The sequence below is a fragment of the Acidobacteriota bacterium genome, assembly GCA_004299485.1.
In the GTDB taxonomy this organism is placed as follows: Bacteria; Acidobacteriota; Terriglobia; order Terriglobales; family SCQP01; genus SCQP01.
The window spans coordinates 110,230-167,489 of the sequence record SCQP01000007.1 but is presented as its reverse complement, the minus strand read 5'-3'; the positions used below and the strand labels follow the sequence as shown (position 1 = coordinate 167,489).

The following is a 57,260-nucleotide window of genomic DNA, read 5'->3' as shown; positions in this document are numbered from 1 at the left end:
CCGCTGCTGCCGCTCGATGCCACGCTGTGCGAGCGCGCCTTCGCCAACCTGGCGCAGAACGCATTGGAGGCGATGGCGGAGGGCACCCTGCGGGTGACTGCGGAGGCGCTGGCCGGCGGCGTGCAGATTGTTTTCCGCGATACCGGCCCGGGCGTGCCGGAGGAGCTGCGCGAGCAGATCTTCAATCCTTTTTTCACCACCAAACCCACCGGCGTCGGCCTGGGGCTGGCGATCGTGGCCAAAATCATGGATCAGCACGGGGGCTGGATCCGCCTGGGCCGCGGCGCGGGCGGCGCGGCGTTTGAGCTATTCCTTCCAGGGGGAGAATACAAGCATGCCGACACTGCTCATCGTGGATGACGAAGCCAAAATGCTGCGGCTGCTGGAGCTGCAGTTGGCCGGGAACGGCCAGCGCGTCATCACGGCACCGACGGCCGAGGAGGGCATGCAGAAGCTGCGCGAGGAGCCGGTCGATCTGGTGATTACCGACTTGCGGCTGCCGGGCATGGACGGCCTCGCCTTTTTGCAGGCGATCAAGCGCGACAACCCGGAGCTGCCCGTGGTGGTGATGACGGCGCACGGCACGGTCGAGACGGCGGTCGAGGCGATGAAGGCGGGCGCGGCCGATTATGTGCTCAAGCCGTTTCCGCTGGAAGAGTTGCGGCTGGTGGTCAACAAAGAGTTGGGGGTTTCGAATCTGCGGCGCGAGAATGCCTCGCTGCGCGCGGCGCTGGGCGAGCGTTACAGCTTCCCCAACATTATTGGCTCGAGCGCGCGCATGCAGGAGGTGCTGGCGCTGGTGGCGCGCGTCGCGCCGGCGCAGTCCACGGTGCTGCTGGGCGGGGAAAGTGGCGTGGGCAAGGACCGCATTGCCCGCGCGCTGCATGAAAACTCGCGCCGCGCCGCGGGACCGTTTATCAAGATCAATTGCGCCGCCATTCCCGAAAATCTGCTGGAGAGCGAGTTGTTCGGCTACGAAAAGGGCGCCTTTACCGGCGCGGCCCGCATGAAGCCGGGTAAATTCGAGCTCGCCGATCACGGCACGCTGTTCCTGGATGAAATCGGCGACGTGCCACTGGCCGTGCAGGCTAAGCTGCTGCGCGTGCTGCAGGAGCGCGCATTCGAGCGCCTGGGCGGCACGCGCACGCTGCAGGTCGATGTGCGCCTGATCGCCGCCACCAACCGCAACCTGCGCGCGGCGCTGGAAGAGGGCAGCTTCCGCGAGGATTTGTACTATCGCCTCAACGTGGTACCCATCGAGATTCCGCCGCTGCGGGAGCACAAGGAAGATATTCCCGAGCTGGCGGCTTTTTTTCTCCGCCGCTTTGCCGAACAATCCGGCAAAGCCATCACCGGTTTCACGCCCGCCGCGGTGGCGAAGTTGATGGCGGCGGATTGGCCGGGCAATATCCGCGAGCTGGAAAACATCGTCGAGCGCGCAGTGGCTTTGAGCGACCGCGCCACGCTTGATGTGGCCGACATCCATCTCGAATTCTCGCCGCCGCTACCGCCTCAGCCCGGCGGCGCGCTGTTGCCGAGCGGCTGGACGCTGGAACGCTGGGAGCAGGAAGTCATCCGCGACGCGCTGCGGCGCGCCAACGGCAATAAGAGCCAGGCGGCGCGGCTGCTCGGGCTTTCGCGCAACGCCCTGCGCTACCGCCTCTCCACCATGGGCGAAGAGGATGACGGCGCGTAGTGGCCTACGCGTCCGGGTGGCCGAAATCCACCACTCTGGTTTTTTCCAGCCACCGAATCGAACCGCATCTTCAGCGCATCTGCTTGAATAAGAAGCCTTTGCGCTTTGGCCCGCCACGTGCCAATAGAAAGGCTGCAGCATTGTGGAGGTGCCTTTATGAAGGCAGCGATTTCGCGTTTCCTGGTACTTGGGCTGGCTGGGTTATTCGCCTGGACGGCTTTGGCGCAGGGACCGGAGCAGGATCAGAACCAACCGCCGGTCTCGAACGACGTGGTGGCGCACCTGAGCGCCATCCGCGGCAACGTTTCCACCCAGCGCGCCGATAGCGGCGATTGGGTCGCGGGCGCGGTCAATACGCCCTTGTTGAGCGGCGATAAGATAGCCGCCGGCGAGGGTTCGCGCGCCGAAGTGCAAATCGACTACGCCAACCTGATCCGGCTGGGCGATAACGCCGACGTGAATCTGGTCAATCTCTCGCGCAAGAATATCCAGGTGCAGGTCGGTTCCGGCCTCGCCGACTACATTGTGCTCAAGGGCGCTGAGGCGACGTCGGAAATCGACACGCCCAACATCGCCATTTACCCGCAGCGGGCGGGTGTCTACCGCATTCTGGTTTCTTCCAACAACCAAACGCAGGTGATCGTGCGCCGTGGCGAAGCGGAGATCAGCACGCCGCAGGGGAGCACCCGGCTGAACGCGGGACAGATGATTACGGTTGAGGGCGTCGATTCGCCGCAGTACCAGATCAGCGATGCTCCTGGACGCGATTCCTGGGATCAGTGGAACGAGAACCGTGACCGCGCCGTAGAAGAAGCGCAAGCCTACAATCACGCCAACCGCTACTACACCGGCTCGCAGGCGCTCGAAGGTTACGGTTACTGGAACGAGGTTCCCGGCTACGGCCAGGTCTGGGTTCCTGACAATCAGAACGGCTGGACGCCCTACAGCGATGGCCGCTGGACGTGGGAGCCCTACTGGGGCTGGACGTGGGTTTCCTATGAGCCCTGGGGCTGGGCGCCGTATCACTATGGCCGCTGGTTCGTCTATGGCGCCAACTGGGTGTGGTGGCCGGGGCCGGTGACGCCGTTCTATCAGCCTATTTGGGCGCCGGCGTACGTCTCCTTCTTCGGCTGGGGCGGCGGCTTTGGCGTGGGCGTGGGCTTTGGCAGCATCGGCTGGCTACCGATCGGGCCGTGCGATCCCTTCCGGCCGTGGTGGGGCGGGTTTAACTCCTTTAACGTCACCTACGTCAATATCACCAACATCAACGTGATTCGCGGCCGGAGCGTGCTGCCTCCGCTCGCGGTCGTGAGCCATGAGCGGGTGGCCTACTCGAATCTGCGCGATCTGCGCACCAACGCCCGCGTGCGCACGGCACTGATCCGGGTGCCGCAAGGGCGCTTTGCGCGCGGCGGTATGGGCGCGCGTTCGCACGTGACGGCGTCGGAAATCCGCGGCAGCCGGGTGCTTGGCGGCACGCTGCCGGTGGTTCCGACGCGGGCCAGCCTCACCAGCAGCCGCTTTGAGCGGCCCGGGCGCGCGCCCGTGCATACCGCTTCTCATTTCTTCGGGCAGCGTGGGACGGTGATGTCGCGGCCCACGTTTACCCAGGAACGCGCCCACGTGCAGACGGCGCTGCGTGGTGCGCCTGCGACCCGCACCGCGCGGCCGGCCGAGCCGGCGCGTGCTCCCGCCGCAACGGGCCGGATGCAGCATTTTGAAAGTTCCGGCTCGCTGCGGCAGGTGCAACCCCATCAGGCGCAGCCGCGCCCCGAGCGCTCCGCGCCCCCGGCACGCTCCGGTTGGCGGAGTTTCGGCAACGGCAATGCCCGTGCCATGCAGCCCGGCCAGCGCAACGCCGCGCCCCGCGAGAATGCTCCGCGCGGCAATGCGTCGCACTTCTTCACGCCGCGCCAGTCTTCACCCGCGCCTCGCGAAGCCGCTCCCCGTCCTTCCGCGTCGCCCCGCAAACCGGGCGGCGGGGGCGGATGGCGGACCTTCCGCCCGCAGCCTCGGGATCAGCAGCCCGAGGCTCGCGGCTTTACGCCGCAGGAGCGTGCTCCGCGCGGCAGCTACCGGCCGCCGCTTGAGGTGGGCCATCCCATCGTCTCGGCTCCGCGTGACCAAGCCCCGGCCTATCATCAGCCCGCTTACCGGGAGCCGGCCTATCGCGCTCCGGCGTACCACGAGCCCACTTACCGTGAACCCGCCTACCGCGCTCCGGCGTACCACGAGCCCACGTATCGTGCTCCGGCGTATCACGCGCCCGCGTACCGCGCCCCGGCTTACCATGCACCTGCGTATCACGCTCCGGCGTATCGCGCCCCCGCCGTCCACTCTGCGCCGCACGTATCGCGCGGCCCCGGTGGTGGCGGCCATCCCCACGCCTAAGCAATCCGTCTCCACCTGGTAAGCGATATTGCACCCTGTCCAACCAGACAGGGTGCAATAATTTTGGGCAGGAGGGGACATGAAAGCCATCGTAGTCAAGGAATTTGGCGGGCCGGAGGTGTTGCGGCTGGCGGAGACGCCGCAGCCGCAGCCGGGCGCGGGGCAGGTGCTGGTGCGGGTCAAGGCCGGCGGGGTGAATCCGTACGACACCTACATCCGCACCGGCACGTACGCTATCAAGCCGGCGCTGCCCTATACGCCCGGAGGCGATGCCGCCGGGATCGTCGAAGCTGTGGGTGCAGGCGTGAACGGCGTGCGTGCGGGCGAACGGGTTTACACCGCGGGCATGGCGGGCGGGGGCTATGGGGAGTTCGCCGTGGCCGAGCAGGCGCAGGTGCATCCGCTGCCGGAAAACGTCAGCTTCGCGCAGGGCGCCGCGGTTGGCGTTCCCTACGGCACGGCGTACCACGCGCTGGTGCAACAGGCGCGCGTGCATGCCGGCGAAACCGTGCTGGTGCATGGCGCCAGCGGCGGCGTCGGCATTGCTGCAGTGCAACTGGCCCGGGCGCTGGGTTTGACGGTGCTGGCCACGGCCGGCAGCCAAGCCGGACGCGAGCTGGTGAAACGCGAAGGCGCCGCGCGGGTGTTCGACCACGCGCAGGCCGGATACCAGCAGCAGATACTCGAAGCCACCGGCGGCCGCGGCGTCGATGTGATCCTGGAGATGCTCGCCAACGTGAACCTGGGCGCGGACCTGAAGTTGCTGGCGCGCGAGGGCCGCGTGGTGGTGATCGGCTCACGCGGCGACGTCACCATTTCGCCGCGCGACCTGATGGGCCGGCGCGGCAAGATTCTCGGCTTCACGCTTTGGGGTGCAACCGACGTCGAGCTGCGCGAAATCCATGCCGGCCTCGTCGCGGGCCTGCGCGACGGCACGCTGCGCCCGGTCGTCGGTCGCGAGCTGCCGCTGGCCGAAGCCGCCGAAGCCCATCGCGCGGTGATGGCGGCGGGCGCGCGCGGCAAAATCGTGCTCGTTCCTTAAGGAATGCACGGCTATTTCGGCACGGTGGCGCTGCCGCGCCTGCTGATCCAGCGCGGTCTCGCCATCCTTTACCTGATCGCCTTCGCGGGGGCACTGCGGCAATTTCCGGCGCTGCTGGGCGAGCGCGGCTTGCTGCCGGCGCCAAAATTCCTGGAAGGCCAAAACTTCTGGGGTAACCCCAGCCTGTTTCATTGGCGCTATTCGGACCGGCTGCTGCGCGCCGTCGCCTGGACGGGCATCCTCCTGGCGGCGCTGGCGCTCGCAGGCATCGCCGAGCGCGGGCCAGTCTGGGTTTCCGTCGTCATCTGGCTCGTGTTGTGGTTTCTCTATCTTTCAATTGTCAACATCGGCCAGAACTTCTACGCCTTCGGCTGGGAGTCGATGCTGCTCGAAGCCGGCTTTTTCGCCGCCTTTCTCGGTCCCGGCTGGATGCGCGCGCCCCTGATCCCGATCCTGATTCTGCGCTGGATGCTGTTCCGCACCGAGCTCGGTGCCGGCCTGATCAAGCTGCGCCACGATCCCTGCTGGCGCGACCTCACCTGCCTGTACTACCATTACGAAACCCAGCCGCTGCCCAACCCCTGCAGCCGCTGGTTTCACCGCTTTCCCCACCGCATGCAGCGCCAGTCGGTGCTGTTCAGCCATTTCGTGCAGATCGTCGTGCCCTTCGGGCTGTTTGCGCCGCAGCCGGTCGCGGCCATCTGCGGCGGCCTGGCGATTTTGCACCAGCTTTTGCTTATCGTCAGCGGCAATTATTCCTGGCTGAACTGGCTGACGGTCATTCTCGGTTTCTCCGCGTTCAGCGACCTGACGCTCGGCTTCGCGGCGCCGGCCTCGTGGCCCGTGCCGCTGGCGTTTTTGGTGGTGCTACTGGTGCTCGCGGCATTTACCATCGCTGCCAGCGTCGGACCGGTGCGGAATTTCTTCTCCGAGCGCCAGGCCATGAATCGCAGTTACAATCCGTTTCACCTGGTCGGCTCCTATGGCGCGTTTGGTTCGATCACGCGCGTACGTTACGAAGTGGTGCTGGAAGCCACGCTTGACGCCGTGCTCAGCAGCACGACGCAATGGAGCGAATACGAATTCCGCGCCAAGCCCGGCGACCCGCATCGCCGCCCGCCGCAGATCGCCCCCTGGCATCTGCGCCTGGACTGGGCAATGTGGTTTCTGCCGTTCTCCGTGCGTCTGGGCCGCGAGGGCCTGCTGATTCCCGGCCACGAAATCTGGTTCCTGCGCTTCGTCGCCAAGCTGCTCGCCGCCGACGCGCCCGCGCTGCGCTTATTGCGGCAGGCGCCCTTCGGCCGGCAGCGCCCCGCCTTCGTCCGCGCGCTCTATTACCGTTATCGCTTCACCACACCGGAAGAAAAGCGCGCCACCGGCGCCTGGTGGGCGCGCGATTTCACCGGCATCTATATGCCGCCCCTCTCGCTCGTGCGGCTTCAACAGCGCGACCTTTGGGATTAGCCATTATCAGGCAGGGCGTGTCCGGCCTGATTGACGCGCACCTCCGTGCGCTTGCCGTCCGGCTGGCGCACCACCGCTTCATAGGCCACGAACTGGCCGTTGTGCGTCACGCGCTCGACATGCAGCACCCGGCCATCATGCCGCAGCGCCGCCTGCGCCGCCGCCGGCAACGACGCCAGGTGAACCGTATCTTCCTGTTCGGTGATCTGCCCCGCCGCGTTCATGGCGATGTCGCGGTGACGACCGTTGACTGTAAGCTCGGCTTCATATTCGCGCTGACCGTTTTCCATATCCGTCGTCAGGCCGCGCAGATGCGCACCCTGGGCCAATTGGGCCTTCACCGTGGCCTGCACCGGCGCTGGCAGACTCGCCATCTTCACCGGCTTGTCCTGCGCCCACAGTGCCACGCCGCACAACAACGCCAAACCCGTAAGCAAAGCTCCTTGCAGTTTTCCGTGCATGAGAATGCACCTCCTGCTCCGAGCTTGCGACGCGCCGCCTGAAGCCAGCCTGAATCCAGCGCACGGCGTGACCGCGCACTACCAGATGTGCGGGCGCTCGTTCGGCGGGCGCCACATGGCGTCGCCGGGTTTCACGTCGAAGGCCTGGTAGAAGGCGGGCACGTCCGACAGGGGACCGTCGACGCGGTACTTCGCGGGCGCATGTACGTCGTCGAGCAATTGCGTGCGCAGGCTCGCTGTCCGCTCCTGCGAAAGCCAGCCCAGCGCGTAACCCAGAAAGAAGCGCTGCACCGGGGTGAAGCCGTCAATCTTGTTACCCGCTTTATATTCCGCGGTTTGCTCGAAGGCGTTCAGGCCGATCAGAATGCCGCCGTAGTCGGCGATGTTTTCGCCGAGCGAGGCCTGGCCGCGGATGTGCAATCCGGGCAGCGGTTCATAGCTGTCGAACTGCTTGACCATCAGCGCCGCCTGCTGCTGGAAGTTTTTGGCGTCCTGCGGGGTCCACCAGTTCTTGAGGTTGCCCTGGGCATCGTAGAGCCGCCCCTGGTCGTCAGAGCCGTGGGTGATCTCATGGCCGATGGTGGAGGCGCCGACGTAGCCGTAGACGACGGCGTCGTCGAGGTCCTGATCGGGCACGCCGGGGATGACGAACATCGCGGCCGGCAGCACGATCTCGTTTTCTGAGGGATTGTAATAGGCGTTATACGTCTGCGGCGTCATGTTCCATTCGCTGTGGTCGACGGGTTTGCCGAATTTCGCCACCATGTCGTGGAAGCGCCAGCGCGCGGCGCTCATCATGTTGCCGGCGTAGGAGGCGCGACTGATTGCGAGCGTCGAGTAATCTTTCCACTTGTCGGGATAGGCGACCTTGGCGTGCACCGCCGCCAGCTTGAGCAGCGCCTGCTTTTTGGTGGCCGGCGACATCCAGGTCAGCGCTGCGATGCGGCGCGCGAAGGCCGCGCGGATGGCCGCCACCAGGTTGGTATACCGCTGCTTTTCGCTGGGCGGGACGTATTGGTGCACGTACTCCCGGCCCAGCACCATGCCCAGCGCCTGGTTCTCCGCGCCCAGCGCCCGCTTCCACAGCGGACGCGGCTGCTGCTGGCCGCGCAGCTCGCGGTTGTAGAAATCGAAATGCGCCTGCTCGAACTTGCCGCCCAGATAGGGCGCGTAGCTGGCCAGCAGATGCAGCTTCAGATAATCGCGCAGCACCGCAACCGGGGTGGTGCGCAGCGCGGTTTGCAGAGCGCGGAAAAATTCCGGCTGGCCGACGATGACGGTTTTCGCCGGCAGCTTCCAGCCGGCCAGCTCCTGGCGCCAGCGGATGCCAGGCGTGTAGCGTGCGGTCAGCGCCGCAGGCGTCATGGGGTGGTAGTTCTTGTAGGGATCCTGCAGTTGCTCGTCAGTGCGCGAGCCCTGCGCCAGCGCCGTCTCCAACTTCATGACGGCGGCAGCGCCCGCGCCCGCCTGTGCTGGGTTGTCGCCCAGCAGTTGCAGCACGGCCGCCAGATGGGCCCCATAGGCGGTGCGCAGCTTGGCGATGCTGGGCACTTTGCTGAAGTAAAAATCGCGATTGGGCAGCCCCAGCCCGCCCTGTTCGAGATGCACCGACTCCAGTGCGCTGTTCTTCTCGTCCTGGGAAACGTTCATGCCGAAAAACGCGCGCACACCGATGGGCCGCAGCGCCGCAGCAACCGCCAGCGCCTGCGGCACGCTCTGGATGCCGTCAATCTGCTTCAGGTAGGGCTCGATGGGCGCAAGGCCCTGCGCATTCGCCTGGGCGGTGTCGATCGCCGTAGCCCAGAAGTCGCCAATCTTCTGCGCGTCGCTGGCCGCGGCGGGATGCGCGACGGCATCGTGTTCGCTGAGGCTGCGCAGCCGTGCCCAGATTTCATCCTGCACTTCGTTGCCGATGCCCCAGGAGGACTCACTCGCCGGAATCGGGTGCGCTTTCAGCCAGCCACCGTTGGCGTAGTCGAAGAAGTCCTGGGCGGGACTCACGGCCATGTCCAAGTCGGCGCGCAGCGGATCGGGCGGTTTGGGCGCGGCGGTCGCGGCCTGATGGCAACCTGCCAGCCCCACTGCGGCGGCGAGCAAAAACGTGCAACTCAGCTTGTGCATGTTTGCACGCTAGCACAACTACACCGCCGTCGAAACGGACGCCGCCGCAACGGCGGGCTTCGCCCACCAGGCGAGCGTATAGAGCACCAGCGTTAGCCAGAGCAGATCGGCGGTGAGCAGATGGGCAATCTGCATCCAGACCGGCGTCAGCAGTAAAATGTCGAGCGCGCCGCAGCCCCATTGCAGCAGCACTGCCGCCGCCAAGCCATAGCCCAGGCGGCGCACCGCTGCGGTGTGCGGCCGCGGCAGGCCGTCGAGCACCAGCCAGAGCAAATACAGTCCGACCAGAACGGCGACCGCGGGATGAATCACCCGCAGCCGTTCGAGCAGCGCCGTCGTGCCGGAGAAATCCGCATGCAGTCCCGCCGCCAGGGATTGGGAAGGGAAGATGGTGTCGGCCAGCGCCGCCATGGCGCCGCAGATCGCGGTCAGCAAAACGCCGATGACGCCAGTCAGCAGTTTGGCGCGCGTCCGCTGGCCCTGCCAGTGCAGTTCCGGCAGCCCCGAGGCCCACGCCGCGGTCATGGCCACGCAGGCCAGCAGACAGAGGGTATTGGCGAGGTGCAGGGAGTCCGCGGTAACGCGCGCCGCCGAGGTGTTCGTGCCGACCCAGCCGAACAGCACCAGCGCCGCGCCGAGCAGCGCCTCGGTCACGATGAACACGCCCGAAGCGATGGCGCCTTGGCGTACGGCGTGCCGGCGCGGAAAGAGCCAGAACGCTCCCACGATCAGCGCCACGATCAGGATCACGTCCACGCCGCTGGAGGCGCGGTGCGCGAACTCGATCAGCATTTTGATTTTGGGATGCGAAGGCAAAAACTGGCCATCGCACAGCGGCCAGTTCGGCCCACAGCCGTTGCCCGCTCCGGCCGCGCGCACGTAGGTGCCCCACAGAATTACCAGCACGTTGTACGCGAGCACAATCCAGGCGAAAACGGCAAAGCGCCGCCGGCCAGTATGCGGCGGAGCGGCTGCGTTTTCAGGCGGGAGTGCGGCGAGCGGCGACAACTCTCTTTTATTATGCCCGCGCCTCGCCGGGGTGAATCACCGCCAGCCCAAAGCGCTTCTCAAAGGCATCGTAGTCGTGATCCCGATGCAACAGGGAATGACCCTCGTGCAGGCAAAAGGCTGCGGTCAGACAGTCGACGATGCTGACCACGGTTATGCCCGCCTGCCGCAAGGTGCGGTACTTGGCGGCGGCGTCGCGCGCCAGTTCCGGGCTGGCGCCGTGCAGGAGGCGAAACAGCGCTAGCCACCCCTCCAGCCGCCGTGCCTGCGCCTCATCACGGCAGCCGCGCAAGGCTTCGCACAGGATGAGATCCGTGATCGCGATCTCTTCTGCTTGCAGGTGGTTCCGCAGCCAATTGGTTTCCGCGTTCGACCGGCCCCGATCCCAATCGACCAACACGGAGGTATCCACCACGACCATCAGGCGCGCGCCGAACGGGCCTTTTCCCGCTCGCGCACATTTTCGATCATGTGGCGCGCACCGAAGCTTTTCAGGAACGCCTCCTGACCTCGCACATGAATCAGCAGTTGCAAAGCCTGCTCGACGGTCGCCCGTTTGGTGCGCATACCGCCGGCACGCATCGCCCGCCGCATCAGGCTGTCGTCGATTTCAATGTTGGTCCGCATGGGGCCACCTCGTGTGTATATTTTAGCAATCTTTGTGTATCGCGGCGCGGGCGAGCGCGAGGGCTTCGGCCTGAACCGCGGCGTCATCGCCGAAACCGGCGAGCCAGTGCATCGCGCGGTCGGCACGGAACCACGTCCATTGCCGCTTGGCGTAGCGGCGCTGCTCCTGTGCCGCTTCCGCCAGCGCGGCCGCAGTATTGGCGCCGCGCAGCACGATGTCGCAGGCCTGCTTATAGCCGTGCGAGGTCCAGATGCGCAGCTCGGCCGGATACTGCGCCAGCAGCCGCCGCGTCTCCTCCTGAATGCCGCCGGCAAACATATGACTGGCGCGACGGTTGATGCGTTCGTATAGCGCCGCGCGCTCCGGCGCCAGGCCGAGACGCAGCGTTTGCAATTCGCGCCAGGGTTGCGGTGGTGCATCGCTCCACACCTCGCCCATGGGCCGTCCCGACAGCAGACGCACCTCCAAGGCCCGAATGGCCTTGCTGGCATCGCGTACCGCAATGCGCTTGCCTGCCTCCGGATCAAGGCGCAGCAATAAGCGGTGTAATTGCTCCGGCGTTCGCCGCCGTAATTTCTGCCGCAGTGCCGCATCGCTGCCGGGCGCCGCAGAAAGTCCCTCCAGCAAGGCCCGCAGATAGAAGCCGGTGCCTCCCACCAGAATCGGCAGGCGCTCGCGTTGGAGGATTGCCTCCACCACGGGCCGCGCCTGGCGTGCGTATTCACCCGCGGTCCATGGCGCCCGTGCGTCCGCAACGCCAATCAAGTGGTGCCGCGCGCGCGCCAAATCTTCTGCGCTGGGCTTGGCCGTGCCCAGATCGAAGTCGCGATAGAGCTGAACAGAGTCGAAGTTGACGATCTCGCACGAGATCTGCGGACTTAGACTTTCGGCCAAGGCCAGCGCCAGCGATGTCTTTCCGCTGGCGGTCGGACCGGCAACAATCAGCGCGATAGGCAGTAAGCCGAGCATCGGATTAGCACTACGAACAATAAGGTATGTACCTTGCGTGTAGCTGTTATACTGCTCAGAAGTTGTAGCCTCACCTCAGGGCAGTTTGCGTGCAGTAGTGAATTTGGCAGTACCCTCATCTTCGCATTTCCGCGTCGTGGACAAGACCGACGCCGATCCGCAATTAGCAGACGCACAGCGCTGCCTGCGCGAACATGCGGCCGAATTGCTGGCCGCATGGCGCCGCCGCTTCCATCCCAGCCCGGGCTTGCACCCGCGCGCTCTGCGCACCCTGGAACAACTCATTTTGCCCCGGCCGGAGGCGACGAGCGGGGGTTGGGAAATCTGGCGCGAGCACGTGCAGTACACGGCGGTGCGTCTGGCCAAGCTCAATGTTCCGCTGGACATGGTGCATGCGGCCTTTGCCGCATTCCGACCGCTGGGGATTGCCTTCCTCGTGCCCAGCCTGGGTGAGCCGGCGGCGACTGCTGCACAGGACCGCTTGCAGCACGAGACGCAGGCGGCTGTGGCCGACGCTTATGTGGCGACCCAAGGCCGCGCGGTCGAAGCGCTGCTGTCGGTGCTCGACGTGGAGCTCAGCGCCGCCAATCTCAATCAGCTTCTTGACCGCCTGCTGCAGCAGGCTGCGCGCTTGTTTCCGTTGCGCTATGGCGAGATTCTGCTGCTCGAGCACCCGAACCGGGGGGCAAGCCCTCCGCGCCTGCAACATGCGGCCACGTTCGGTTTTGCGCCCGAAATGATTCTGGATCACGCCGGCGTGGGCTCGTTCTTCCTGGGGGTGCTGCGCACGGGTGAACCTGGATTCGTGCTGAATGCGGCCGATGACCCGCGGGTAGCGCAACCCTTTTACCGGGAGCTGGACATCAAATCCGTCTGGGCGGTGCCGCTGCGCGATGGCGCGGAAGTGCAGGGGGTGTTGACGGTGGCGTTTGACCGCGTCTACGAATGCCTGCCCAAGGAGAAGGATCTCCTCCTGGCGCTGGCCGAGCGCTCGACGTTAGCGATCGAGCGCACGCGCATGCGCGAACGGCTGCAGCGGGAGCAGGTGCGGGCGACGGCGTTGTCGCGCCGGCTGCTCGAAGCCCACGATGAAGAGCGCCGGCGCATCAGCCGCGACCTGCACGATGAAACCGGGCAGGCGCTGCTGGCCCTGCGGCTCTACCTGGAAATGGCGCTGCACGCCGGTCCCACCCCGACCACCCGCAAATGGCTGGAAAAAGGCGTGGCGCTGGTAGATACCAGCGTGGGCGAACTGCGCCGCATCCTGGCCGAGCTCTCCCCGCTCGTGCTGGATGAGCTCGGCCTCGAGGCCACGCTGCGCCGCGAGCTGCAGCGTCTGCGTGCGCAGCAACACTGGCACACCCGCTTTCAATTTGCCCTGAACGGCCTGCACCTCGACCGCCGTCACGAAATTCTGCTCTATCGCGTGGTGCTCGAGGGGCTGCGCAACGTCGCCCGCCATGCCCAGGCCCGCAACGTGCGCCTGGGCATCACTGCCGCCGGCAACGCCATCACCGTCCAGCTCGCGGACGACGGCATCGGCATGCCTGAAGGCGCGCCGGCCAGCCCGGGCTTCGGCCTGGTGGGCATGCGCGAGCGCATCCGCCTGGCCGGCGGCCGCTTCGAGCTGCACTCGCAGCCCGGCCGCGGGGTCTGCCTGCGGCTGCATATTCCCCTGACGGCCGCCGCCAGCGCGCGCGCCGCCCGTGTGCATTGATCTCCCATGATGAAAATGCGTTTACTCCTCACTGATGACCACACTCTGTTCCGCCAGGGCCTGAAGACGCTGCTCGAAGCCCAGTACGACATGCAGGTGGTGGGCGAAGCCCAGAACGGCAGCGAAGCCATAGCGAAAGCCGCGGAGCTGCGGCCGGATCTGGTGCTGATGGATATCGGCATGCCCGGCTTGCCCAGCTTTGAGGCGGTGCGCCAGATTCGCAAGCGGCGTCCGGAAACCAAGGTCGTTTTTCTGAGCATGTATGACGACGAGGATTATCTGCAGCAGTGTCTGGAAGCCGGCGGTTCCGGCTATCTGCTCAAGGACAGCCCCGCGGAGCACCTGATCGGCGCCTTGCGCGAGGTGCGCCGCGGCGGGAAATATTTGAGCCCGCGCATCGTGGCCAAGATGGTGCCGGACGGCGTCGGGCGTAACCCCGCCGAGGGCTTCAAGCCGCGCCTGGCCACGCTCACCCCGCGCGAGCGCGAAACCGTCAAGCTGCTCGCCGAGGGTCTGTCGGTCAAGGAAATTGCGGTGCACCTGAACCTGAGCACCAAGACGGTGGAAGCGCACAAGTTCAATCTCATGCGCAAGCTCGACATCCACAATAAAGCGCAACTGGTGCGCTGGGCCATTCAGAACAAGGTCATCAATATCGCCTAAAATCGAGAGGTGCAGAAGTTCTGGGACAGCCCGGCGCCGCGGCCGGACATCGTGGCCGAGCCCGCGCAGCTTCCGGCCAGCTACACCGTAGCGCACGGCGCCCGCCATCTCTGCATCGCGCCGGCCAACGCCCTGGCTCCGATGTCGGGCATTACGGATACGGTGTTTCGCAGCTTTATCCGCGACCTCGGTGGCTGCGGCCTGATCATGACCGAGTTCACCTCCGGTGATGGTCTGATCCGGTCGGAAAAAGTCGCCCGCCGCTATCTCAGCTTTGCGGAAAGCGAACGCCCGATTGCCGCCCAGCTTTTTGGCAGCGATCCGGACGTGATGGCCGAAGCCGCGCGCGTGGTCGAGCAGATGGGTTTCGACAGCATCGATCTCAACCTCGGTTGCCCGGCGAAAAAAGTGGTGAAGTGCAATGGGGGCAGCGGACTGCTGCGCGATCTGCCGCTGCTGGGGCGTCTGTTTGCCAGCATCCGTGCGGCGGTCACGCTGCCGTTTACGGTGAAATTCCGCGCCGGCTGGGACACCGATCAGCTTGTGCACGTCGAGCTGGCCCGGCTGGCCGAGGCCAGCGGCGTGAACGGGCTGGCGTTGCATGCCCGCACGCGCGAGCAGGGCTATTCCGGTCAGGCGCAATGGCAATGGATTGCCGAGGTCAAGCAGGCGGTTGCGATTCCGGTGCTGGGCAACGGCGATATCCGCACGCCCGAAGATGCGGCGGCCATGGTCGCCTACACCAGTTGCGACGGCGTCATGATCGGCCGCACCGCCGCCTCCAACCCCTGGATCTTCCGGCAGATGGAGTCCTACCGGCGCACGGGCACCTATCGCCAGCCCACGACCGCCGACCGCGCGGCGCTCATCACCGACTACTTCTCGCGCCTGCTGCGCGAGCCGATGCCCGGCGCTGCCGGCAAGATGAAGCAGTTTGCCGCCTGGTTCACCCACGGTGTCGAAGACGGCTCGACCCTGCGCCGCGCTATCTACGAGGCCCGCTCGGCGGAAGAAATCATGGGTCGCGTCGAGAACTTCTTCTCGGCGGCGCTGGTCTAGAAGCGGATGCGGGCGTCGGGGCGCGGGGCGACGTGGATGGTGTCGATGAAGCGGACCTTGCGCATGGCGTCGGTCATCACCAGCGACTGGGTGCGGATGCCGTCGCCGAAGAAGCGTACGCCCTTGAGCAGGCTGCCGCTGGTGACGCCGCAGGCGGCGAACAGAATGTTCTTGCCCGGCGCCAAGTCTTCGGTGCGGTAGGTGCGTTGCGGGTCTTTGATGCCCATGCGCTCGAGACGTTCGACGATACCGGGTTTGTCGGTGACGAGCCGGGCGACAATCTCGCCGTGCAGGCAGCGCATCGCCGCCGCGGTGAGCACGCCCTCCGGCGCTCCGCCGCTGCCCATGACGGCATGCACACCCGTGCCCAGCACCGCGGTGGCAATGCCAGCCGACAAGTCGCCGTCCTGGATGAGGTGGATGCGGGCGCCGGTAGCGCGAATGTCTTCCATCAGCTTCTGGTGCCGCGTCCGGTCCAGCACCACCACCACCAGATCCTTCGTGTCGCGCTCCAGCCGCCTGGCGATGGCCGCCAGGTTGTCTTTCACCGGCGCATCCAGGTCGACGGCGCCGCGGCAGCTCGGCCCGACGATTATTTTTTCCATGTAGCAATCGGGCGCGTGCAGCAGGCCGCCGTGTTCGCTCGCGGCCAGCACGGTGATCGCGCCGGGCGCTCCGGTGGCGCACAGATTGGTACCCTCCAGCGGATCGACGGCAATATCAATGGCCGGCGCCTCGGCGTCGCCGCCGCCGAGTTGTTCGCCGATGAAGAGCATGGGCGCTTCGTCGCGCTCGCCTTCGCCGATGACGATCCGGCCGCGCATGTGCACGCCATCCAGGTCGCGGCGCATCGACTCCACCGCGACGTGATCGGATAGCTTGGCGTTGCCCTGGCCCATGGTGCGAGCCGAGGCGATGGCCGCCTGTTCGACCACTCCCAGCATTTGTAATGAAAGTTCTTCTTCCAAACTCGGGCGAGCCTCCGGCGCGGTTGCGGGCATAGTGTCTTGTTCCTTGTGCAGCAGCTACTTGAACGCTTCAATACCGGTGATGCTGGCGCCCACGATCAGGGTGTGAATATCATGGGTGCCTTCATAAGTTTTAACCGATTCCAGGTTGGCCATATGGCGGAAGATGGGGTACTCATCGGCAATGCCGTTCGCGCCCAGGATGTCCCGCGCGGTGCGCGCCACCTCCAGCGCCATGGCGGCGTTGTTGCGCTTGAGCATGGAAATATGCGCCGGCGTCGCCAGACCCTTGTCTTTAAGCCGGCCCACGTGCAGCGCCAGCAGTTGGCCATGGGTGATGCCGCTGATCATGCCCACCAGCTTTTCCTGTACGATCTGCCGCGCCGCGATGGGCTCATCGGCAAACTGCTTGCGAAAGCCGGCATACTGCAGCGCGGTGTCGTAGCATTGCATGGCCGCACCCACCGTGCCCCAGCCAATGCCGTAGCGCGCCTGATCGAGGCACTGCAGCGCGCTCTTGAGACCGGCCGTGCCCGGCAGCAAATTGCCGGCGGGAATATGGACGTCTTGCAGGGACAAGCTCGAGGTGACCGAGGCGCGCAGCGAGAACTTGCCGTGAATGTCTTCCGCGCGGAAGCCGGGCCGGCCGGTTTCGACCAGAAAGCCGCGAATCTTTTTGCCTTCTTCTTTGGCCCAGATGACCGCGACATCGGCGATGGATCCCGAAGTGATCCACATTTTCTCGCCGTTGAGAATGTACTCGTTGCCCACCTTGCGCGCCACCGTGCGCATGCCGCCAGGATTGGAACCAAAGTCCGGCTCGGTCAGGCCGAAGCAGCCAATCTTCTCGCCCTTCTGCATCGCCGGCAGCCAAGTGCTTTTTTGCTCGTCGCTGCCAAACTCATGGATCGGCCACATGGCGAGCGAGCTGTGGACGCTGACGAAGCTGCGCAGGCCGCTGTCGCCGCGCTCCAGCTCTTGCATGAGCAGGCCGTACTCGACCTGGCTCATGCCCACCCCGCCGTAGTCGTTCATGGTGGCGCCAAAAAAGCCCATGGCGGCCATTTCGGGAATCAACTCGCGTGGAAACCGGCCTTCGCGGGCGCACTCTTCGATGATGGGGATGATGCGCTCTTCCACCCAGCGGCGGGCGCTGTCGCGCACCAGGCGCTCGTTCTCGCTCAGCGCATCAGCGATACGCAAAAAATCAACATCGCGGAATTTCAGCATGTGGTGCCCAAGGCTTCAACTGTAGCAAACGCTACGGCTCAGCACCACCGCAGCTTGCGCTAGCCTAGTTGCGCCAGCCGCCGGGGGGACGGCGGTCGCGCTGGTTCATGTAGACGTCGAACTTGCGCTGCATTTGGCGGCGGCGCCAGCGGCTGTAGCCTTGCGTCAGGCCGAGGTTGGTGCCGCTCATGCGCAGGTAGAGGAAGGCGAACAGCATGCCGCCGAGATGCGCAAAGTGGGCGATGCCATCGGCGCCGGCGCCGTGCAGCGTAAAGAGGAACTCCAGTACGCCGTAGCCGAGCACCAGCCACTTCGCCTTGATCGCCACCGGCGGCAGCAGCAGGAAGACTTCGCGGTCGGGAAACAGCAGGCCGACGGCGAGCAAAATCCCGAAAACCGAGGCCGAGGCTCCGATCGTGTAGCTTTGGCTGGTGCTGAACCAGGTGTGCCACAGCACATCCACGATGGCGCCACCAATGCCGCTGATGAAATAGAGCTGGTAAAGCTTGCGCGCGCCCAGCTCTTCTTCCACCCACACGCCGAACATCCAGAGCGCGAACATGTTCCAGAACAAGTGCCAGAAGCTGGCGTGCAGGAACAGGTAACTGGCCAGGCGCCAAATTTCTCCGGCCATGACCCAGCCGGGCACGAGCGCAAACCACGTGATGAGATGAACGTTGAGCCAGCCGCTGACGAACTGCAGAATCCAGACCGCGGTGGTGACGATGACCAGGGCCTTCACGGCGCGGGTGAAGCCGGGGACGCTGAAGGAGTAGGAGGGCGGTGGCGTGGAGCGGTACGACATGGCGCAAGCGGTTAACTCTCATCAGTATAGCGGTGCCCTTACAATGAACGCAGATGGCCGATTTCGAGCGATATTCGCGCCAGATCCTGTTTGCTCCGTTGGGCCCGGGCGGCCAGCAGAAACTCGCAGCGGCGCGCGTGGCGATTGTGGGTTGCGGCGCTTTGGGCACGGCGCAAGCCGACTTGCTCGTCCGCGCGGGAGTGGGGGACTTGCTGCTGATCGATCGTGACTATGTCGAGCCCAGCAATCTCCAGCGGCAAACGCTTTTTGACGAGCAGGATGCCGCCGCCGGGCTGCCCAAAGCCGTGGCTGCTAAAGCCCGCCTGGAGCGCATCAACCGCGGCACCCATCTCGAAGCCGCGGTTACCGATCTCGAACCCGGCAACATCGAGCGCCTGCTCGCCGGCCGCGAACTGCTGCTCGATGGCACGGACAATCTCGAAACCCGCTATCTGCTGAACGATTTTTCCCTAGCGCGCGGCATTTCCTGGATCTATGGCGCCGCGGTGGCTGCGCGCGGCATGAGCTTCACCATCGTGCCGGGCGAAACCGCCTGCCTCGAGTGCCTGTTCTCCAGCCAGGAGGGCGACGCGCCGCTCACGGAGACCTGCGACACTGCGGGTGTGCTGGCCTGGACCGTGACCTGGGTGGCGGCGCTACAGGTTTCGGAAGCCGTCAAACTCCTGACCGGCAACCGAGCCGCGCTGCGGCGCACGCTAGCGACGGCTGATCTGTGGACGAACGATTTCCGCCAGCTTGCTGCGCCGGCCCGCGATCCGCAGTGCCGCACCTGCGCCCGCCGCGACTTCGTCCATCTGCGGGGCGAGCGCCACGCCGCGCTCACGCTCTGCGGCCGCAACGCGGTGCAGATTCACGAGCATCAGCATCCGCTGGAGCTGCCACAGTTGGCGGCGCGCCTGCGCCCGCACGGCATGGTGCGCAGCAATGATTTCGCCCTGCGCTTCGTGCCCACCACACCCCCAGGTCTCGAGCTAATGATTTTCCCCGATGGCCGTGCGCTCATCAAAGGCACCACCGAACCCGGCCTCGCCCGCTCCCTCTATGCGCGCTACGTCGGCGCCTAAGGTTTACCAATCGGCCACTTCGACGTCGGTCAGAGAGAAATCGTTCCCCTTGAACAGTAGCGGCTCGTTCAACGTCACCGAGGCTGCATAGGCACAGCAATCGCCCAGGTTCAATCGCGCCCGGTGCCGGCCTTTGCCGTAACGTCGCCAGGCTTCGTGTGCGGCGCGGATTTGGCCCTCATCGGCCGGGAGAATCTGGATCCCCAGTTCGGCGCGCAGGCCTTGGGCTTTGGTCACGCCGCTGGCGCTCTTCCGTGAGTCGACCACCACCAGCGTTTCCAGCCAATTGACCGCCGCCATCAGACGTACCGTCGCCGCCGACACGGCGGTCGTGAACCGGTCCGCCTCCGGTTCGCTCAACACGATCGCGACGAGCGCCGAGGCGTCAATGATCACTTGAACAGCCCGTTTTCGTCGTAGCCGAGGATTTCGTCTTCGCTGCGCGTATCGAGGACGGGCAAGGCGGCAATTTCGCGCTGCAGTTCATGCACCCGGCGCAGAATGCGCTGGCGGTGCTTTTCGTCACGAGCGCGTTCGCTCTCCAGCTTTTCGCGCAGGGCGGTCTTGACGGCCTCGGTCATGGTCTGATGGGTGACCTCGGCCAATTGCTGAGCGAGGGCGCGCACCTCCGCGTCTTTGATGTTGAGGGCGGGCATTTCTTCCTAATTGTAATACTTTCTTCCTAGTGCAGGACCGGGCCCAGCGCCCACCAGAACCCGGCGGCCACGACGGCGGCGGCGGGGATGGTCAGGATCCAGGCCCAGACGATGTTGCGGGCAACGCCCCAGCGCACGGCCGACAAGCGTTCGACCGAGCCGACGCCCACGATGGCGCCCGTGACGGTATGCGTCGTGGAGACCGGAATGCCGAGAGCGGTGCTGCCAAACAGCGCGATCGCGCTGGCGAACTCGGCGCAGGAACCGCCCACGGGCTTGAGCTTGGTGATGCGCGAGCCCATGGTGTGCACAATGCGCCAGCCGCCGGAGGCCGTTCCCAAGCCCATCGCCGTTGCCGCCATCAGGATGACCCACAAGGGCACCTTGAAGGTGGGAATGAAATGCGCCGTCACCAGCGCGGTGGTAACAATGCCCATGGTTTTTTGGGCGTCGTTGGTGCCGTGGGCGAGGCTGAGCAGCGCCGCCGACACCAGTTGCAGCTTGCGGAACAGCCGGTCCACGCGCATCGGGTGTGAGCGCCGGAAGGCCCATGAGGCCAGGATCATGAAAAACCATGCCAAGACCAGCCCCGTCGCGGGGCTGATGACGATGAAGGCCAGCGTCAGGATCCAGCCGCGGGCGATGATCGCGCCCCAACCCGCGGCGGCGATCGCGGCGCCGGCGTAGCCGCCCAACAGGGCATGGGTGCTGCTGGTGGGCAGCGCCAGCCACCAGGTCAGCAGATCCCAGACGATGGCGCCAATAAGGCCGGCCACCACCACGCGCTCGTTCACCAGCGATAACTTCACCATGCCGTGACCGACCATGGCGGCTACGCCCGTGCCCAGAAAAACCGCCGCGATGAAGTTGAAGACGGCCGACCAGGCCACGGCCACGCCGGGCGTGAGCACGCGCGTGGAAACGACGGTGGCGATGGAATTGGCGGCGTCGTGAAAGCCGTTCAGAAAATCAAAGCAGAACGCCGCGATGACAATGATGATAATGACGTGCAGGGTGCTCATGCGGCGGCTCGCACCGCTAGGCGGCCTTGAGCACGATGGTTTCGATCACGTTGGCGACGTCTTCGCATTTATCCGTGGCCAGCTCCAGGACTTCGTAGAGTTCTTTTTGCTTGATCAGCGAGATGGGGTTCGAGGCTTTCTCGAACAGCATGCCGATGCCGGCGCGGGAAATGCGGTCGGCCTCGTCCTCCAGGCGGTTGATCTCGATGCAGTGCTTCAGGATGCCATCGGGCCGCTGCAACAGCGCCAGCGCCGCGGCGATTTCCCGCACCTGGGCGGCGAGCACCTTCCCGAGCTCCTGCGCGCCGGGCGGCAAGACCGCGATCTTGTAAATCACGATGCGCATGGTGGTGGCATCGATCAGGTCGAGGACATCGTCCAGCCGCGAGCTCAGGGTGTGGATGTCTTCGCGATCGAAGGGAGTGATGAAGGTCTGATTGAGTTTGGTGATGATCTGGTGAGTCAGGGTATCGGCCTTGTGTTCGAGGGCCTTGATTTCCCCTGCCCGCAGAGGTGCTTCGGCAATGTCGGCGAGCGCCTTGTTGAGCAAATCCGCGCCCTCGATGAGCATGGCGCCCATCTGCTCGAACATAGTGAAGAACTTTGCTTCCCGCGGCAGGAATCGCATGGTTGACTCAGTATAGCGGGTGAAGTCGCCGGGCCGAAGCGGAGCCGGGGCGTAGGGGTCCCCGGCGCAGCGGTTTTGCGGCCTTGGAGAGCGGGCCGCGTGGCGAAGCCACGCTGGATGCCCGCGATTAGTAAAATGAACCTGTGCAGACCCTGTTGCCTCCTGCCGCGTCGCGCCGGCATCCACGCCTGCGCCAGACGGCGGCCTACCTGGTGGCCACCGAGACCCACACCTACGCCAGCGCGGTGGCGGCGTATGCGCTGCTGTCGTTTTTCCCCTTTATTGTTCTACTGCTCACGCTCACGCGCGATTTCCTGCAGAATGAGCGGCTGTATCACAGCCTGATCGAGCTGCTGCGCGCCTATCTGCCGGTGGCCGAAACGGTGGATTTACCCACGCAGAGCTTCATCATCCGCAACCTGCAGTTGATCGTCGAACACCAGCGCGCGGTGCAGGTGGCTTCGCTGCTCATCCTGCTGGTGACCTGCACCGGGGTGTTCATGCCGCTGGAAGTGGCGCTCAACCGCATCTGGGGCGTGCTGCGCAACCGCAATTACCTGAGTAACTGGGCGGTGTCGATTGTGCTGGCGTTTTCCTGCGGCCTGCTGGGCATGCTTTCGGCCTCGCTGACTTCGCTGACGGAAACCTATTCCGCCCGCCTCTACCGCTTCCTCAGCCACGCCACGCTGCTGCAAAAACACCCGGTTTCGCTGGACGTGTTCTCGATTGCGGCGGTGCGCGTGAGCGCCGTGCCCTTCACCATCGCCATTTTCTTTTTAGTCTACTGGTGGCTGCCCAACCGGCGCGTGCCGGTGCGCCGGGTGCTGCCGGCGGCGATCATCGCGGGACTGCTCTGGGAAGCGTCGAAATACATCTACATCCTGCTGCTGCCGTTGCTCAATTTTCAGGACCTGTACGGCCCCTTCGCCATCTCCGTGACGCTGCTGCTGTGGGCGTATGTCTCGGCGCTGATCCTTTTGTTTTGCGCGGAGGTGGCGGCGCCGCTGCCGGAACGCGGCACGCAGCTCGAAATTTGCTTCGAAGCCACGGCTGCGGGGGCAGAATCTTCCGAGCCACTCCCAGCGGATTCGCTCGCACCCGCGGCCCAGCCGATTCGCCGCTCCTGAAGGGGAGATTAGTGCACTGGCGCGCTATTTGCTTGTGTGCCATTTTCGCCACATTCTGTGGCTTTCGCTCTAAGCTTTTCCCCTTGACGCGGCACAGGATTTTCTCCGATGATGCCCATCAGCTTGTGCGCTACAATCATTCGCCCACAAGATGTATGGTTAATAGGGAGATGTCGAATGTCTGAATCTGTGCCGGAGCCGGTCACCCGTTCTGCTGTAAACACCAAGCTGGAAACGCTCAAAACTCCAATTGTCCGCCGGGGAACAGGCCTCAGCCTGCGCCGGCACTTTACCTCGGCGCAGCAGTCGCCGTACGAGCAGGTGCAGTGGGAAAAGCGTTCGGCGCTGATTCAGAACGAAAAGGGCGAGACCATCTTCGAGCAGAAGGATATCGAGGTGCCGCGCGACTGGTCGCAGACGGCCACCAACATCGTGGCCTCGAAATATCTGCACGGCAAACTGCATGCGCCGGAGCGGGAAAACAGCGTCCGCGCCCTGGTGGCGCGCGTGGCGGAAACCATGCGCGACTGGGGCGTACAAGGCGGCTACTTCCACACGCCTGAAGACGCCGCCATCTTCCACGACGAGCTGGTGCATCTGCTGGTCACGCAGCGAGCGGCCTTCAACTCTCCGGTCTGGTTCAACTGCGGCGTCGATCGCATCGAGCCGGAATCGTCGGCGGCCAATTGGTTCTGGGATGAAAACCAGAGCCGGCCCGAGTTTGGCGTCATCGGGTATCGTAAGCCCCAGTGCTCGGCCTGCTTCATCAACTCCGTCAACGACTCGCTGGACAGCATCCTGACGCTGGCGAAAACGGAAGGCATGCTATTCAAGTGGGGTTCGGGAACCGGCACCAACCTTTCGCCCATCCGCAGCTCGACCGAGCAACTTTCTGGCGGCGGCACGGCCAGCGGTCCGCTCAGCTTCATGCGCGGGTTTGACGCTTTCGCCGGCGTGATCAAGTCCGGCGGCAAGACGCGGCGAGCCGCGAAGATGGTGGTGCTGAACGTCGACCACCCTGACGTCGAAGAGTTCATCTGGTGCAAGGCCAAGGAGGAGCGCAAGGCGTGGACGCTGGTGCAGGCGGGCTACGACGCCGCGCTCGATGGGGAAGCGTATTCCTCGATCTTTTTCCAGAACGCCAACAATAGCGTTCGTGTCACCGATGAATTCATGCGGGCCGCCGAGGCCGACGAGCCTTTCCAGCTCCGCCGCGTTGCCGGCGAGCGCAAGGGCGAGGCCATTAAAACCGTCGATGCCAAAGGTCTGCTGCGGCAAATCGCGGAAGCAGCCTGGCAGTGCGGCGATCCGGGCATGCAGTACGACACCACCACGAATCGCTGGCACACCTCCAAGAACACGGCGCGCATCAACGCCAGCAATCCCTGTTCGGAGTACATGTTCCTGGACGATTCGGCCTGCAACCTGGCCTCGATCAATCTGAACAAGTTCAATGGTCCCGGCGGGTTCGATGTCGCCGGCTATCGCCAGGCGATCGACATCCTGATCACCGCGCAGGAGATCATCGTCGACAACGCCAGCTATCCGACGAAGCGCATCACCCAGAACTCACACGACTACCGGCCTCTCGGCCTGGGCTACGCCAACCTCGGCGCCCTGTTGATGTCGAATGGATTGCCGTACGACAGCGATGCCGGCCGGGACTTCGCCGGCGCTCTCACCGCCATCCTGTGCGGCCAGGCCTATTACCAGTCGGCGCGTATCGCCGAGGCCCTGGCCACGCCCGACCGCAGCGGTGCATTTGCCGGCTTTGCCGCCAACCGCGAGCCGATGCTGGATGTCATCCGCATGCATCGCGCCGCGGTCAACAACCTCAACCCACGCAATGCCCCCGAGCCGGTTCTGGCCGCGGCGCGGCAGTGCTGGGATGAGGCGCTGGAGCAGGGCTCCCGTCACGGTTACCGCAACGCTCAGGTCACCGTGCTGGCGCCTACAGGCACCATCGGTTTCATGATGGATTGCGATACGACCGGCATCGAGCCCGACCTGGCGCTGGTCAAAGAAAAAAAACTGGTGGGTGGCGGCCGGATTAAGATCGTCAACCAGAGCGTGGACAAGGCGCTGCTCCGTCTGGGCTATTCGGCGCAGCAGACGCACGACATGCTGGAGTTCATCGACGCTACCGGCACTGTCGAAGGCGCGCCGCATTTGAAGGCCGAGCATCTGGCGGTGTTTGACTGCTCCTTTAAACCCGCCAACGGCACCCGCAGCATTCACTACTCGGGTCACGTGCGCATGATGGCGGCGGCACAACCGTTCCTGTCGGGCGCCATTTCGAAGACCGTCAATCTGCCGGAAAATGCGAGCGTTGACGACATCGTGCAGGTTTATACCGACGGCTGGAAACTGGGGCTGAAGGCGATTGCCATTTATCGTGACGGCAGCAAGAAAGTTCAACCGCTCTCAGCGGCCGGGAAGAAATCTGAGCCGGGCGCGGCGCTACAGCCGGCGCTGAGTGTGCCGGAAACCGTTCCATCGGCCCACCCCTATCGCCGCCGCTTGCCCGAGGAGCGCCGCTCGCTCACCCATAAGTTCAAGGTCGGTGGCCATGAAGGTTACATCACCGTGGGCATGTATGAGGACGGTCAGCCGGGTGAGATTTTTGTCACCATGGCAAAAGAGGGCTCAACCATCAGCGGTTTGATGGACAGCTTCGCCACCGCGATCTCGCTGGCGTTGCAACACGGCGTGCCGCTCAAGCTGCTGGTCGACAAGTTTTCGCACACCCGCTTTGAACCCAGCGGCTGGTCGGGTAATGAAGAGATCGGCTACGCCAAGAGCATCATGGATTATCTGTTCCGCTGGATGGGGCTGCGTTTTCTCGATCATCAGCCTCCGGCGCCGCGCGGCGTCGAGGACCTGCACGGTGATCGCGGCGAAGCCCAGGAGCGGCTTGAAACCGCCGGCCAGATCCCGCTGATCACGTCGGGAGCCCCGGCGACGTCGATCGATGCGCCGCCCTGTCATAATTGCGGCAGCATCATGGTGCCTAACGGTTCCTGCTACAAGTGCGTGAATTGCGGCGAGACCAGCGGCTGCAGCTAGCGGCTCACGCCGCTCTTAGCCGGGGCTACGCCCCGCGCAAACCTGCCACTGGCAGGTTTGCTCCGTTGGTCGGCTCCCCTTCGTTCTTCGGCGCCAAGGCCGGGAGCGAACGTTACGTTTCAGCTTGGCTTAAGGAAACGCCGCAGACGGCGGGCAAATTCGCCCTAGCTGACGAAACTTCCGGCACCCGGAGCGACCGGTTTCGCGTCCAATCGGGTATGCGGAAAATTGTGTCCGTGTTTCTCCTCGCGACGGTGGCATTGGCCGGTGTGCTCTCGGCGACGCCACCGCCGCTGCCGGTGTTGGGTCAGCCGCTGCCGGCGATTGCCGGGCAGGCGCTGACCGGCCGCCGCCAACTCGAACAAGCGGGCGTGAGCGTGCGTCAATATCAAACTCCGCGCGGCGTGACGCTGCGGGCCTATGCCAGTGCGAACGGGGTGGTCTTCGGCATGGCGTGGCAAGGTCCGGTGCCGCCGGACCTGGAATCGCTGCTGGCCAACAATTATGCCGCCTATCGAAAAGCGGCCAGCGAACAGCGTCATCGCGGCCCGGTAACGATCGCTGCCGGCAATCTGGTGGTCCAATTGAGCGGCCACATGCGAAACCTGCGCGGCCGTGCCTTTTTGACCGATAAGATCCCCGCGCAGCTTTCTGCGGCGGTGGTGCGCTAAATGAAAATATTCACTCGCTACGCCTGGGTCGCGGTTCTGCTTCTTCCTCTGGCCGCCTGCGGCGGCGGCGGCGGCGGCAGTTCGAGCTCCGGCGGCGGTGGCGGCGGAGGGAGCACGCCGCCACCGATCAACCAGGTGGCCATTGTCGCCAACGCCGGCGTCGTCAACGACTACACCAACGGTCTGTTTACCAGCGTGACCGTATGCGTGCCGGGCACAACCAATTGCACCACGGTGGACAATGTGCTGGTGGATTCCGGATCGTATGGCCTGCGTCTGCTCGATTCCGCGCTGGCCAGCCTGCCGCTGAAGTTCAACAATGCGCCAGACGGAAAACCGTTAGGCGAGTGCACGGCCTATGTTGCGACCTACAACTGGGGCCCGGTTGCCAACGCCGACGTCAAGCTGGGCGGAGAAACCGCAGCGAATGTGCCCGTCCAGGTCATGGGAGTATCCGGTTTCCCCGGAGCGCCCAGCGCCTGCACCGCCGGCGGCCTGACGGAAAACGATACGCAGCAGTCGCTCGGCGCCAACGGCATCCTGGGTGTGGGCGTGTTCCGTTACGATTGTGGCGGTGCGTGCAGCTCGGATCAGGGTGGTGATCCCAAGAACATCCCGCCGATCTATTTTTCGTGTCCTTCCACCGGCTGTACAGCGGCGCTGATCCCCTTGGCCGAAGAGGTACAAAACCCGGTCAGCGTATTCCCACAGGACAACAACGGCGAGCTGATTACGCTGCCGGCGGTGCCGGCTTCCGGCGCCATCTCGGCCAAGGGCACCATGACGTTTGGCATTGGCACCCAGTCCGACAACCAGCTCACCGGAGAAGTCGTACTCGGCGCCGACGGCTACGGCAACTTCCAAACCGCCTTTCAGGGCAAGACCTATTACAACTTCAGCCAGGCGATTGGCTCCGTTATCGATTCGGGCTCGAACGCCAACTTCTTCCTGGACGCTACGACCTTGAACATTACGCAGTGCACGGGCGGCAATTCCGGCTTTTACTGCCCCGGCGGCACCAGCCCGATCAGCTACACGGCAACTAACCTGAGCGCGGACGGTACGACGAGCATCACGGCGGCCTGGGACGTCGCTGACGCGCAAACGCTGTTCAATACCGGCAACTGGGCGTTTGACAATCTGGCCGGCCCGAACCCCGGCAGCTTTGACTTCGGGCTGGCGTTCTTTTTTGGTAAAACAGTGGTCATTGGTCTGAACGGTGCTCAGGCGAAGTCGAACGGAACGACGCACGTTGGTCCGTTTTACGGGTACTGATTCGCCGTATACTCACGGCATGACCGGGCGTAAGGCTGGAGTCACGGTAGGTCTGGGTTTAGCGTTGGTGTGTGCGCTGGCGCTCACGCAGGCACCCACGCGTCCTAATCCTTATCCCGGCGGGGATCACCCCGCCGGGCGCGCGGACTGGTTCATGCGCTTCCGGCAGTCACGCGATGCGCTGCTGCCGGCGGTGCATCGCTACCGCGCTTACGAGCACGCGCTGCGGCTGCCGGTCGTGCAGCCGGGCGTGCGCCGGCGCCAATTCGCGGCGGCTGGCGCGGCGACGCTGCCGGTGTTTGGCAGCAATTGGACGGAGCTGGGGCCGCGGCCGGAAAGCGATCCGAATTTCGGCAACGTCGCCGGCCGCCTGACCGCCATCGCGGTGGACACCAGCAAAGACCCGACCGGCAACATGGTGTATCTGGGCGGCGCTGACGGTGGCCTGTGGTATTCGACCAATGCGCTGTCAGCCACCCCGACCTTTACACCCATTGGCGACAATCTGCCCAGCCTCGCCATCGGCAGCATCGCGCTCGATGACTCGACCACCCCCACCACCATTTACGTGGGCACCGGCGAACCCAACCTGAGCCAGGACAGCTACTACGGCGACGGCATCTTCAAATCGACCAACGGCGGCCAAACCTGGACAACGGGCAGCGGCGTTGATTTTTTGGGCAGTGCGGTGTCGCGGTTGCTGGTCGATCCGGCCAATCCTCAGGTTCTGCTGGCCGCCATGACCGAAGGTGGCGTCTATGTGGACGATACGCTGACCCCTTCCGTGCCCGCGATCGGCATCGTCCGTTCTGCCGACGGCGGCACCACATGGACGCAGGAGTCCAGCGGCGCCTCGGGCACCGACATCGTTTACGATCCTGCCGATAAGGCCTTCTATGCGGCCATCCGCGCCAAAGGCTTCTATCGCTCCGTCGATGACGGCGTGACCTGGTCGCTGCTGCCGGCGCCGTTTACCGTGTCGCGGCAAACCTTTTACCGCGCCTCACTGGCCGTGCGCGGTACGACCCTGTTTGCGCTCATCACCGACAGCAAGGGCTTCCCCTCGAGCTCTACCGACTGCAGCGGCTGCGCGGGGCTCATGCAATCGGGCAACGAGGGTCAGAGCTGGATCGCGCTCAATCTGCCCGCCAATCTTTACGGCGGCAACAATCAGGGCACCTACGATCAGTACCTCGCGGCGCCGCCCGATACGTCGCAGTTGATTGTCGCTGGCATCGATACCTGGCTCGGGGCAGCCGGCTCGAACAACGCGCTGACGTGGACGAACCTGACCAACTCCTACACCGGCGGCACAGTGCATCCGGATGAGCATGCGATTGTCTGCCTGTCCGCGACGCAATGGATTACGGCCAACGACGGCGGCGCCTGGAGCACTGCGAACGCCGGCGCGAGCTGGACGAACATGAATGCCACTCTGGGCACGATTCAGTTCTATAGCATCAGCGCCGTGCCGGGCGCGCCCGGCTCGGTACTGGGCGGTTCCCAGGACAATGGCACGGTACTGGTTAGCAGCAGCGCCACGCAGACCTGGGTCAATAAGTTCGGCGGCGATGGCGGCCACACCGCCATCAATCCAGCCAATCCCAGCCAGTTCTTCACCGAGAATTACGGCATCTCGCTGGCGTACTCGCCCAACAGCGGTGTGGGCTGGTTCCCCGTGGTCACTGACAGCACCATCACCGACAAGGGGGAGTTCTACATTCCCTACATACTGGCGCCCTCCGATCCCAGCTCCATCTACCTGCTGACGCAGCGCGTCTGGAAGGGCCCGGCGGCGCCCGCCACGCCCGGCGCCGGCTGGGCGGCGATCAGCCCCAGCCTCATCCATCCGGATGGCAACGTGCTCACCGGCAGCAACGATGATCTGACCGCGCTGGCGGCCGCGCCCCATGCGCCCAACGTGCTCTACGCCGGCGCCTATGATGGCTCGCTCAGCGTCTCTACCGACGCCACCAATACTCTGACGCAGCCCACCTGGGCTGAAATCCAGCAGCCCGCGGTGCCCTTCGCCGGGCCGGTCTCTGCCATCGCCGTCAGCCCCGTGAGTCCGCAGACGGTGTACTGGGGCTTCGGGTTTCTCGGCGCCAACGCCGAGCTGTTCAAGAGCACCGACGGCGGTCAAACTGCGGTCAGCATCGCCGGCGATCTGCCCGGCGTTCCCATCAACGCCATCGTGGTCGATCCGGCGGTGCCCAACAACATCTATGTCGCCACCGACGTGGGCGTTTTTCTGGCGACCGATGGCGGCGCGGCGAACGAGCAATGGTCGCGCCTGGGGAGCAATCTTCCTGCTGCCGCGGTTCTTAGCCTGGCGCTAACGCGCACTAACGATTCCAATCCGGTTCTGATTGCCGGCACGCATGGCCGCGGCGCCTGGAGCATACCCGCCGCCGCGCCCGCCGGCTTCTCCTTCGCCGCCTCGCCCGCGCTGCCGGTGGTTGTGCCCGGCGTCGACAGCACGCAGGTCACGCTGCATCCCACTTTCGCCGATGGCTTTGCCGGCCCTGTCACCTGGGCCTGCTCGAGTACTGCCGGCCTGAAGTGCAGCTTCTCGGCAGCGGCGTCAACTTCCGGCAGCGGTGACGTCACGGTAACCGTCAGCGGTCTCGCCGGTGCCGCTGCCTCAGCGAAGCTGCCGCTCACGGTCACTGCGACCGCTGGCACGGCCACGTTTTCCGAGCAGCTCACCCTCGCCAACGACGGCGATTTCAGCTTGGCGGCCTCGCCCACAACCCTCACAATTTCCAACGGCCAAAAAGGCTCCGTTGGCCTGAACTTCGCCGTCTCCTACGGCCTCAATCTCAATGTGGCTATTTCCTGTAGCGGCTTGCCCGCCGGCTATACGTGCCAAACTGCCTCACCCGTAGCCATCACCAACGGCACGACCGCCACGCTGACGATTGCGCCCGCTGTGGGCGCTTGGGTCGCGGCGCCTACGCCGCAGCGGAGCCCTGGCAGTGCGACGTGGCTTTGGCTGCTCGCTGCGGCTGCTTTGCTCGCCTCAGGTCTCGTAGCACGCCGGCGCAAGCCCCTGCTTGCGGGTCTCGCGCTGCTGCTGCTGGCAAGTGCGGCTTGCGGCGGCAGCAACAATCAAATTCGGTCTGTCCAAACCAATAGCTCGGTCACCATCACCGCAACCGACTCCGCCGCTGGCGCCGGCCATACGCTCTCGCACACCGTGACCCTGTTGCTCACCGTCAATTAGCGAGGATTTTCTCCAGCTTTACCGAGCCCGTGGAGTCGATTTCAGAATCTGAGGTCGCCGCCTGTGGGCTCGGCCCGATGAACTGCAACTGCATGCTGCTGTGCGTCTGACTGCTGGTCGCGAGAAGCACCCCGTCGGCAACGCGATACACCGAGTTCGCGGTGGTTTTGGTGCTGAAGCGGCCGAGCGGCACCAGGCCCTGGCTAGCCAGCTTCTGCGAGTCCGGCAGCGAGCCGGGCGGTAAATTGGCGCTGCCGGTCGAGTCCACGGCGATCGCCGCGGTCCGGTCGCCGTGCTCGCTGCCCAGCGCGGCCAACCGGCAGCGCAGCGTTAGCGGCATCGAAATCGTGGTGGTCGGAATTGCGCGCTCGCGCGTGCGCGTCCATTGCGCGCCCACGGCCACCGGCCGGCGGGGCAGCACATCGTTGCGCGTCAGTTCGCTCAGCATATCCGCCGGCTGATCGTAGTGGTCGCCGGGTTGGCGGAACACGGTGCTGAATACGCCGTTCACCACCCGGAAGAGCGCCGGTTTCATAGCCACGGCCGCTTGATCTGTCGCCGCTGCCTGCTTCTCCAGCCCCGCTTTTTGCGCCGCATTGTCTGCCCTGACGGTGGTGCTGTATTTGTTGAAGCGCGCCGCGATCTCAAAATCGTTCGTAGTTGCGCCCGGCAGCACATGCAACTGTGCTTCCGCCTGCGTCACCAGCGTGGCGTGCAGGGCCGCGCCCGGGCCGGTGCGGGTGGTGATTTTGGTGGTGGCGGAGATCGAGTAAACGAGCCAGGAATTGGGCGTATAGGTCGTAGCCAGACGGACGGTCTGCGGCGCCTGCGCCATGGCGCCCAGTGTGAGCAGGGTTCCGGCGACTATAATGGCCTTGCGCGTAAGCATTAAGGGGATTCTCTCATGCCTGCAGCACGCAACATTCTGATTACAGGCGCCTCCGGAGGACTCGGCGGTGCGGTGGTTGCGGCCTTTACTGCCTCCGGCGACCACATCACCGCAGCTTCTCACCCTGACTTCGACCTCACGCAGCCCGCCGCTGCCGCGCGCGCCGTCGCTGCCGCCGGCTCGCCGCTGCAGGTTCTGGTTCACCTGGTCGGCGGCTTTGCCGGCGGCACCAGCGTAGCCGAAACCGGCGATGAGATTTGGCGCCGTATGATGACTCTCAACCTCGACGCGGCCTTTTATACCGTGCGCGCGGCGGTGCCGGCCATGCTCGTCCGGCCCGGAGGCCGCATTGTGCTCATGGGTTCGCGCAACGCGGTCGCGCCCGCCGCCAAGCTGGCCGCCTACAACGTCGCCAAAGCCGGCGTGGTCGCGCTCGCCCGCACCGTCGCGCTCGAAGTCGCTGCGCGCGGCGCCACCTGCAACGTGATTCTGCCCAGTGTCATCGACACGCCCGGCAATCGCGCCGCCATGCCCAAGGCCGATCCCGGCAAATGGGTGCAGCCGTCGTCGATTGCGGCGCTGATTCACTGGCTCGCCAGCCCCGCTGCCGCCGACATCAATGGCGCCGTCATTCCCATTTATGGCCAGTCCTGAATCGCCCGCCATCCGCAACGTGTCGGACACCGCGCTCTGGGTGGCCATGTATCGTGCGCTCGAGAGCGAGCGGCCGGACGCCCATTTCCGCGACCCCTACGCCCGCGCGCTTGCGGGCGAACGCGGCGCCCGCATCGCCGCTCAGCAAACCGAGGCGACCAAGCATTCCTGGTCGTTTGTCGCCCGCACCGTCCTGGCTGACCGCCTCATAGCCGAGCATCTCGCCGCCGGCGCGGACATGGTGATCAATCTCGCCGCCGGCCTCGACACCCGCCCCTATCGCCTCGATCTGCCGGCAACCCTGCGCTGGATCGAAGTCGATTTGCCACCGCTGCTCGACTACAAAGAATCCATCCTTGGCAATGCCACGCCGCGTTGCCAGCTTCAGCGCGTGCGCTGCGACTTGGCCGACGCTTCCGCGCGCCAGGCTCTCTTCGCCATGCTCAGCCGCGAAGCAAAACGGGTGCTGATCCTGACCGAGGGCCTGCTGATCTATTTCCCGCCGGATGCGGTCGCCTCGCTCGCCCGCGATCTCGCCGCCTGCGCGAGCTTTCACGATTGGGTGATTGATCTCGGCAGTCCCGGCCTGCTGCGCATGATGCAAAAAACGATGCCGGCCGGCGCCGGTGCTGTCTTTCGCTTCGCGCCCGCCGAAGGCCCTGAGTTCTTTCGCCCCGCGGGCTGGCGCGCGGCCAGCGTTCATCCCATCATCCGCGCTGGCCTCCAGCTTCATCGTCTCCCGAACTGGCCCCTGCGCCTCGCCGCTATCATGCCTCAGACCCATCCCGGCAATGGCCGCCGCCCCTGGTCCGCCGTCTGCCACCTGACCCGCTGACCCCTGACCCCTGTACCCTGTTCATATGCAGCTTGCAGCCTCCATTGCGCTGATCGGCGGGTTGGTGTTCCTGGCTCACCTGTTCGCGCACATTTTCAGCCGCACGCGCATCCCCGACGTCCTCTGGCTGCTGCTGATCGGCGTGGCACTCGGGCCAGTGCTGCATTGGATCGGACCGAAATCCTTTGGCGTGGTTGGCCCTGCGTTCGTCTCCATCACGCTGGTGCTGATTCTGTTCGAGAGTGGCCTCTCGCTCCAGTTCAACCGCTTGCGCCGCGCACTGCCCGGCACCTTGGCGCTATCGACACTCAGCTTCGTTGGCGAAGCGGCCATCGTGGCCGCGGCCACGGCTTGGCTGACGCCGCTGGGCATCTGGCTGGGTGCATTGCTCGGCGTGATCATCGCCGGCAACTCGCCGACCGTGATCGTGCCGCTGGCCAAGGGCCTGAAGATGGGCGACCGCGCGCACGACATCCTCTTTTTGGAATCGGCGCTCGGCGACGTGGTCAGCATTGTGCTGGCGCTGGCGCTGCTCAATTTCCACGCCAATGGTTGGGGCCAATGGGTGCTGACGGCAGGCCACTTTGCGCTGGGCTTTGGTGGCGCTATTTTGATCGGCGCCATTGGCGGCTTGGTATGGGCTGTGGCGCTGCGCAAGACGCGCGGTCTGCAAAACCCCATGTTCACCACCCCGGCGTTCGTCTTCCTCATCTATGGCGGCACGGAGCTGGTGCATGCCAACGGAGCGATTGCCGCGCTGGCCTTCGGCATTGTCCTGGGCAACGTGGAGCACACGCCGCTGGTGCGCGAAGCCTTGCCTGCCACCGGCCTCAACCAGGCGGAGATGGGGTTTTTGGGCGAAATCATATTCCTGCTGAAGACGTTTTTCTTTGTCTACATCGGACTTTCGGTCAACTTCTCTGATCTCAACTGGCTGCTGTTCGGCGGCCTGCTCACGCTGCTGCTGCTCATTCCGCGCATCCCCGCGGTGCGCCTCACCCTCCGCCATCGCGTTCCCACGCGCGACGCCTCGATGTCGGCCTGCATGGTCGCCAAAGGCCTCGCCGCCGCCGTCCTCGCCGCTCTGGTGGTTGAGCAATCACTGCCCGGCGCCGATGCCCTGCAGGCCATCATCTACTCGATGATCTTCTTCGGCGTGGTGGTGACGTCGATTCTGGTCTTCCTCGCCAACCAGCCCTTCGGCGCGCGGCTGATGGCCTGGCTGCTCGGGCGGCAGCCGGAAGCGATATCGACGCCTGATCTCAAAGCTCGCGCCGCCGACTAATAGTTTCACGAGTGCAGGAAATTGCGGAACTGCGCCGGAGTGCCGTTGTAGCCAGGGAAGACGCCGGTGAGATCGCGGGCGCCCAAGTGCCGGACCACGGCTTCCCCCAGCACCGCGCGGAAGTCGGTGGTGACGGCCAGGTCGCGGTCCTGGTAGAGCTGGGCGGACGCGAGACCCGGCCAGTCGCCGTAGACTTTGCCGCCGCGCACAGCGCCGCCCAGCACGAACATTACGTTGGCGTGGCCATGGTCGGTGCCGCGATTGCCGTTTTCATGCACAGTGCGCCCAAACTCGGACATGGTGACCAGCACGACGTCCTGCTGGCGCGGGCCGAGATCGGTCCAGAAGGCACGGATGGCGTCGGCGAAGCCGCGCAGATGAAATGCCAGTTGGCCCTCGGCGCCGCCTTCGTTGACGTGGTTGTCCCAGCCGCCCACGTCGGCAAAGGCGACCTGCACGCCCACATCGGCTTTGATCAACTGGGCCAGTTGGCGGAGGCTGTTGCCCAACGGTTGATTGGGGTACTGTGCGGCTGCTGCAGGACGATATTGCCGCGGGTCGAGCTGCTGCACCATGCGCAGCGCCTGGAAAGTATCGCGGCCGGCGGAGGCAAGCAGGGCATCGCCGGCGTGGTCGTACATGGCGGCAAAACCGGCCGCCAGTGGCCCGCCACCGTAGCGGAACTGGTTCAGATTGTGAATCGCCACCGCGGGCACGTGACCCTGCAGGGTAAGCGGCAACTCGGCGCCGATGGCCACCGCGCGCAGCGGCGAGCGATCCATGCGCGGATCCAGACCCAGAGCGCGGTTCAGCCAGCCGCTGTCGGTTGACTTGTTGCCCGGCGTGCCCGACTCCATGTAGTCCTGGGCGTCAAAATGCGAACGCGAAGGATCAGGGGAGCCGGCGGCCTGCACCGCCGCCAACTGGCCCTCCGCCCAGAGCGGCTGGAGTGCCGCCAGCGCCGGGTGCAGCCCGAACAGCGGGCCAAGCTTGATCACTGCGGTCTCGGGCACGGCGATGGTCGGTCGCAAGTCATAGTAAACGCGCTCACCGTGCGGAATCACCACGTTGAGGCCGTCGACCGCGCCGCGCTGGAAGATGGCGACCAGCACTTTATTCCGGCCCGCCAGCTCGCTTGCCCACGCCGAGCGACCCAGCCAGGCGGGAACCATGCCCACGCCCACCATCGCCAAGGCCGAATCCTTCAGGAAAATGCGCCGCGTAAGCTTCATGGCTGTCACCGCTTCTGGAATTCCGGCGAGCCCAGCAGGAGCGCTGCAAGCTGCCGGCGGTTTTTGGCATCCCGCAGTCCGGAGGCGACGGCGGGGTTGGGTGTTTGCTGCAGGATACTCTGCGCGAATTCCGCATCGCTGCCCAGCGTGTTCAAATCTACCTGAACGCCAGGGATCTGGTTCGCGGCCAGGCGCGTGGCGAACTGCATGCGCGCAACCAGGCCGCTGGTGGAAAGCCATTGCGCGCCGTCGTTGCTGTAGCCGGTGGGTGGCTCCTTGGCGTAGAGCGGTTCGCCCATATTGGCGATGGCGCGGCTCAATGCCAGCGGATTGGTGACCTCGGCCCCCAGCGCGCGTACCGACGAGACGACCACCTGCAGCGGCGATTTCATCTTGCCGCGCCCCGCGGCTGCCTGCCAGAACTCTGGCGAGTTAAGCAGGGTCTCCATGACTTTGCGCAGGTCGCCATCGGACTGCAGCCAGGTCGTCGTCATGCGCGCCACCAGCTCCGGGGGCGGATTGTCGGCCACAAAACGCTGTGCCAGCTCGAAGGAGACGTGCCGCGCGGTTGCCGGGCTGCGGGCCAGCATGGCGAGCACTTGCAGGCCATCGGACATGCCGCCGCCGGCAGGTATGGTGACGCCCAGCACCACTTTGGGCGCGTGATCGTGCAGCCGGTCGTTGTAATAGAACTCAGCCAGGCGTCCCGGCTGGCGGATGGTCCAGCCGGTAAAGCAATGCGCCACGGCAATCACGTCCTGCTGTGTGTAGCCGCCATTCACACCCAGCGTTTGCAGTTCCATCAGCTCGCGGCCGTAGTTCTCGTTGATGCCGCGCTTATTGACGCCCGGATCCACCGATTGCCAGTTGTCGAGGTAGAACATCATCGCCGGAGTTTCCGCGGTCGCCACCAGCAGATCGCGGAATTTGCCCAGCACATGCGGCCGGATGGCCGCGCGCAAATAGCTCGCGATCAACTCGCTGTCATTGCCTTTGCGGATGTAGACGTTGAAATGGTTGAACCAGAAGTCGGTGAGCACGTCCTGAAGCTGGCGGTTGGAGTAAACCGCGCGCAGCACCTTGGCGGAGGTCAGGTCGAAAGCGGGCACCTGCTGGGGCCGCTGGTCGTAGATCAACTGGCGCGCTTCGGCAAGGGGCAGCCAGGGCGCCATGCGATTGGCTTCGGCCGGCGCCAGCGCCAGTGCCTGCTGCTGCCGGACGCGGGCAGGCAGTGCCATGAATGCCGCCGCCGCGGTGCGTGGCGCCGTTGCTGCCAGCGCCGGTTTATGCGCAGCCGTAGGATGCTGGAATTGCCCGATTTCACGCTGCACGATTTGGTGCAGCAGAGGATCACGCGGCAGAGGCCGCCGGCCCTGGGCCATTTGCTGCAGCGCCTGGGGCGGCGGATAGGCGGCAATGATCTGCGAGGGTGTCTCCCGCAGCGTCGCCAAGGGCCGCAGGAGGGCCGTGAGCTGTGGGTTTTCGGGAATACTTTGCGGGTGGAGCTGCTGCTCGATCCAACGCTGGAGGCCAATTCTTTCCACTGCCTGCACCTGCCCCGGCTCAATGCCCCAGGTCAACCGGTTCAGCGCCGCGACGATTCTGCCCTGCTGCGCGCTCGCCTGCGGCAGCGCAACCGCCGCCAGCAGCAGCCAAACCATCAGCGATCTGATTAGGTTCATGGCCCTTCCTACTTAGTCTTGAGAGTGCAAACCCACATTCCTGTCGTGAGTCGCTCCCGACGCGCAAAAATGGGTCTAATTCTGGCCGCGGAGAGCTAGCGTCTCGACTCTTGCCGTAATGGGCAGCAAAGCCGGCGAGAGGTTATGATTGCGCTAGGTTAGCGCAATGAAACGAGCCGAACAGGAGCGACGGCGCGAGGCCGCAAGGCGGCTTTACGATATTATCGAGGGCGCTGAAGACGGTCTCACAGACGAGCAACGTGCGGCGCGCTGGGATCGCTTTATGGCTGTGAGCGACGCCGTTGCTGCTCGGTGCGAAAAGCGGTCAAGGCCTCCTCGAACTCGGGCGATCCACGCTGCCGGCCAAAGGCAATAAGCGCTTTTGCAAATTCCTCTTCGGTACCCTCCTGGAATAGCTGTTCAAGCCGCGTGAGGTGGTGCTCCGCAGGGTGCGGCCGCTTGCGGCCGCGGGCCGATTCGGCGCGCCGGACCGCTTTCGATGTCTTTTTCAGAGTCTTTGTCCATCAGTTGGGAATAGTATCCACCGCGGCTGGGTGGTTCTCTGATTCGTGCTGTAAAATTTAGCTAACTTCTGGTAAAATAAGGCTTTATGCCTGACGACGAGAGCCAGCTTCCACTCCCCGGGAATGACGCCGGCGCCGGAGGCCCGACCCAGCCGCCCGGAGCCAAGCCCTACCAGCCCGTCAATATCGAAGACGAGATGCGCCGGTCGTATCTCGACTACGCCATGTCGGTCATCGTGGGCCGGGCTCTGCCCGACGTGCGCGACGGCCTCAAGCCGGTGCATCGGCGCATCCTCTTTGCCATGTACAGCGAAGGGCTGCTGTCGAACAAAAAGTTCTCCAAGTGCGCCGGCGTCGTGGGCGAAGTGCTCAAGAAGTACCATCCCCACGGCGACGCGCCGGTGTATGACGCGCTGGTGCGCATGGCGCAGGACTTCAACCTACGCTACCTGCTCGTCGATGGCCAGGGCAATTTCGGCTCGGTCGATGGTGACCCTCCGGCTGCCTACCGATATACCGAGGCCCGCCTCACCAAGATCGCCGAGGAAATGCTGCGCGACATCGATAAGGACACCGTGGACATGGTGCCCAACTTCGATGAATCGACCGAAGAGCCGCTGGTTCTGCCCACGCGCATTCCCAACCTGCTGATCAACGGCTCCGACGGTATTGCCGTCGGCATGGCGACCAAAATTCCGCCGCACAACCTGACCGAAATTCTCGACGCCGCGCTGGAGCTGCTGAAAAACCCCAAGGCGTCGCTCGCCGACCTGCTGCAGTTTGTCAAAGGCCCGGATTTTCCCACGGGCGGCATTATCTTCGGCAACGGCGGCATCGCACAGGCCTATACCACCGGCCGCGGCTCCTTCATGGTGCGCGCCCGCGCGGCCACGGAGAACATCAACAAAGACCGCAAAGCCATTGTCATCACCGAAATTCCGTATCAAGTGAACAAGGCGCGGCTCATTGAGCGCATCGCCGAGCTGGTGCAGGAGAAACGCATCGAGGGCATCGGCGATATCCGCGATGAGAGTGACCGCGACGGCATGCGCATCGTGCTTGAACTCAAGCGCGGCGAGCAGCCCGAGCTGATTTTGAACCAGCTCTACAAGCACACCGCGCTGCAATCGAGCTTCGGCATGATCCTGCTGGCGGTGGTGAACGGCCAGCCGCGCGAGCTGGGCCTGACGCAGGCCCTCCAGCTCTTCCTCGACCACCGCGTCGATGTGGTACGCCGCCGTACGATTTTCGACCTGCGCAAGGCGCGCGAGCGCGAGCACGTGTTGGAGGGGTACAAAATCGCCCTCGACCACCTCGATGCCGTCATCAAGCTCATCCGCGCCTCCAGCAGCCCGAAGGAAGCCCGCGAAGGCCTGGTCACCAAGTTCGCGCTCAGCGAGCGGCAGGCGCAGGCGATTCTCGATCTGCAACTGCACCGCCTCACCGGCCTCGAGCGGCAGAAGATTCTCGATGAGTTGAACGAAATCCGGAAACTCATCGCCGAGCTGGAATCCATCCTGGCCAGCGACAAGAAGCTGCGCGGCGTCATTGGCGACGAGCTGAAGGAAATCCGCAAGAACTACGGCGGCGACAAAGACCCGCGGCGCACCGAAATCCAGGAAGCGGTTGCCGAAATCGCGCTCGAAGACCTCATCAAGGAAGAAACCGTCGCCATCACGGTGACGCATTCCGGCTATCTCAAGCGCACGCCCATCTCCACCTATCGCCAGCAGCGCCGGGGTGGCAGCGGCCGCCGCGGCGCGGGCACGCGTGAGGAGGATTTCGTCGAACATCTGTTCGTTTCCTCGACGCACAGCTACATCCTGGTGTTCACCAATACGGGCCGTGTCTACTGGCTCAAGGTATACGAAATTCCCGACGCCGGCGCCGCGAGCAAGGGTAAGGCGGTACAAAGCCTGGTGGCGCTGCAAACCGGCGAAGAAGTGCGCGCCATGCTGCCTATAAAAGATCTGGAGAGTAAATCCGAGTACATCGTCATGGTCACGCGCCAGGGGACAATCAAGAAGTCGCGTGTGCAGGATTTCTCCAACCCCCGCTCGGGCGGCATCATCGCCATGGGTGTGGACAAGAACGACGAACTGGTCAAAGCCCGGCTCAGCGACGGCAAGAGCGCCGTCTTCCTTGCCACCCACGAAGGCAAAGGCATCCGCTTCCCTGAATCCGGCGTGCGTCCGATGGGCCGCGTGGCGGCGGGGGTGCGCGGCATGCGGCTCGAGGAGGGCGACTGGATCGTGGGCATGGAAATCGCGCGCAATCCCAGCCAGCTCATCCTCAGCGTTACCGAAGCCGGCTATGGCAAGCGCACGCCGCTGTCCGAATACCGCCTGCAGTCGCGTGGCGGCTCGGGCGTCATCAACGTGAAGACCACTGCCCGCAACGGCAAGGTCGTCGCCGTGATGGCCGTGAGCGAAGAACCGGAAGTGATGATCATTTCCCAGCAGGGCAAGATCATCCGCTGCGACAGCGGCACCATCCGCGAAGTCGGCCGCGCCAGCCAGGGCGTCCGCCTGCTGCGCCTGGAGGAAGGCGATCAGGTCGCCGCCGCCAGCGTGCTGCCGCCGGAGGATGCCGGGGAGAACGGGAACGGCGAGCAGCCGCCACTGGTGCAATAGCGGCCAAAAGGACAAAGGCGGTGGCTGGCGGTGTGCTACTGGGTACTGTACGCTACAGTACTGAATTTCACTCTGTTATACTGTGGAGTACTAATATTCACGAAGAAAAAGCGAATAGAGAGGTGGGCGATGACGTATGATTCGAGAGCGGTTGCAAACCGTTTTCTGAAGCTTGCACATGACCACACCGTGGGTATTTCGCCGATGAAGCTTCTGAAGCTGGTCTATTTTGCTCACGGATGGAATCTTGCCCTTACGGGAGAGCCGCTGATTAGCGAGCTGGTCGAGGCTTGGGAATATGGACCTGTCGTGCGGACTCTCTATTTTGAGTTCCGCAGATTTGGAGACAAGCCAATCGGACAGCCGGCATCGATCCTGAGCGCTTTCGAAATTCCTGAGTGCGATGCAGAGCACGACTACACGAGGAGGTTGCTCAATAGGATCTGGGATGCCTACGGCCGTTTCACCGCTATTCAGTTGTCGACAATGTCGCACGACCCTGGCGGGCCCTGGTCAATGGCGCGGCAGCACAATCCAGGCGTGAAGAGCCCGGTCATCCCGAATGAGCAAATCCGGGATTATTTTGCCAAACAGCTCACGGCGTGACGCCAGGCAATGGGCTCCTCGGAACCAGCGCTGGGCATCGCGGAAAAGGATCCAAGTGCGATCCCGACGCCACCAGTCCCGCCGCCCCCTTCCGAACTCGACCGGAAAGATGAGGAATGGTGGCGCCAACAGCGGCACATAGAACAGGACTGGTTGCACAGGGCGAGGAAGAAGTTTGCGCCAGCAATCTTTTGCGTGCTTTGCGGATGGCTACTGGCCGTGCTCGCCATTCTCTTTCTCGACGGCTTCGGAGTGAGGGCAAATTGGCTTGGTGGAACCCGCGCTTTCCAACTTCCGGATGGCGTTCTGTACGCACTTTTGGCTGCTACGACCGCGGGCGTCGTTGGGTTGTTTGCGGTCGTAGCAAAGTACCTCTTTCCAGTGCTCGATCGGCGCAAATAGGTTTCAGCGCGACCTGTGAGGCTCACGAATAGTGCAGCCATCGCAGGCCCCGTCCGTCTCAAACTGCAGGGTCGCGTGGTGAATGTGGTAGCGTTCATCGAGGAGCGCGCACAGCCGCAGGCGGATCACGTCGCTGGCGGAGACCTGGACGTCGGCGATGCGCACATGGGCGCTGAGGGCGTGGGACTGCGAGCCCAGGCTCCAGATGTGCAGGTCGTGCACAGCTTCGACGCCGGCAACGGCGGCCAGGTCCGCCTGCACTTGCGCCGACTTGACGCCGCGGGGGGCGCCTTCCAGCAGAATGTTGAGCGTCTCGCGGAAAATGCCCCAGCCGCTGGCCAGAATCAGCGCGGCGATCACCAGCGACAGAATCGGGTCCACAACCATCCAGCCGGTGTTGGCGATCACAATCGCGCCCACGATCACCAGCGCCGTGGCCGCGGCGTCGCCCACCATGTGCAGGAAGGCCGCGCGTAAATTGACGTCGTGGTGGCCGCTTTCCAGAAACCAGGCGATGGTGGCGTTCATTACCAGCCCGATCACCGCAACCCACAGCATCGGTCCGGTTGCGACCGTGCCAGGTGCATGGAATCGAGCGACGGCCTCCACCACAATCAGCACGGTGATCACGAACAGCGTGACCACGTTCACCAGCGCCGTAAGCACGCCCGCGCGCTGGAAGCCGAAGGTCTTGTTGGCGGTCGGGGGACGGGTCTCAAAGTACACGCCCACCCAGGTCAACGCCAAGGCGAGAAAATCGGTCAGGTTGTGGCCGGCTTCGGAGACCAGCGCCAGCGAGTGGGCCTGCATTCCCACCACAAACGCCAGTACGACGTAGCCGAGCGTGGCAAAGGCGCCCAGCGTCAAGAAAGTGCGTGTGCGGTGGTGGGTGTGAGCATGCATAGGACGGGTGGATCTAGCTTCAGTTTACGCTTTGCTAAAATTGAAGTCCGCTGCTGATGACGTTGCCGTTTTTGCGTGAATTGCTGGAGGAGCTAGCGCGGCAAGGCCCGCTGGCGCGGGTGACATCTGCCTGGAAGGCGGGCCATCAGGTCCAGCTTCGCGGCCTGACGGCTCCGGCGCAGCTTTTGGCGGCGGCGCAGCTGCAGCGCCTGACCCAGCGGCCGGTTCTTTTCCTGGTGCCCGACAACCGCACCGCGGAGGAGTGGCGCGATATCCTCGGCACGTTTGCCGAGCTTACCGGTGCGGCCGGCGGCGAAGAAGACCGCCCTCTGGTGCTGCCTACCTTCGCCGTGGATCCTTACGAAGGCCTTTCGCCGCACCCGGAGATCCTCGAGCAACGCGCCCTGGCGTTGTGGCGCTGGGTGGAGGGTCTGCCCTTTCTGATCGCGCCGGCGGTTGCGGCCGCGACCCGCCTCCCGGAGCCGGATTATTACCGCCGTCTGGTTCGGCGCCTGCGTGCCGGCGACGTGGTCGATCTTGCTGGTCTCACCGATCAACTCCAGTGGATGGGTTACCAGCGCCAGGACCCGGTGGAAATGCCGGGCCAGTTCTCGATTCGCGGCGGCCTGGTCGACGTCTACAGTCCGGAAGCTGCTCGCCCGGTCCGGATCGAGCTGTTCGGCGATGAGATCGAATCCCTGCGCGAATTCGACCCCGCGACCCAACGCTCGGTGGCGCCGCTGGAACAGGCACTGCTGCTGCCGCTCACCTCGCTGCCGTTGGCGCCACATTTGCGCGAGCGCCTGGGCACGGCACCTGCGCCCGGCTGGGAGTTTCGCGTCGCCGGCCTCGAGGGCTTTTCCCGCAGCTTGCTGGAGGTGAGCGAGCGCCCGCCGCTGGTGATTGTCAGCGAGCCGGAACATGTGACTGCCGAGCTCGAGCGCTGGTGGCGCCGGTTGCGCGAGCGTTATGCGCCCGAGCGTGGTCCGGAGCCGGAGTCGATCTTCTTCACGCCGGAGCAGATGCGCGAGCGGCTGGCGCGCGAGCCCGTAGTGGAAATGCGCGAGCTGCGCATCGAGCACGTCGATCTGGACGCGGAAGCCCTGGAGCTGGGCGCCGTTCCGGTCGCGCCTGCCGATGTGATCGATATGCCGACGCGTCCGGCGCCGCGCTACCAGGGCGTCGTTGCCCGCATGGTCGAAGACTCCCGCCAGGCGCTGACCGCCGGCGAGCGGCTCATCTTTCTGGGCACCAATGCCGGCGAGGTGGAGCGCCTCGGCGATCTGTTCACCGAGTACAAGCTGCCCTTTCAGTTCGGCTCGCGCCCCCGGCGCTCGGGCATTGACTACCTTTCGGAAAAAGCCTATTTCAGCGCTGCCGGCGCGGCGGCGATTGTGGCCCAGGGCAAGCTCCCGCATGGTTTCTCGCTGCCCGAACAACTCATTACTTTTCTCGGGTCCAGTGACCTGTTCCACGAAGAAACCGCCGCTGCCTACGTCCCGCCCGCCCGCCGCACCAGCATCTCCACCTTCCTTAGCGACTTCCGCGATCTGACGCCCGGTGATTTCGTTGTTCACGTCGAGCACGGCATCGGCCGTTACGCCGGTTTGAAGGAGTTCGAAGCGGAGGATGGCGCCTCGGGAGCGCGCAGCGGGGAGTTCATGATCCTGGAGTACGCGGACGCGGCCAAGCTCTATGTGCCGCTCACGCGCATGGATCTCATCCAGAAATACCGCGGCGCGGAGGGCACCGCGCCGGTGCTCGACCGCCTCGGCGGCACACAGTGGGCGCAGCGCAAGGGCCGGGTCAAGCGCGCCATGCGCGACATGGCGGACGAGTTGCTCAAGCTCTACGCCGCGCGCCACGCCGTGCGCCTGCCGCCCTGTGCGCCTGATGACAACGTGCAGCGCGAGTTCCAGGACGCGTTTCCCTACGCCGAGACCGAGGATCAGGAGAAAGCCATCGAAGACGTCCGCCACGATCTGGAAAGCAACCGCCCCATGGACCGGCTGGTTGTCGGCGATGTCGGCTACGGCAAAACCGAAGTCGCCATGCGTGCCGCCTTCAAGATCGTGGGCGAAGGCCGCCAGGTGGCCGTGCTGGCACCCACCACCGTACTGGCCTTCCAGCACGAGCAGACCTTCCGTCAGCGCTTCCGCGCCTTTCCCGTCACCATCGAGCTGCTCAGCCGCTTTCGCACCCGGCCGCAGCAAAAGGAAACGCTGGAGCGCCTCGCTACGGGCAAATGCGACATCGTCATCGGCACGCACCGCCTGCTGTCGAAGGACGTCAAGTTCCAGAATCTCGGTCTGCTGGTAGTGGATGAAGAGCAGCGCTTCGGCGTGCGCCACAAGGAACGCCTCAAGCAGCTCAAAAAAGAAGTGCATGTGCTCTCGCTTTCGGCCACACCGATTCCGCGCACCCTCAACATGTCGCTCGCCGGCCTGCGCGACCTGTCCGTGATTGAGACGCCGCCGCGCGATCGCCTCGCCATTCAGACGGTAGTCGCCGGCTGGAACGAAACCCTGATCGGCGACGCGATGCAACAGGAACTCGCGCGCGGCGGCCAGGTCTACTTCGTCCACAATCGCGTGGATAGCATCTGGGAAGTCGCAGCGCTGCTGCAGCGGCTCGCGCCCGGAGCGCGCATCGCGGTGGGCCACGGCCAAATGGCCGAGGATGAGCTCGAAAAAGTCATGCTCCGCTTCGTGCGCCACGAGGCCGACGTTCTGCTGTCCACCACCATCATTGAAAACGGTCTCGACATTCCGCTCGCCAACACTATCATCATCAACCGCGCCGACCGCCTCGGCCTCAGCGAGCTTTACCAGTTGCGTGGCCGGGTCGGCCGCTCCAACCGCCGCGCCTATGCGTTTTTGCTGGTGCCCGCGGAGGTCGAGCTGCCGCCGCTGGCGCGCAAGCGCCTGGCCGCCATGCGCGAGTTCAGCGATCTCGGCGCCGGCTTCAAGATTGCCGCTCTCGATCTCGAGCTAAGGGGCGCCGGCAATCTGCTCGGCGGCGAGCAGAGCGGGAGCCTGGACGCCGTCGGCTTCGATCTGTACGTGCGCATGCTGGAGCAGACTGTGCGCGAACTCAAAGGCGAAGCCGTCGAGCCGGAAACGGAAGTCCAGCTTCATCTCGGTCTCGACATCCGCATTCCCGCCGACTACGTGCCCGAAGAGAATCAGCGCCTGCGGATGTACAAGCGCCTGGCCGAGGCGGAAACCGAAGCCGCCCGCGCCGACGTGCTGCGCGAGCTCGAAGACCGCTACGGTCCCCCGCCCGCACCGGTGCAGAATCTGCTCGCCTATGCGACGCTCAAGCCCCGCTGCCGCCAGCTTGGCCTCACCGGCCTCGAGCGCCGCGGCAGCGGCGGCAATGCCCAGCTCTGGCTGCGCTTTATGCCGCAGACGCGCGTCGAGCCGCAGCGCATTGCGGCGTTGGTGGAGGGCGCCCCCGGCGCGCAGTTCACCCCCGACGGCACGCTCAAGCTGCCCTTCACCGTCAACGGCGCTGCTGCCGTTCTCGCGGAAACGACGAGGTTGCTGGACTCGCTCGCACCGCCTATTCCTGTGGAGGCGTAGTCAGCGCCGCCGCGGACTGAATCCCTGCGGTCATCTCGGGAATGATCCCCAGCCGCTGATACACCGGCCGGATGGCGTTGCGCACCGTCCGCAGTTGTGAGGCAAACCAGAGCGCCCCGGCAATGCAGACGGCGCCATTGATCACCAGCGTATGCGGCGCGCCCAGTTTCTCCGCCATCCAACCCGACAGCAAGCTGCCCCAGGGCGCCATGCCCACAAATGCCATGGTGTAAAACGCCATCACGCGGCCGCGCTTTTCGTCGTCCACCACGGTTTGCAGAATGGTATTGGTCGAGGCCATCTGCTGCATCATGCCCAAGCCAGCGACGAAAATCAGCGGCAGCGACAACCACAGCCAATGCGAGAGCCCGAAGGTCAGCAACCCGACGCCAAACAAGCCGGCCGAGAACGGCACCAGCCGCGTCAGTCCGCGCACCGAGGGCCGCGCCGCCAGCCGCACCGCGCCGGTGAGCGCGCCCGCACCGGCCGCGCCCAGCAGGTAGCCCAGCGTATGCGCGCCGCCGCGCAGCACGTTGCCGGCAAACAGCGGCATTAGCACGGTGTAGGGCAGGCCGACCAGGCTGACGAGCGCCATCAGCAGCAATAGATTGCGCGCCGGCGCGAATCCGGTGATGTACGACCAACCCTCGCGCAGCGCCATGACCATCGAGCGCCGCACCTGCTGCACCTGCAGTGGCAGGTCGCTCATGGCGATCAGCGACGCCAGCACCGCAATGTAGCTGATGCCGTCAATCAGAAAGCAATAGCCTTCGCCCCAGAGCGCAATGATGAAACCCGCGACCGCCGGCCCGATCAGCCGCGCCAGGTTCACCATGCTGGAGTTGAGCGCGATTGCATTGCCCAGGGCCTCGTGCCCTTCCACCATGTCCACCAGGAACGCCTGGCGGCCAGGCATGTCGAAGGCGTTGACCAGACCCTGCAACGCCATCAGCGCGATGATTTCGGCGATGGTGATATGCGTAAACGCCAGCACTGCCAGCGCCAGCGATTGCGCCATGGCCAGGCCTTGCGTCCACAGCAGCAGCGGCCGGCGCGGCAGCCGGTCGACCCAGACACCCGCGAACGGCGCCAGCAGAAAGGTGGGAAGCTGCCCGGCAAAGGCGACGACACCCAGCAGAATGGCCGAGCCGGTCATTTTGTAGACCAGCCACGCCACTGCCGTCCGCGTCATCCAGGTGCCGATGACTGACAGCCCCTGCCCGCCAAAATAGAGCCGGAAATTGCGGTGTTCCAGCGCCCGGATGGAGCGCCGCCAGGACTCCGGCCGCCCGCTGCCGTGCGTGGGGAACATCGTCTCATGATCATAGTCGTTCCCGCTGCTACTTTGACCTACATTTTTGACCATGTTAAGGTACGAGCATGGAGACCATCGCCGTTTCCGAATTCAAGGCCACCTGCGCTGCGGTCGTCGAAAAGGTCCGCAAGACCAAACAGCCGGTGACCATTACGCGTTTTGGGCAGCCCGTCGCCCAGCTCGTGCCGCCAACGGATCCCGCGCCACGCCGCAACTGGTTGGGCTGCATGGCAGGAACGGCGACGATACTGGATGACCTTATCGAGCCGGTGGGTAGCGAGGAAGATTGGGAAGCCACGCGCATCCCACCATTCCCCGCTCATCGTCCTGCCCCAACCGCTCGCAGCGCCAAGCCCCGCGCAAAGGGTTCGCGGCGCCCAGCAGCGGCAAAATCATGAGATTGCTGCTCGACACCCATATATGGATCTGGAGTGTCCTTGAACCGCAGCGCCTCAGCCCAAGCCTAAGTCATATTCTGGGCTTCCACGATCATGAGAAGTGGTTGTCGCCGGTGAGCGCCTGGGAGCTTGGATTGCTGATCGAAAAGGGCCGTTTCCGGAGCCCGTGGTCGGCCGCAGCCTGGATCGAAAAGGCCCGCCAACAGGTCGGATGGCGAGAAGCGCCCTTCACCAGCGATGTCGCCCTCCAGGCGATCGCTACCCCGCTGTCCTGGCGCGATCCTGCTGACCGTCTCCTCGTGGCAACTGCGCGCTGGTACGGCCTGACGCTAGTAACCGCCGACCACAAGATTTTGGCTGCTAACATCTGCGCGCTGCTGCCGAATCGCTAACCCTCGCCGTAGGGGTCGGGGTTGGGGATTTCTTCGCTGCTTCCGATGCCGCCCGCCGTGATGGGTGCAGTTTCTTCCGGCTCTTCGACGTCCTCGCCCGGCGCCAGGAAGCGGTTTTGCTGGAGATCCTGCTGCCGCGTGTAGAGATCGAAGTAGCGCCCGTGCGCGGCCAGCAGCTCGGCGTGCGTGCCGCGCTCGACGATGCGCCCCTCCTCGACCACCAGAATCTGATCGGCGGCGCGAATGGTCGATAGCCGGTGCGCAATTACGAAGGTCGTCCGCCCGCGCAGCAGCCAGGCGAGGCCCTCCTGGATGAGCGCTTCGGATTCTGAATCCAGGCTGCTGGTGGCTTCATCCAGAATCAGAATGCGTGGATCCGCCAGCACAGCGCGCGCAATCGACAGCCGCTGCCGCTGGCCGCCTGACAACTTCACGCCGCGCTCGCCCACCACGGTGTCGTAGCCCTGGGGAAAGTTCTCGGCAAAGGCATCCACGCGCGCGATATGGCAGGCGCGCAGAAAGGCCCCCTCACTCGCCTGCGGCCGCGAGAACATCACGTTCTCGCGGATGGTGCCGTCGAACAGGAACGACTCCTGCAAGACCACGCCCAGTTGTTCGCGATAAGCGCCCAGCGGAATGGTCGTCAGGTCGCGTCCATCCACCCGCACCACACCTTCGGTCGGATGGTAAAAGGCCGCCAGCAACCCGATGATGGTCGATTTGCCCGCGCCCGACGGTCCCACCAGCGCCGTCATTGTGCCTGGCGCGGCGGCGAAGCTGACCGCGTGCAGGACTTCCGGTCCGGGTTGGCCCTGCTCGCTGTAGGCGAACGATACGTTGTCAAATTCAATGGCGCCGCGCACCTCCGTCAGCGCCGCGTGTGGCTGGCCGCTCTCATCCTCCGGCTTCATCTCCAGCAGCTCATGGGTGCGCTCCAGACCCGCCATGGCTTCGGACAACTGTGTTCCAATGCCCACAATCTGCATCACTGGCGCTACCAGCATCGCCAGATAGAGGTTGAACGCCACCAGATCGCCCAGCGTGATCGAGCCGCTGAGCACGCGCTCGACGCCCATGTACCACATCGCCGCGCCCACTACGCCCACCAACACTTTGCCCGACAGATCCATCGCCGACACGGCGTTCAGTGTCTGAAAGACATTTTGCAGCAGCCCGTCGAGACCCTTGCGGAACACTTCCGCCTCGCGCGCTTCGGCATGATAGCCCTTGACCACCCGCACGCCCGCAATCGATTCGGTCAGCCGCCCGGTCACCGCAGCGTTGATTTTGCGCCGTTCGCGGAAGATCGGACGGATGCCGGCGAAGGAATGCTTGATGCTGAGGGTGAAGAGCGCAATCAGGATCGCCGCCACCACCGTCATCGCCACGCTGATGCGCAGCAGCAGCGCCAGCGCAATTGCGGCGGTGATGATGCTGCCGGCAAACTGGACCAGGCCGGTGCCCAGCAGATTGCGCACGCCCTCGACGTCGCTCATTACGCGCGACACCAGTGAGCCGGTGTTGTTGTGATCGTAAAAGCTCACCGGCAGCCGCGAAAGATGCGCCTGGACTTCACGCCGCAACTCGTTGATCAGGCGCTGCGCTTCTTTCGACAGCACCTGCACCAGGGCGTAGCTGGTGATGCCTTGCAGCGCCGTCGCGGCCAGCACGATGACGATGATGGGCAGCAGCCAGTCGATCTTCTTCTGCCCGATGACCTGGTCGATGAGATATTTGCTGGAGGTGGGCAGCACCAAGCCGCACACCCGGTTGACAACCATGAGCGCAAAGCCGGCCACGAGCAGCGGCCAGCGCGGCCGTAGCAGCGCCGCCGCATGCGGCCACACCTCGCGCCAACTCTTATTCAGCTTGCCGGTGGCGCCATGCGCGCCCCCCATCCCCCAGCCGGCCCCCATCATGCCCATGGCTTCAGTTTAGCCGGGCCACTCATTGGCGTGCGGCTGGCCTAAGCCATCGGTTTGGGGTGCAGGATCATCCAGTTGATGCCGAAGCGATCCTGGAGTTGCGCAAAGCGGTAGGCGAAAAACATCTCCTCCATGGGCATGAACACCTGCCCGCCATCTTTGAGCGCCGCGAAAATGCGCTCGGCTTCGGCATTGCTGTCGAGGCTGAGTGTCAGGTAGGCGCTGCGCATCGGCTGCCAGTTGACCGCGGGAGGAACGTCGCTTGCCATGAGCGCGGCGCCTGCCATTTCGAGGCGCGCATGCATCACGGCGTTTTCCATCCCTGCCGGGACCTGCTTGGGGTCGGGCATCTGCCCGAAGGTCATCAGCGCGGTGGTTTTGGCACCCAAATGCTTCTCGTAGTAGGCGAGCGCCTCGCGGCAGTTCCCGCCAAAGTTGACGTAAGTTTGGAGCTTCATAATGTCCTCGCGCTGCGGGGCTGGGCCTCAGGGCCCCAGCCTCGCGGGGGCGCAAGCGGGTCGCTCGGCGAAGCCGAGCGGGGTCCCGCGCCAGTCAATAGTGTAGGCGCGATCCTGCTACGCTTCTATTCATGGTCGGTGCCAGCCAGCCGCGTCCTGCTCTGCCCCGTCCGGGCCTGCTCGGACGCAGCATTCGCATCGCCGCCGGCGCCGTCGTGCTGTATGCGTTTGTCGAGCTCTTAGCGCAGTCGCAAACCTTTCTCCGCCCCTTGCCAGGCTGGCAAGTGCCGGTGGGTGACTGGTGGATCGTCGCCATCATCTGCTGGCTGGTACTGCCGGACTCGATCTTTGACGGCCTTCGCCCGCGGCTGGGTACGCGGCCGCAGTACGTATTGGTGTTGCTGACGGCGGCAGCCGTGGTCTGGAGCCGGGCCGGTTATGGGCAGCTATGGGCGCTGCCGCTGGCGCTGCTGATGTTGCTTCTGCTGCTGGTCGTGTTTTTGTATGCAGGCGTTTCGTTTCTGCTGGCAGGCGCCATCGCCGCCCCCGGTTGAGAGATGGATGCGATTCCCCAGGTGCTGGGGAAAATGGGGCTTGTGCGCCGCCAGAGCCACGCGCACACCTGACCGGCTGGCCTTACCCACCTGGATCGGTGGGAAAACAAGGAACATTGAATCGTTAGCTGCGCTGGATCTGCCAGTACACGCCGTAGCGTGTGCCTAGAATCTCATGCAGCGGAATGAGTTGGACCGGGGTAGCCTGCCCCGTCGTTTCAAAGCGCAATCCCGCAGTTTTCTCAAGCCAGGTTGCGTCTTCGGGATCTTCTCCGCGGGCGAGCTGAATTTCGGCGCTGCCCTGACGCTTACCCTGCGTCGCTGCAACCTCGGTGCCGCCATAGGGGCCGGTGGGCGGATGCGTCTGGTCATATTGCATGGTGCGCGTGAGGCCATCGCTGCCCAGATTCGCTGCCAGCACCAGCGGCCCGTATACTGCCGCCTGCTGGGTGCGGTCGCCTTTCAGCGCCTCGGTCCGCAGCGCCATCGGCAGCGTCAGCGTCACGGTGTCGCCCTCGCTCCAGGCGCGCTCGATGGTCAGGTAGCTTCCGGGTCCGGCGAAAGCCTCCAGCCGCCGTCCGTTCACGCTGATGCTGCCGCCCGGCGCGGTCCAGGCCGGAATGCGCAGATTGACGGCCAGCTTTACTGGGCGTGCGGCATGGAACTGAAGCGTCGTCGTGTCCTCTTCCGGCAGGCGGGTTTGCTGGGTGAGGCGCAGCCCCTTTTCCGGCCAGCGCAACTCGCTCGGCAGGAACAGATTTACGAACAGCGCATCGTCCTTGCGGAAGTAGATCGAGTTGGCGAACTTCGAGAATTCCTCCGCGCCCGTGCCGTCGCAGCACCAGAACGAGCTGCGCGGCGAGCTGAAGTACTTCCACCAGCCCGTCTGCAGCGGGAAGTAATACATCTTGCCGCCATCACCGGGATGTTGCGTTCCCAGGCGCGAGTTCCAGAGCGTGCGCTCGTAATAATCGAAGTAGCGCGGATCGGCCGACCAGGTGTACAAATGCCGCGTCAGCTTGAGCATGTTGTAGCCGCAGCAGCACTCCATGGAGTAGCGGTCGAGGATTTTGCCAAGCTGGCCGGCATCGGCGTACCAGTGCTCCCCGTAGCCGGTGCCGCCGGGCGCGTAGGTACGCTCGCCGGTCACCTCGTGCCAGAAGTAATGCGCAATCTCGCGGTAGCGCGGGTCACCGGTCAGCTCGTAGCGCCGCGCGGCGCCAATCACCTGCGGAATATGCGTGTTGGCGTGCAGGCCTTTGAGCTCGTCGCGGTGCGCGGCCAGCGGGTCGAAGAAGACCTTTTTCTCGAACCGCTGCGCTGTGTATTCGTAGCGCCGCTCGCCGGTGAGCGCGGCGAGATTGTAGAGCGACTCTTCCATGCCGCCAAACTCGGTCTGCAGGATGCGCTGCAGTTGCGGCTCGCCCATGTCCTTGACCCAGTGCCCGGCCCAGTCGCCCAGCCCGGCCGCCACCTCGAGCGCCTGCGCGCTGCCGCAGTGGGTGTACATATCGAGATTGCCGGCCATGATTTTGTGGATGGTGTAAAACGGCGCCCAGGCGGGTTTGTCGCTTTCCAGCAGATCAAACAAATGCTCAGGAAAGGCGCTGACATAGCCGTTGCCGTGCTGCTTCTGGCAAGTTGCGAGTTCGGCCACCAGCGCCTCGCCCTGCTGCCGTACGCGCTCGTCGCCGAGCATGGAATAGCGCAGCGCACAGGAGGAGAGATAATGCCCGCCGGCAAAATGGCCGCGGAGCTGGCACGTCGGCGCCTCCCAGCCGCTTAGCGGTTCGGCCGATGACGGAAGTCCGGCGGTCAGCCGGAACATGTGCGCCAGGCTGGCCGTGGGCAGCGATTGCAAATAGTCGTCATTGACCTTGGCGGCGCGCAGAAAGGGGCTGTCCAGCAGGCGAACCTGCGGCAGCGGAAACGGCTCGGCCAGCAGCTCGATACGGTCGCGCAGCGACGCCCGCGCCGCTCTCGCAGGCGGCGCGGTGAGCGCCCGGGCGAGTGATGGGGCCGAGGCCAGCGCGCCTGCGGCGGCAGCGGCTCCGGCAAGAAATCCACGGCGTGTAAAATCTGGCATGATCCTCTCTCCGGCTTCAGAATAGGACTACATTGGAACCTGTGAAACGATTTCTTTTGGCCTCATTCACGGCCCTGTCTCTCGGAGGATTGCTGATGGCGGTGACGCCAGGAATCACCCAGCGCCCGTTCGGCAAGCTGCCTGACGGCCGCACGGCCGAACTGTTCACCCTCACCAACGGCCGCGGCATGCAGGTCGAGATCACCAACTACGGTGGCATTCTCGTCTCCCTGAAAGTGCCCGACCGCAACGGCCACTTCGCTGACGTCCTGCTGGGCTACGACACGCTTGGCGGCTACCTGCACGACCACGCGACGTATTTCGGCGCGCTCGTCGGCCGCTTCGCCAACCGCATTGCCTTTGGCCGCTTCTCGCTCGACGGCCACAGCTACACGCTGCCCATCAATAACCCGCCCAACTCGCTCCACGGCGGCACGGTGGGCTTCAACCGCCGCCTCTGGCAGGCGCATCCGGAATTGACGCCCCAAGGGCCGCGGCTGGAGCTGCGCTACACCAGTCCGGATGGCGAGGAAGGTTACCCCGGCACGGTCAAGGTGCGCGTCGATTACACGCTGACCAGCGAAAACGGCCTGCACATCGACTACTTCGCCACCACCGACAAAGACACCATCATCAACCTCACCAGCCACGGCTATTTCAACCTGAGCGGCGAAGGCTCGGGCAGTATTCTGAACACCGAGCTTTCCGTTGACGCGCACGATTACACCCCCATCAACGCCAATCTGATCCCCACTGGCGCCATCTCCCCGGTGGCGGGCACGCCGCTGGACTTTACGCACGCGACCCCGATCGGTGAGCGGATTCACGCTGACAATGCGCAATTGAAGTTTGCCGGGGGCTATGACTTCAACTATGTCCTGAACGGTGGCGCTACTGCGACGCCGAAGGAAGCCGCCGAGGCCTACGATCCCGCCAGCGGCCGGGTTATGCAGGTCTTTACCACGCAGCCCGGCCTGCAGTTCTATTCCGGCAATTTTCTGAACGGCGTCCACGGCAAGCACGGCCACATCTACGGCTTCCGTTCCGGCTTCGCCCTCGAGACCCAGCACTTTCCCGACTCGCCCAACCACCCCAACTTCCCTTCCACCGAGCTGAAGCCGGGCCAGGAATATCACGAAAGCACGACCTACGTGTTTTCGACGCGGCCCGTGCTATTGCCGGCGGGGCCGAAATAGTACCGCGTACAACACGCCGGCGGCCAGCAGCAGCGCGCCCCACCAGACGCCGACATGCAGCGAGGCCAGCACCACCGGCGGGTGTGCGGGGTGATGGAGCTGCCACAACCCCGCGGCCAGAATCAGTGCTCCATAGACGGCCAGCAGCAGTCCGTTGAAGAACCAGATCGAAATTTGACGCCGCTCGTGCATGGGTTTACCAGAAAATAATGTTGGCCACGAACAAGACCACGATCATCACCACCGCCCAGAACCAGGGCCGCTGCGTTAGCCGCACCTTGCCCTCATCCGGCAGCAGCGTACAGCCGTAGACCAGGCCCTCGAGCTCCGCCTCCGGCCGCGGCGTGGTCGCCAGGCTGACCACCACCGTGACGATCACGGCGATGATCCACGACCAGAGCGCGCGATACATATCTTCCGCCATAGTCTTGGCGTGCGGCGAAAGCGCAATCAGCGCCAGCGCTGCCGGATTCGCCTTCACCCACAACCACATGCCTACCGAGCTGACGGTGCCCGCGAGCAGGCCCCAGAATCCTCCCGGCCCGGTCGTGCGCTTCCAGAGCATGCCCAGGATCACGGTGGCGAACAGCGGCGCGATGAAGAAGCTGAAGAGCGCCTGGACGTAATCCATAATGCTGGCGAACTGCATCACGAAATAGGCGGTGCCGATGCTGATCAGCACGCCCACCAGAATCGCCGCGCGGCCCATGCGGACGTAGTGCCGGTCGCTGTAGCCGCTGCGGGCCACCGTGACGCTGCCGGCAGGCGCGGCGGCGGCGATGGCGTGCCGGGCCTGCGCGCGCTGCCGGAAGGGCCGGTACAAATCGTAGGTCCACACCGTCGAGAAGGCGCTTACGTTGCCGGCCATGCCCGACATAAATCCCGCCATGAGCGCGGTAATGCCCAGGCCCAGCAGCCCCGGCCCGCAGTAGCGCGCCAGCATCAGCGGCAGCACTTCGTTATAGCTATAGCCGCCGGTAATGGCCGCCTGATTCGCGCCCACCAGCTTGAAGGGCAGCACGCCCAGCGCCAGCAGTCCCGGCAGCACGACAATCAGCGGCACCAGCATTTTGAAACCGGAGGCGATGATGGGCGCCATCTGCGCCGAGCGTAAGTCCTTGGCCGCCATGACGCGCTGCACCACCAGGAAGTCAGTGGTCCAATAACCGAAGGCGGCGACAAAGCCGAGCCCGAACACGATGCCCGTCCAGTGGATGCCCATGGGATTGCTGCTGAAGCTGCCGAGGCCCCGCCACATATGGGTAAAGTCCTGGCCGGGAAAATTGGCGTGGATGCGCGCCACCAGGCCGCTCCAGCCGCCAGTTTCGATCAGGCCGAGGATGGCGATGACCAGTGCACCCGCCCAGATCAGCACGAATTGCAGCACTTCATTGAAGATGGCCGAGCGCAGGCCGCCGAGGGCGACGTAGACGGCGACGGTCGCCGCCGAAATCCAGATGCTGAAGCTGATGTTCCAGCCCAGCATGACCTTCAGCACCAGCGCCATGGCGTACATGTTGACGCCGCTCACCAGCACCGTCATCGCGGCAAAGCACACCGCCGACAGCGCCCGCGTGGGCTCGCCATACCGCAGGTGCAGATAGCCCGGCACCGAGTGGGTCTTGCAGATGTAGTAGAAGGGCATCATCACCACGCCCAGGAAGAGCATGGCGGGCACCGCACCGATCCAGTACCAGTGCACGGTGAGGATGCCGTACTGATAGGTCGAGGCCGCCCAGCCCATCAGTTCGAGCGAGCTCAGGTTGGCCGCCAGAAAGGCGAGGCCGGCGACCCAGGCCGTCATTTCGCGCCCGGCCAGGAAGAAGTCTTCGCCGGTGCCGCTGAAGCGCTTGAGGTAAAAACCCAACCCGAGCGTGGCGAGGAAATACAGGGCGATAATCGCCACGTCGACCGGATGCAGGGTGATGAGATGGTGCATCAGGACTCCCGGCGCGGACACGCGCCAGTGGATGCCGCGCGCAGGCGCGCGGCGGCATCTTCGGGCGTCAGGTCGCGCTGCGGCATGGCCAGCAGTTCGTAGCCGACGAGAAATTTGCGGATCGAGGCCGAGCGCAGCAGCGGCGGAAAAAAGTGTGCATGCAGGTGGCACTCCGGGTGCGCCGCACTGTCGCAGGGCGGCAGGTGAATGCCCCAGGAGGTAGGAAAAGGCGCCTGAAACAGATTGTCGTAGCGCAAGCCGAGCCGGATCAGAATATCGGCGAGTTGCGCCTGCGCGGCGCCGTCCAGTTCCTCCAGCCCGCCCACATGCGCCTTGCTGAGCAGCAGCACTTCAAACGGCCAGCATGCCCAGAAGGGCACCAGTGCGACGAAACCGTCGTTTTCACAGATGATGCGCTCGCCCGCTTCCTGCTCGCGTTGCAGGCAGTCGCAGAGCAGGCAGCCGCCGTGCCGGCTGCGATAGCCGGCGAGTGCCGCCAGCTCGCGCGCCATCACGTTGGGCACATGCGCATTGGCCCAAATCTGGCCGTGCGGATGCGGGTTGCTGGCGCCCATCATGGCGCCCCGGTTTTCAAAAATCATGACCGAGCTCAGCTCGCCCCGCGCCGCCAGCTCACGGTATTGCGCCGCCCACGTAGCGACGACCGCTGTCACCGTGGCCAGCGGCAGATGCGGCAGTGTCACGTCGTGGCGCGGCGAGTAGCAGATCACGCGGCAGAGGCCCGCTTCCGCCTCGGCCCGGAAAAACTCACCTTCTGTACCGGTGACGC

General features: G+C 64.7%; 48 protein-coding genes (2 of these 48 only partly in view). 24 read left to right on the top strand and 24 right to left on the bottom strand.

The annotated features are described in order from the left end of the window. From EPN33_06110 to EPN33_06090, 5 genes are all read left to right on the top strand, one after another. Window positions 1-360: the end of a hypothetical protein gene (locus EPN33_06110; protein ID TAN23062.1), read on the top strand. It extends 867 nt beyond the left edge of the window; the window shows 360 of its 1,227 coding nt (coding positions 868-1,227); its start codon lies off the left edge, out of view; the stop codon is at window positions 358-360. Further along, on the top strand, window positions 335-1,696 hold the full coding sequence (locus EPN33_06105) for a sigma-54-dependent Fis family transcriptional regulator (protein ID TAN23061.1): 1,362 nt from the start codon (window positions 335-337) through the stop codon (window positions 1,694-1,696). The genes EPN33_06110 and EPN33_06105 overlap by 26 nt, the downstream gene beginning before the upstream one ends. A 156-nt stretch (window positions 1,697-1,852) precedes the next feature. Beyond that, entirely contained in the window at window positions 1,853-4,087 is a 2,235-nt protein-coding gene (locus EPN33_06100) for a hypothetical protein (protein ID TAN23060.1), read from the top strand. Window positions 4,088-4,166: 79 nt separating this feature from the next. Beyond that, window positions 4,167-5,129 (top strand): NADPH:quinone reductase, encoded by a 963-nt coding sequence (locus EPN33_06095; protein TAN23059.1) that lies wholly within the window; start codon window positions 4,167-4,169, stop codon window positions 5,127-5,129. 3 nt (window positions 5,130-5,132) lie between these two features. Continuing rightward, on the top strand, window positions 5,133-6,593 hold the full coding sequence (locus EPN33_06090) for a lipase maturation factor family protein (protein TAN23058.1): 1,461 nt from the start codon (window positions 5,133-5,135) through the stop codon (window positions 6,591-6,593). Here the strand turns inward: EPN33_06090 and EPN33_06085 are convergent. From EPN33_06085 to miaA, 6 genes are all read right to left on the bottom strand, one after another. Further along, entirely contained in the window at window positions 6,590-7,054 is a 465-nt protein-coding gene (locus EPN33_06085; protein ID TAN23057.1) for a hypothetical protein, read from the bottom strand. The two genes, EPN33_06090 and EPN33_06085, sit on opposite strands and share 4 nt — an antisense overlap. A 78-nt stretch (window positions 7,055-7,132) precedes the next feature. Continuing rightward, window positions 7,133-9,175 carry a M13 family peptidase gene (locus tag EPN33_06080; protein TAN23056.1) on the bottom strand — a complete coding sequence of 681 codons (2,043 nt, stop codon included), beginning with the start codon at window positions 9,173-9,175 and terminating at the stop codon, window positions 7,133-7,135. An 18-nt stretch (window positions 9,176-9,193) separates the two neighbouring features. Beyond that, the gene (locus EPN33_06075; GenBank protein TAN23055.1) at window positions 9,194-10,183 is read right to left on the bottom strand and encodes a hypothetical protein; all 990 of its coding nucleotides are present in this window, start codon (window positions 10,181-10,183) and stop codon (window positions 9,194-9,196) included. Between the two features lie 10 nt (window positions 10,184-10,193). Then, window positions 10,194-10,604: a PIN domain nuclease gene (locus EPN33_06070; GenBank protein ID TAN23054.1), complete on the bottom strand. Its 411-nt coding sequence runs from the start codon at window positions 10,602-10,604 to the stop codon at window positions 10,194-10,196. Next, entirely contained in the window at window positions 10,604-10,810 is a 207-nt protein-coding gene (locus EPN33_06065; protein ID TAN23053.1) for a type II toxin-antitoxin system VapB family antitoxin, read from the bottom strand. Before EPN33_06065 ends, EPN33_06070 begins: the two co-directional genes overlap by 1 nt. Before the next feature lie 22 nt (window positions 10,811-10,832). After that, window positions 10,833-11,780, bottom strand: coding sequence for a tRNA (adenosine(37)-N6)-dimethylallyltransferase MiaA (gene miaA, locus EPN33_06060; protein ID TAN23052.1), 948 nt, complete (start codon window positions 11,778-11,780; stop codon window positions 10,833-10,835). A gap of 136 nt (window positions 11,781-11,916) precedes the next feature. On the opposite strand from miaA, the gene EPN33_06055 reads away from it, so the two are divergent. The 3 genes from EPN33_06055 to dusB all read left to right on the top strand — a co-directional run bounded on the left by EPN33_06055 (window position 11,917) and on the right by dusB (window position 15,219). Further along, window positions 11,917-13,497: a GAF domain-containing sensor histidine kinase gene (locus tag EPN33_06055; protein ID TAN23051.1), complete on the top strand. Its 1,581-nt coding sequence runs from the start codon at window positions 11,917-11,919 to the stop codon at window positions 13,495-13,497. Window positions 13,498-13,512: 15 nt separating this feature from the next. Further along, a complete protein-coding gene (locus tag EPN33_06050; protein ID TAN23050.1) occupies window positions 13,513-14,160 on the top strand; it encodes a response regulator transcription factor in 648 nt (215 codons plus the stop codon). Between the two features lie 141 nt (window positions 14,161-14,301). After that, the gene (gene dusB, locus EPN33_06045; GenBank protein TAN23155.1) at window positions 14,302-15,219 is read left to right on the top strand and encodes a tRNA dihydrouridine synthase DusB; all 918 of its coding nucleotides are present in this window, start codon (window positions 14,302-14,304) and stop codon (window positions 15,217-15,219) included. Here the strand turns inward: dusB and glpX are convergent. The 3 genes from glpX to EPN33_06030 form a co-directional block, all read right to left on the bottom strand. Continuing rightward, entirely contained in the window at window positions 15,216-16,220 is a 1,005-nt protein-coding gene (glpX, locus tag EPN33_06040) for a class II fructose-bisphosphatase (protein ID TAN23049.1), read from the bottom strand. The two genes, dusB and glpX, sit on opposite strands and share 4 nt — an antisense overlap. Window positions 16,221-16,244: 24 nt before the next feature. Continuing rightward, window positions 16,245-17,417, bottom strand: a complete 1,173-nt coding sequence (locus EPN33_06035; GenBank protein ID TAN23048.1) for an acyl-CoA dehydrogenase — start codon at window positions 17,415-17,417, stop codon at window positions 16,245-16,247. Window positions 17,418-17,481: 64 nt separating this feature from the next. Continuing rightward, window positions 17,482-18,222, bottom strand: coding sequence for a rhomboid family intramembrane serine protease (locus EPN33_06030; GenBank protein TAN23047.1), 741 nt, complete (start codon window positions 18,220-18,222; stop codon window positions 17,482-17,484). Window positions 18,223-18,275: 53 nt separating this feature from the next. On the opposite strand from EPN33_06030, the gene EPN33_06025 reads away from it, so the two are divergent. Next, the gene (locus tag EPN33_06025) at window positions 18,276-19,307 is read left to right on the top strand and encodes a thiazole biosynthesis adenylyltransferase ThiF (protein TAN23046.1); all 1,032 of its coding nucleotides are present in this window, start codon (window positions 18,276-18,278) and stop codon (window positions 19,305-19,307) included. A 3-nt stretch (window positions 19,308-19,310) separates the two neighbouring features. Here EPN33_06025 and EPN33_06020 read toward each other — a convergent pair whose 3' ends face one another. Genes EPN33_06020 through EPN33_06005 form a run of 4 tightly spaced genes read right to left on the bottom strand, consistent with a single transcriptional unit; the run spans window position 19,311 to window position 21,613 of the window. After that, window positions 19,311-19,703, bottom strand: a complete 393-nt coding sequence (locus tag EPN33_06020) for a type II toxin-antitoxin system VapC family toxin (protein ID TAN23045.1) — start codon at window positions 19,701-19,703, stop codon at window positions 19,311-19,313. Then, on the bottom strand, window positions 19,700-19,963 hold the full coding sequence (locus tag EPN33_06015; protein TAN23044.1) for a PSK operon transcription factor: 264 nt from the start codon (window positions 19,961-19,963) through the stop codon (window positions 19,700-19,702). Before EPN33_06015 ends, EPN33_06020 begins: the two co-directional genes overlap by 4 nt. Window positions 19,964-19,989: 26 nt before the next feature. Beyond that, the gene (locus EPN33_06010) at window positions 19,990-20,985 is read right to left on the bottom strand and encodes an inorganic phosphate transporter (GenBank protein TAN23043.1); all 996 of its coding nucleotides are present in this window, start codon (window positions 20,983-20,985) and stop codon (window positions 19,990-19,992) included. Between the two features lie 16 nt (window positions 20,986-21,001). Continuing rightward, complete coding sequence (locus EPN33_06005) at window positions 21,002-21,613, bottom strand: DUF47 domain-containing protein (protein ID TAN23042.1); 612 nt, start codon at window positions 21,611-21,613, stop codon at window positions 21,002-21,004. Window positions 21,614-21,801: 188 nt separating this feature from the next. On the opposite strand from EPN33_06005, the gene EPN33_06000 reads away from it, so the two are divergent. The 5 genes from EPN33_06000 (at window position 21,802) to EPN33_05980 (ending at window position 30,978) form a co-directional block, all read left to right on the top strand. Beyond that, window positions 21,802-22,740: a YihY/virulence factor BrkB family protein gene (locus EPN33_06000; protein ID TAN23154.1), complete on the top strand. Its 939-nt coding sequence runs from the start codon at window positions 21,802-21,804 to the stop codon at window positions 22,738-22,740. Window positions 22,741-22,917: 177 nt separating this feature from the next. Continuing rightward, complete coding sequence (locus EPN33_05995) at window positions 22,918-25,806, top strand: vitamin B12-dependent ribonucleotide reductase (GenBank protein ID TAN23041.1); 2,889 nt, start codon at window positions 22,918-22,920, stop codon at window positions 25,804-25,806. A gap of 218 nt (window positions 25,807-26,024) precedes the next feature. After that, window positions 26,025-26,477 (top strand): DUF2844 domain-containing protein, encoded by a 453-nt coding sequence (locus EPN33_05990; GenBank protein TAN23040.1) that lies wholly within the window; start codon window positions 26,025-26,027, stop codon window positions 26,475-26,477. Next, entirely contained in the window at window positions 26,478-27,752 is a 1,275-nt protein-coding gene (locus tag EPN33_05985) for a DUF3443 family protein (GenBank protein TAN23039.1), read from the top strand. Window positions 27,753-27,771: 19 nt separating this feature from the next. Next, window positions 27,772-30,978: a hypothetical protein gene (locus EPN33_05980; GenBank protein TAN23038.1), complete on the top strand. Its 3,207-nt coding sequence runs from the start codon at window positions 27,772-27,774 to the stop codon at window positions 30,976-30,978. Here EPN33_05980 and EPN33_05975 read toward each other — a convergent pair. Beyond that, entirely contained in the window at window positions 30,971-31,867 is an 897-nt protein-coding gene (locus EPN33_05975; GenBank protein ID TAN23037.1) for a hypothetical protein, read from the bottom strand. The genes EPN33_05980 and EPN33_05975 overlap by 8 nt on opposite strands. A gap of 15 nt (window positions 31,868-31,882) precedes the next feature. Here EPN33_05975 and EPN33_05970 point away from each other — a divergent pair, with 15 nt between their 5' ends. Genes EPN33_05970 through EPN33_05960 form a run of 3 tightly spaced genes read left to right on the top strand, consistent with a single transcriptional unit; the run spans window position 31,883 to window position 34,641 of the window. Further along, window positions 31,883-32,521: an SDR family NAD(P)-dependent oxidoreductase gene (locus tag EPN33_05970; GenBank protein ID TAN23036.1), complete on the top strand. Its 639-nt coding sequence runs from the start codon at window positions 31,883-31,885 to the stop codon at window positions 32,519-32,521. Beyond that, the gene (locus EPN33_05965) at window positions 32,508-33,356 is read left to right on the top strand and encodes a class I SAM-dependent methyltransferase (protein TAN23035.1); all 849 of its coding nucleotides are present in this window, start codon (window positions 32,508-32,510) and stop codon (window positions 33,354-33,356) included. Before EPN33_05970 ends, EPN33_05965 begins: the two co-directional genes overlap by 14 nt. Before the next feature lie 25 nt (window positions 33,357-33,381). Then, window positions 33,382-34,641, top strand: a complete 1,260-nt coding sequence (locus EPN33_05960) for a hypothetical protein (protein ID TAN23034.1) — start codon at window positions 33,382-33,384, stop codon at window positions 34,639-34,641. A gap of 5 nt (window positions 34,642-34,646) precedes the next feature. On the opposite strand, the gene EPN33_05955 is transcribed toward EPN33_05960, so the two are convergent. Together EPN33_05955 and EPN33_05950 are read right to left on the bottom strand one after the other, a co-directional pair. Then, the gene (locus EPN33_05955) at window positions 34,647-35,873 is read right to left on the bottom strand and encodes a DUF1501 domain-containing protein (protein TAN23033.1); all 1,227 of its coding nucleotides are present in this window, start codon (window positions 35,871-35,873) and stop codon (window positions 34,647-34,649) included. Window positions 35,874-35,878: 5 nt separating this feature from the next. Continuing rightward, window positions 35,879-37,555, bottom strand: a complete 1,677-nt coding sequence (locus EPN33_05950) for a DUF1800 domain-containing protein (protein ID TAN23032.1) — start codon at window positions 37,553-37,555, stop codon at window positions 35,879-35,881. Between the two features lie 610 nt (window positions 37,556-38,165). Between EPN33_05950 and gyrA the strand changes: the two genes are divergently transcribed. After that, window positions 38,166-40,712, top strand: a complete 2,547-nt coding sequence (gyrA, locus tag EPN33_05945; protein TAN23031.1) for a DNA gyrase subunit A — start codon at window positions 38,166-38,168, stop codon at window positions 40,710-40,712. Between the two features lie 129 nt (window positions 40,713-40,841). Continuing rightward, a complete protein-coding gene (locus tag EPN33_05940; GenBank protein TAN23030.1) occupies window positions 40,842-41,318 on the top strand; it encodes a DUF4065 domain-containing protein in 477 nt (158 codons plus the stop codon). 405 nt (window positions 41,319-41,723) lie between these two features. Here the strand turns inward: EPN33_05940 and EPN33_05935 are convergent, their stop codons facing one another. Beyond that, on the bottom strand, window positions 41,724-42,623 hold the full coding sequence (locus EPN33_05935; GenBank protein ID TAN23029.1) for a cation transporter: 900 nt from the start codon (window positions 42,621-42,623) through the stop codon (window positions 41,724-41,726). A gap of 56 nt (window positions 42,624-42,679) precedes the next feature. On the opposite strand from EPN33_05935, the gene mfd reads away from it, so the two are divergent. Beyond that, the gene (mfd, locus tag EPN33_05930) at window positions 42,680-46,207 is read left to right on the top strand and encodes a transcription-repair coupling factor (protein TAN23028.1); all 3,528 of its coding nucleotides are present in this window, start codon (window positions 42,680-42,682) and stop codon (window positions 46,205-46,207) included. On the opposite strand, the gene EPN33_05925 is transcribed toward mfd, so the two are convergent. Beyond that, entirely contained in the window at window positions 46,188-47,519 is a 1,332-nt protein-coding gene (locus EPN33_05925) for an MFS transporter (protein TAN23027.1), read from the bottom strand. The genes mfd and EPN33_05925 overlap by 20 nt on opposite strands. Before the next feature lie 68 nt (window positions 47,520-47,587). Between EPN33_05925 and EPN33_05920 the strand changes: the two genes are divergently transcribed. After that, a complete protein-coding gene (locus EPN33_05920) occupies window positions 47,588-47,920 on the top strand; it encodes a type II toxin-antitoxin system Phd/YefM family antitoxin (GenBank protein ID TAN23026.1) in 333 nt (110 codons plus the stop codon). Continuing rightward, complete coding sequence (locus EPN33_05915; protein TAN23025.1) at window positions 47,917-48,312, top strand: type II toxin-antitoxin system VapC family toxin; 396 nt, start codon at window positions 47,917-47,919, stop codon at window positions 48,310-48,312. Before EPN33_05920 ends, EPN33_05915 begins: the two co-directional genes overlap by 4 nt. Here EPN33_05915 and EPN33_05910 read toward each other — a convergent pair. Then, on the bottom strand, window positions 48,309-50,237 hold the full coding sequence (locus EPN33_05910) for an ABC transporter ATP-binding protein (GenBank protein TAN23024.1): 1,929 nt from the start codon (window positions 50,235-50,237) through the stop codon (window positions 48,309-48,311). The genes EPN33_05915 and EPN33_05910 overlap by 4 nt on opposite strands. Window positions 50,238-50,278: 41 nt before the next feature. Then, a complete protein-coding gene (locus EPN33_05905; GenBank protein ID TAN23023.1) occupies window positions 50,279-50,695 on the bottom strand; it encodes a VOC family protein in 417 nt (138 codons plus the stop codon). A 131-nt stretch (window positions 50,696-50,826) separates the two neighbouring features. Between EPN33_05905 and EPN33_05900 the strand changes: the two genes are divergently transcribed. Further along, on the top strand, window positions 50,827-51,249 hold the full coding sequence (locus tag EPN33_05900) for a hypothetical protein (protein TAN23022.1): 423 nt from the start codon (window positions 50,827-50,829) through the stop codon (window positions 51,247-51,249). A gap of 124 nt (window positions 51,250-51,373) precedes the next feature. Here EPN33_05900 and EPN33_05895 read toward each other — a convergent pair whose 3' ends face one another. Continuing rightward, window positions 51,374-53,335, bottom strand: coding sequence for a hypothetical protein (locus EPN33_05895; protein TAN23021.1), 1,962 nt, complete (start codon window positions 53,333-53,335; stop codon window positions 51,374-51,376). Window positions 53,336-53,430: 95 nt separating this feature from the next. Here EPN33_05895 and EPN33_05890 point away from each other — a divergent pair, with 95 nt between their 5' ends. Further along, window positions 53,431-54,531: a galactose mutarotase gene (locus EPN33_05890; GenBank protein TAN23153.1), complete on the top strand. Its 1,101-nt coding sequence runs from the start codon at window positions 53,431-53,433 to the stop codon at window positions 54,529-54,531. On the opposite strand, the gene EPN33_05885 is transcribed toward EPN33_05890, so the two are convergent. The 3 genes in view from EPN33_05885 to EPN33_05875 are tightly spaced (at most 4 nt apart) and all read right to left on the bottom strand, a layout consistent with a single transcriptional unit that may run on beyond the window. Next, a complete protein-coding gene (locus EPN33_05885) occupies window positions 54,508-54,723 on the bottom strand; it encodes a hypothetical protein (protein TAN23020.1) in 216 nt (71 codons plus the stop codon). The two genes, EPN33_05890 and EPN33_05885, sit on opposite strands and share 24 nt — an antisense overlap. Before the next feature lie 4 nt (window positions 54,724-54,727). Continuing rightward, entirely contained in the window at window positions 54,728-56,470 is a 1,743-nt protein-coding gene (locus EPN33_05880; protein TAN23152.1) for a Na+/galactose cotransporter, read from the bottom strand. Next, window positions 56,470-57,260, bottom strand: the 3' portion of a protein-coding gene (locus EPN33_05875) for a UDP-glucose--hexose-1-phosphate uridylyltransferase (protein ID TAN23019.1). 247 nt of this gene lie beyond the right edge of the window; the window shows 791 of its 1,038 coding nt (coding positions 248-1,038); its start codon lies beyond the right edge, outside the window — the gene reads right to left on this strand; its stop codon occupies window positions 56,470-56,472. The genes EPN33_05880 and EPN33_05875 overlap by 1 nt, the downstream gene beginning before the upstream one ends.

What these genes read in the sequence shown, in the direction of transcription:
- EPN33_05950 (TAN23032.1), bottom strand. Translation starts at nt 37,555, where the DNA reads ATGAACCTAATCAGATCGCTGATGGTTTGGCTGCTGCTGGCGGCGGTT.
- EPN33_05910 (TAN23024.1), bottom strand. Translation starts at nt 50,237, where the DNA reads ATGGGCATGATGGGGGCCGGCTGGGGGATGGGGGGCGCGCATGGCGCC.
- EPN33_06100 (TAN23060.1), top strand. Translation starts at nt 1,853, where the DNA reads ATGAAGGCAGCGATTTCGCGTTTCCTGGTACTTGGGCTGGCTGGGTTA.
- EPN33_05915 (TAN23025.1), top strand. Translation starts at nt 47,917, where the DNA reads ATGAGATTGCTGCTCGACACCCATATATGGATCTGGAGTGTCCTTGAA.
- EPN33_06070 (TAN23054.1), bottom strand. Translation starts at nt 10,604, where the DNA reads ATGGTCGTGGTGGATACCTCCGTGTTGGTCGATTGGGATCGGGGCCGG.
- EPN33_05940 (TAN23030.1), top strand. Translation starts at nt 40,842, where the DNA reads ATGACGTATGATTCGAGAGCGGTTGCAAACCGTTTTCTGAAGCTTGCA.
- EPN33_06035 (TAN23048.1), bottom strand. Translation starts at nt 17,417, where the DNA reads ATGCTGAAATTCCGCGATGTTGATTTTTTGCGTATCGCTGATGCGCTG.
- EPN33_05895 (TAN23021.1), bottom strand. Translation starts at nt 53,335, where the DNA reads ATGCCAGATTTTACACGCCGTGGATTTCTTGCCGGAGCCGCTGCCGCC.
- gyrA (TAN23031.1), top strand. Translation starts at nt 38,166, where the DNA reads ATGCCTGACGACGAGAGCCAGCTTCCACTCCCCGGGAATGACGCCGGC.
- EPN33_05955 (TAN23033.1), bottom strand. Translation starts at nt 35,873, where the DNA reads ATGAAGCTTACGCGGCGCATTTTCCTGAAGGATTCGGCCTTGGCGATG.
- EPN33_05990 (TAN23040.1), top strand. Translation starts at nt 26,025, where the DNA reads ATGCGGAAAATTGTGTCCGTGTTTCTCCTCGCGACGGTGGCATTGGCC.
- EPN33_06025 (TAN23046.1), top strand. Translation starts at nt 18,276, where the DNA reads ATGGCCGATTTCGAGCGATATTCGCGCCAGATCCTGTTTGCTCCGTTG.
- EPN33_06050 (TAN23050.1), top strand. Translation starts at nt 13,513, where the DNA reads ATGCGTTTACTCCTCACTGATGACCACACTCTGTTCCGCCAGGGCCTG.
- EPN33_05960 (TAN23034.1), top strand. Translation starts at nt 33,382, where the DNA reads ATGCAGCTTGCAGCCTCCATTGCGCTGATCGGCGGGTTGGTGTTCCTG.
- EPN33_06090 (TAN23058.1), top strand. Translation starts at nt 5,133, where the DNA reads ATGCACGGCTATTTCGGCACGGTGGCGCTGCCGCGCCTGCTGATCCAG.
- EPN33_05905 (TAN23023.1), bottom strand. Translation starts at nt 50,695, where the DNA reads ATGAAGCTCCAAACTTACGTCAACTTTGGCGGGAACTGCCGCGAGGCG.
- EPN33_05900 (TAN23022.1), top strand. Translation starts at nt 50,827, where the DNA reads ATGGTCGGTGCCAGCCAGCCGCGTCCTGCTCTGCCCCGTCCGGGCCTG.
- EPN33_05985 (TAN23039.1), top strand. Translation starts at nt 26,478, where the DNA reads ATGAAAATATTCACTCGCTACGCCTGGGTCGCGGTTCTGCTTCTTCCT.
- EPN33_05995 (TAN23041.1), top strand. Translation starts at nt 22,918, where the DNA reads ATGTCTGAATCTGTGCCGGAGCCGGTCACCCGTTCTGCTGTAAACACC.
- EPN33_05980 (TAN23038.1), top strand. Translation starts at nt 27,772, where the DNA reads ATGACCGGGCGTAAGGCTGGAGTCACGGTAGGTCTGGGTTTAGCGTTG.
- EPN33_06030 (TAN23047.1), bottom strand. Translation starts at nt 18,222, where the DNA reads ATGTCGTACCGCTCCACGCCACCGCCCTCCTACTCCTTCAGCGTCCCC.
- glpX (TAN23049.1), bottom strand. Translation starts at nt 16,220, where the DNA reads ATGCCCGCAACCGCGCCGGAGGCTCGCCCGAGTTTGGAAGAAGAACTT.
- EPN33_06015 (TAN23044.1), bottom strand. Translation starts at nt 19,963, where the DNA reads ATGCCCGCCCTCAACATCAAAGACGCGGAGGTGCGCGCCCTCGCTCAG.
- EPN33_06080 (TAN23056.1), bottom strand. Translation starts at nt 9,175, where the DNA reads ATGCACAAGCTGAGTTGCACGTTTTTGCTCGCCGCCGCAGTGGGGCTG.
- EPN33_06005 (TAN23042.1), bottom strand. Translation starts at nt 21,613, where the DNA reads ATGCGATTCCTGCCGCGGGAAGCAAAGTTCTTCACTATGTTCGAGCAG.
- EPN33_05925 (TAN23027.1), bottom strand. Translation starts at nt 47,519, where the DNA reads ATGTTCCCCACGCACGGCAGCGGGCGGCCGGAGTCCTGGCGGCGCTCC.
- mfd (TAN23028.1), top strand. Translation starts at nt 42,680, where the DNA reads ATGACGTTGCCGTTTTTGCGTGAATTGCTGGAGGAGCTAGCGCGGCAA.
- EPN33_05935 (TAN23029.1), bottom strand. Translation starts at nt 42,623, where the DNA reads ATGCATGCTCACACCCACCACCGCACACGCACTTTCTTGACGCTGGGC.
- EPN33_06010 (TAN23043.1), bottom strand. Translation starts at nt 20,985, where the DNA reads ATGAGCACCCTGCACGTCATTATCATCATTGTCATCGCGGCGTTCTGC.
- EPN33_05970 (TAN23036.1), top strand. Translation starts at nt 31,883, where the DNA reads ATGCCTGCAGCACGCAACATTCTGATTACAGGCGCCTCCGGAGGACTC.
- EPN33_06095 (TAN23059.1), top strand. Translation starts at nt 4,167, where the DNA reads ATGAAAGCCATCGTAGTCAAGGAATTTGGCGGGCCGGAGGTGTTGCGG.
- EPN33_05920 (TAN23026.1), top strand. Translation starts at nt 47,588, where the DNA reads ATGGAGACCATCGCCGTTTCCGAATTCAAGGCCACCTGCGCTGCGGTC.
- EPN33_05885 (TAN23020.1), bottom strand. Translation starts at nt 54,723, where the DNA reads ATGCACGAGCGGCGTCAAATTTCGATCTGGTTCTTCAACGGACTGCTG.
- EPN33_06105 (TAN23061.1), top strand. Translation starts at nt 335, where the DNA reads ATGCCGACACTGCTCATCGTGGATGACGAAGCCAAAATGCTGCGGCTG.
- EPN33_05890 (TAN23153.1), top strand. Translation starts at nt 53,431, where the DNA reads ATGGCGGTGACGCCAGGAATCACCCAGCGCCCGTTCGGCAAGCTGCCT.
- dusB (TAN23155.1), top strand. Translation starts at nt 14,302, where the DNA reads ATGTCGGGCATTACGGATACGGTGTTTCGCAGCTTTATCCGCGACCTC.
- EPN33_05965 (TAN23035.1), top strand. Translation starts at nt 32,508, where the DNA reads ATGGCCAGTCCTGAATCGCCCGCCATCCGCAACGTGTCGGACACCGCG.
- EPN33_06085 (TAN23057.1), bottom strand. Translation starts at nt 7,054, where the DNA reads ATGCACGGAAAACTGCAAGGAGCTTTGCTTACGGGTTTGGCGTTGTTG.
- EPN33_05880 (TAN23152.1), bottom strand. Translation starts at nt 56,470, where the DNA reads ATGCACCATCTCATCACCCTGCATCCGGTCGACGTGGCGATTATCGCC.
- EPN33_05975 (TAN23037.1), bottom strand. Translation starts at nt 31,867, where the DNA reads ATGCTTACGCGCAAGGCCATTATAGTCGCCGGAACCCTGCTCACACTG.
- EPN33_06065 (TAN23053.1), bottom strand. Translation starts at nt 10,810, where the DNA reads ATGCGGACCAACATTGAAATCGACGACAGCCTGATGCGGCGGGCGATG.
- miaA (TAN23052.1), bottom strand. Translation starts at nt 11,780, where the DNA reads ATGCTCGGCTTACTGCCTATCGCGCTGATTGTTGCCGGTCCGACCGCC.